Source organism: Bartonella sp. MM73XJBT (genome assembly GCF_028618465.1).
Taxonomy (GTDB): Bacteria; Pseudomonadota; Alphaproteobacteria; order Rhizobiales; family Rhizobiaceae; genus Bartonella.
The window spans coordinates 1-57,671 of sequence record NZ_JAQISY010000005.1 but is presented as its reverse complement, the minus strand read 5'-3'; the positions used below and the strand labels follow the sequence as shown (position 1 = coordinate 57,671).

Genomic DNA, 57,671 nt, shown 5'->3' with positions numbered 1-57,671 from the left:
GGACTCGCGTCAGAAAAGCCTGTTACCATTGATGATCAAAGAATGATCGCTACTAGTTTTCCAGAATTTATTTCTTTCATAAAACAACTTGGGGGGACAATCGCTTGAAACCTTTTGTGATCGCAATTGATGGTCCAGCAGCTTCAGGAAAAGGAACATTAGCACGCAAAATTGCTACGCATTATCATCTTCACCATCTCGATACCGGGCTTACTTATCGTGGTGTTGCCTACGCACTTTTACAACAAAAATTGCCTTTCAATGATGAAAAAAGTGCTCTTGCTTGTGCCAAAGAGCTTGATTTTAACACTTTAAATCCAGTCCTTCTTTCTTCTCATGAACTTGGTGAGGCTGCCTCAAAAATAGCACTTAACCCCGCTGTACGTGAAATCCTTGTCGAAAAACAACGTGGTTTTGCTAAAATTTTACCTGGTAGTGTACTTGATGGACGTGATATTGGTACTGTTGTTTGCCCCGATGCCGATATTAAGTTTTATGTTTTAGCCAATGTTCAAACACGTGCAAAACGCCGCTATCAGGAGATGGTAGAAAAAAGAGACCAGGCAGATTATCACAAAATCCTTGGCGATCTTGAACAGCGCGATAGACGTGACATAACCCGCAAACAAAGCCCACTGCGACCAGCAAAAAACGCCCACTTGCTTGATACGTCAGAATTGAGTATAGAAGCAACATTTGCAATTGCATGCACTTTTATTGATCCTATCATAAAAGAGCGTATAATTGGATGAAGTTGTAAAGGTGATTTCCGGCCGAGCGCTAATTTTTTTCTGTATTCAAGGAAAAAGGCAGGAACTTGCCCCATGTTAACACTAACCTAGCGCTTATACCTTTAAATTCAAGGTATGTATCAGGAGTTCTTATGTCACAATACAATCCCACAACAGCGGATTTTGAAGCCCTTCTTATGGAATCCTTTCAAACCAATGATCTTAATGAAGGATCCGTTGTTAAAGGTCGCATTATTGCAATCGAGAAAGACATGGCCATTATTGATGCTGGACTTAAAGTCGAAGGACGTATTCCACTCAAAGAATTTGGAGCTAAAGGAAAAGACGGTTCCTTACAAGTTGGCGATGAAGTTGAAGTTTACATTGAACGCATTGAAAATGCGATGGGTGAAGCTGTTCTATCGCGTGAAAAAGCAAGGCGTGAAGAAAGCTGGATTCGTTTGGAAGAAAAATTTAATGCTGGTGTACGCGTTGATGGGGTTATCTTTAGCCAAGTAAAAGGCGGCTTTACGGTCGATCTCGATGGTGCCGTTGCTTTTTTACCCCGTAGCCAAGTTGATATTCGCCCCATCCGTGATGTTTCACCTCTTATGCACAATTCACAATCCTTTGAAATTTTAAAAATGGATCGTCGTCGTGGTAATATTGTCGTTTCACGCCGCACTGTCTTAGAAGAAAGCCGTGCTGAACAACGTTCAGAAATTGTACAAAATCTTGAAGAAAACCAAATTGTTGAAGGTGTGGTTAAAAATATTACTGATTACGGTGCCTTCGTTGATCTTGGTGGAATTGATGGGCTCTTACACGTCACAGATATGGCTTGGCGACGCGTTAATCATCCATCAGAAGTTCTCACCATTGGGCAAACAATTAAAGTCCAGATTATTCGCATAAATCAAGATACACACCGTATCTCTCTTGGCATGAAGCAGCTTGAAAGTGATCCTTGGGAAAGCATCAGTGCCAGATATCCTGTGGGTAAAAAAATCACCGGTGCTGTTACCAACATTACTGATTATGGTGGTTTCGTTGAAATAGAGCCAGGAATCGAAGGATTGATCCATGTCTCTGAAATGAGTTGGACAAAGAAAAATGTTCATCCTGGAAAAATTCTGTCTACATCACAAGAAGTAGAAGTGGTTGTACTTGAAATTGATCCTTCTAAACGGCGTATTTCTCTTGGCTTAAAGCAGACATTTGAAAATCCATGGGTTGCTTTTGCTAACAAATTTCCTGTCAATTCACAAATCGAAGGAGAGGTTAAAAATAAGACAGAATTTGGTCTCTTCATTGGTCTTGAAGGTGATGTTGATGGCATGGTTCATCTCTCTGATCTTGACTGGAATCGCCCTGGTGAACAAGTCATTGATACTTACAATAAAGGTGATATCGTTAAAGCTGTGGTCCTTGATGTTGATGTTGAAAAAGAACGTATCTCTCTTGGAATTAAGCAACTTTCTAGTGATAAAGTTGGAGAAGCAGCAGCAGCAGGTGAACTTCGCAAAGGGGCTGTTGTAACATGTGAAGTGATCGCCGTTAATGACAATGATATTGATGTCAAATTAATTGACCATAACCTTGAAACAACCATTCGCCGTGCTGATCTCGCTCGTGATCGTGATGAACAGCGTCCTGAACGTTTTTCTATTGGTCAAAGAGTTGATGCCCGCATCACCGCATTTGATAAGAAAACACGTAAACTTTCAGTGTCTATCAAAGCTTTAGAAATAGCAGAAGAAAAAGAAGCCGTTGCACAGTACGGTTCTACAGACTCAGGCGCTTCTCTTGGTGATATTCTCGGTGCTGCTTTGAAAAAACAAGAACAAGATTAATGTTCCATTGTTAAAAGAAATTATCTATAAAGTAGGGTCGCTTGTTTTTCTAGCGGCCTTTTTTATTTGTTTTAAAAAATTGTTTACTTTTCAGTTATCTCGTTAAAAATTATAAATATTCTTAAAAAAACAGAAAGTTTATTTTTTTTCTATGAACTACTTATTATTAAGATAAAATGCTTACAGCCTATTAAATACAAAGAGATAACATAATTGAATATTAATAATATGGCATTCACAATATCTTTCCTAAAGTATTTCTTTTCTCAGCCAACAAAAAACTATCACTTGACTCAGACCAATGCTCCTCTTCGTTCAACTCATAAATCGCAGGATGAACTTTATAAATTAGGCTATGACATAGCCTCTAAAAAAGAAATCCTCCTTCCTGAATATAAAGGAGAAAATAATTTTCACAAAAGGTTGGATGAAAATGCTAAACTTATTCTCCGTGTCTTTAACACCTGTTATATTGCTGCTCGAAACGATGAAACCATGGCGCCATCTGCTCAATGGCTGCTTGATAATCATTATACTATTGACAAAACAATACAACAACTCCGTCGTAACTTATCTAAGTCCTTCATTAAACAACTTCCTCTTTATAAACAAAAGGAAGACATACCACGTATCTTTGCTTTAGCTTGGCTTTATATTGCCCATACGGACAGCATATTTTCACAAAAAACACTCACGACTATGATCAATGGATTTCAAGAAGTTTGTGCTCTCAAAATTGGTGAATTATGGGCTCTTCCTTCTGTTATACAGATGTTGCTCATTGAAAATGTCCGTCGTCTTGCACTGCGTATTGAACAAACACGCACTATGCGCCAGCTTGCCCATAAAGTTGCTGATAAAATTTCCCTCACTGATAATGAAACAAAATTACATACTCTTTTTACTCGTTATGCACCATTTACTGTTTATCCAAACTTTTCAGCCCATTTATTCTATCGTCTGCGTAGTGCATCTGTCGATTCAACAACCGCATTAAATTGGCTTGAACAGCAATTACAAAACCAAGGCAGTAGCCTAGAAATCGCCACAACTGATGAACATATGCGCCAAGCAGCAGATGGTGTCACCATGGGCAATATTATCCGTTCCCTTAAAGCACTTGGTGATGTTGATTGGACAGTATGGTTTGAAACTGTTAGTTCTGTAGACTCTATTTTGCATGAAAATAGTGATTTTTCCGAAATTGATGCTCATTCACGCAATATTTATCGACAAGTGATCGAAAAAATTGCTCGCTTTTCACCCCTTAGTGAATGGGAAGTTGCACGAAAAGCGATAGAAATAGCACGTTCTCCTTCTGAAAATACACTTCTGCACTCCTCTGTTGGGTGGTACCTTATCGGTGATGGGCAGCATAGTTTTGAAAAAGCATGTGGCTATACTCCACCTTTGCTTATAAAATGGGCACGGTTTTTCTGCTCTTCAAAGATACGCATTATTACTATTCCTGTCTCTTTTCTCACGCTTATCCTTTTGCTTACAATCTACGCTCTCTTACAGACATCTGAAACACTCTGGATATCTCTTCTTTTCACTGCATTAGCGCTGTTTCCTGCTATGGATGCTGCTTTTGCTTTTTTCAACACTGTTGTTTCATGGATTATTCCCTCAAAACAACTCATTGGTTATGAATATAAAAAGGGGATTCCGGAACATGCACGCACAATGGTTGTTGTGCCTACTTTAATCACCTCACGTGATTATATTGATGAGCAAGTGCGCAATCTTGAAGTGCATTACCTTTCCAATCCCAAAGGCGCCATCCATTTTGCACTTCTCACAGATTGGGTAGATTCTCCCTTAGAACAAACGCAAGATGATCTTGAATTGCTGTATTATGCACAAAAGAGTATCGATAAACTTAATTGTCGTTATCATCGTGATGATATCCCTCTTTTTTTCCTTTTACACCGTCGACGCCTTTATAATACCAGCGAAAAATGCTGGATGGGATGGGAGCGAAAGCGTGGTAAACTTCACGAACTCAATCTGTTATTAAGAGGTGATAAAAACACTAGCTTTTATCCCCCTAACCCACATCTTCCCATGGATTGCCGTTTTGTTATGACGCTGGACGCAGATACACGCCTAACCCCTGAATGTGTCACAAAACTTGTTGGAAAACTGAACCATCCGCTCAACCGTCATACTTTTGATCCGCTCCATGAAAAGATTATAAAAGGCTATAGCATTTTACAACCCCGTATTACGCCTTCTCTTACCACAGGAAAAGAAACATCAATTTTGCAACGGGTTTTTTCTACCAATCGCGGTATTGATCCTTATGTCTTTGCTGTTTCTGATACCTATCAAGACCTTTTGGGAGAAGGAACTTTTATTGGCAAAGGTCTTTATAATCTTGATGCATTTCAGCAAGCACTTGATGGCAAAATTAAAGAAAATACTGTTCTTAGTCATGACCTTTTAGAAGGAGAATATGCACGTACCGCACTGGTGAGTGATGTGGAAATCATTGAGGATTATCCAATAGCTTATAATATGGATATTGCACGTTATCACCGTTGGATTCGTGGAGATTGGCAACTCTTGCCTTATCTCTTTTTCCCTCGTCAAATTAGCTCTACGACACGTTGGAAAATGCAAGATAATCTGCGCCGTTCCCTCACACCACTGATGTGGCTCATTGCTGCCTTTGCTGGATGGTCTCTTTTGCCATTAAAGAGTGCAATTATTTGGCAAACATTCTTGCTCTTTAGTCTCTTCATTGCACCAATTTTAAGTATCTTACAAACGCTTTTTCCATCCAATATTGATGATTCTTTACGTGGGTATTTTCAATTAATCTTCAATAAAACGACCCTGACAGGCGCAAATATATTTCTTAAAATGACATTTCTTGCTCATGCAGCTTATTTTATGACTGATGCAATTATCCGCACACTTTATCGCATAACGATTTCAAAACAGCACTTGCTTGAATGGAAAACCTCTGCTGCAACAAAATCTATTCCCAATAGTCTGAACTTCTATATCTTTACAATGTGGTCAGCAACACTTATGGGGCTTCTTGCTATAGCACTTCCTTTCTTTTCCCATAATTTTGCAAGCTTTATTGCCTTACCGTTTGGTCTGTCATGGTTTTTTTCACCCTTAATTGCATGGATTGTGAGTCAACCTTCAACATTTCAAGATACTCTTCATAGTTCTTTTGAAGATAAAAAAACGCTACGCTCTATTGCACGACGGACATGGCTTTACTATGCAACCTTTGTCAATGCGCAAAGCAATTATTTGCCCCCCGATAATTTTCAAGAAGATCCTGAACCTCTGATTGCACAACGCACATCTCCTACCAATATTGGGCTTTATCTTCTTTCTGTTATTGCTGCGCGTGACTTTGGCTGGATTAGTTGTAAAGAAACCATTACCCGCATTGAAAGTACATTAAGCTCTCTTGCAAAAATGGAAAAATTTCGTGGGCATCTTTATAACTGGTATGAAACGGATACTCTCAAACCTCTTTTACCCACTTATGTATCAACTGTTGATTCAGGAAATCTTGCTGGCCATTTACTGACCCTTGCTTCAGCCTTAAGAAAATGGGCTGAAAAACCTTATATTTTTATTCAAAGTGATCTGGACGGCTTGCGAGATGTTCATGCTCTTTTGGAAGAAACTGTCAAAGAAATTCCGGATAATCAACCTATTTTACATTCCTTACGTCAAAAAATCGAAAAGCACATCACCAATTTTGATCATTGTATGAGTACTGTCGTAGAAACACCAAACACCATCATTTCTCAGCTTACCAAGCTATCACTTATCGCTCGTGATCTTATCCACTTAATAGATGAACTTCATCAAAAAGTTCAAACGACAAAATCCTCTCAAACACTTTCTTGGGCAAAATGTCTTTTAGAAACCTGTGAAGCTCACCACCATGACGCTACTAGCGGCTATAACAGAGACAAATTATCGCAAAAATTAACTAGTTTGGCTGTAGAAGCTCGGCAAATTGCCTTCGATATGAAATTTGACTTTTTAGAACAAGCTGAACGGCATCTTTTGTCTATTGGGTATCGTGTTCAAGAAAATAAACTCGATGAAAATTGTTATGATTTACTCGCCTCAGAAGCGCGCCTTGCAAGTCTTTTTGCTATCGCAAAAGGCGATATAAAAGTGAAGCATTGGTTTCATCTTGGTCGACTCCTCGTCCCCATTGGTTGGAAAGGTGCATTGTTATCATGGTCTGGCTCCATGTTCGAATATCTCATGCCATCCCTTATTATGCACGAACCTTTGGGATCTCTCCTCGATCAAACCAATCGACTGATCATTCATCATCAAATACAATATGCCTATAAACGTGGAGTACCTTGGGGCATTTCAGAAGCTGCATTTAACGCTCGTGATCAGTTAATGAATTACCAATATGCTCATTTTGGTGTTCCAAGCCTCGGTCTCCAACGTGGTCTCTCACGCAATACCGTTATTGCTCCCTATGCTAGTCTTTTAGCAGCACAATATGTCCCTGACCAAACCGTGACCAATTTAAAACATCTCCGTAATCTTGGAGCTTTAGGAACATATGGTTATTACGATTCTCTTGATTTTACCCCTTCACGCGTGAAAACAGGCGAAAAATACGCTGTGGTACGTAATTATTATGCGCATCATCATGGCATGTCTATTCTTGCTATCGACAATGTTATTTTTCAAGGGCGGATGCGTGATCGCTTTCACCGTGACCCAATTGTTGAAGCAATCCAATTTTTATTACAGGAAAGAGCACCACATCAAATTCCCATCATTCATAGCAAAGTTATTCATCGCATGCGTAATAATTATCAAGAATTCAACGATGCTCCTTTGCGTATTATCAAGAACCCGCTGCTTAAACCACGTGAAACTTTGCTCTTGTCCAATGGTTCCTATTCTACAATGTTGACAGCCAACGGTTCTGGTTACAGCCGTTGGCATGATTATGCGATTACGCGCTTTATTCCCGATGCAACAGAAGATCAACAAGGGATTTTGTTCTTTCTCCGTGATATAGAGAATGGTCGTTGGTGGTCTGTAACTGGTGAGCCAACACGTGTTGTCGGAGAAGAAGCAGTCTGCATTTTTACAGATGAAAAAGCTGAATATATAAAAATGGTTGATGGTATCAAATCAACACTTGAATGTCTTATTACATCTGAAGGGTGCGGTGAAGGTAGACGTCTTCAACTTATTAATACAACAAACAAAGAGCGTATCATTGAAGTGACCTCTTATGGTGAACTTGCTCTCGCAACAATAGATGTAGACCAAGCTCATCCTGCTTTTTCGCGATTGTTTATAGAAACAGAAATTGCTAAGGGAAGAAGAACAATTTTTGCTAAAAGGCGCAAACGCTCTCCCAATGACCCTGAAATCCACATTGCCCATTTTGTTACTGGTGATAATATCCAAGAAACAGAAGCTGAAACGGACCGCTTACTGTTTATTGGTCGAGGACGATCTATTCATCGACCTGCTGCATTTGACAACAATACGCATTTTCGCAACAGTCAAGGTTGTGTGCTTGATCCCATTATCTCACTGCGATGCCGTGTAAAAATTCCAGCACACGAAAAAATTGAACTCATTTTTTGGACTTTTGCTGCTCATGCAAAAGAAACACTGCACAATTATATTAAACATTATCAGCAACCCAATATATTCCAGCAAGAATTTTCAATGGCATGGACACGCTCACAAGTCTCGCTCTATCAAAGTGGTATCGATCTGAAAGAAGCTATTACCTATCAAAAATATGCAACACCACTTATCTATCTCGATCGAACATGGCGTCTTTCTCCAAAAAACTTAGCAAAAAATCTTGGTAAACAATCTGATCTTTGGCCAATGTCACTTTCAGGAGACATTCCGCTCTGTCTTCTCAGATTAGATAATGAGGGAGATATCACTGTTCTACGTGAACTTCTTAAAGCACATGAATATTGGCGTATGCGTGGACTTATTGTTGATCTTGTCATTCTTAATGAACAGGCATTTTCCTACATACAAAATACACAACATGCTATTGAATGGGTATGCGAATCCTATCGCCATCACATTCATGATACAGATGAACGCCAACATATTTTCACACTTCGGCGTGATCAAATGAATGAACAGAGTTTTAAAACCCTTCTTGCCTCAGCACGCGTCATTCTTGATGCGCAAAATGGATCTTTGTCTGAACAACTTAAACACCTTGACAATAATGACTTTGATCTCACCATCCATAAGAGCCATCAAGAATCCTATTATCAATTAAACGACCCAAAACATAATCAAGAACGACAAAGTATAATATCAACGGAGCAAAGCCTTTTTGCTTCTCTTGGTCTTATCGGTCAACAAAAAACTTCACCTCTCCCCATTGAGGGAAATGATCTAAAATATTGGAATGGTTATGGTGGATTTAATCATCATAATCATTATGTAATACGTCTTCATGGGCATACCACCACACCACAACCATGGATTAACATCATTGCTCATAAAAACTTTGGCTTCCATGTCTCTGCTGAAGGAGCACTCTTTACTTGGGCAAATAATAGCCGTGATTATCAACTAACCCCTTGGAGTAATGATCCCATTTCTAACCGTCCAGGAGAAGCACTTTATCTTGTAGACCGCCTTTCTTTAAAACGGTTCTCACCCGTTTCTGCCGTTGAATGTGATGAAAATGTTGTCTATGAGGCTTGCCACGGTTTTGGATTTTCAACCTTTAAATCTACACATACAGAGATCGCCTTAGAGCTCACCCATATACTCTATCCAGAAAAACCTGTACGTCTTTCACGGCTTACCCTTAAAAATAGTGGGAAAAAAACACGCAGTTTACGCCTTTATAATTATGTTGAATGGGTTTTGGGTAATGTCCGTACAAAATATGCACCTTTCATACTCCCCTGTTATGATCCTATACGTGGTGCACATTTTATCCAAAATCCCTACCACATCGACAAATCTCAACAAGTGGCATTTTTGTCTGCTTCCCAAATACCAACAAGTACGACTACTGATCGCACTGAATTTATCGGTCTAACGGGAACAGTGACACATCCTCACGCGATCCGTAACGCAGATGCTCTTTCAAATACAGTTGAAGCAGGCTGTGATCCTTGTTCAGCATTTTCCTATGATATTGATCTTCACCCAGGGCAAACAAAAGAAATCATTTTCTATCTTGGCAGTGCTGAAAATAGGCAAGAAGCGGAAAATTTACTAGACAACGTGCGTGCAAGAGATTTTGAAATTCTGCTCACACAACAAAAACAGCAATGGGATGATTTTGTTTCCCCATTCCAAGTTAAAACACCTGACCCCTCTTTTGATCTTATGGTCAATCATTGGCTTCCTTATCAAATTTACGCTTGCCGTATGATGGCACGCGCTGCCTTTTATCAAGCAAGTGGTGCATTTGGCTTTCGCGACCAGTTACAAGACAGCTTGTCCTTATTATTATTGAATCCAAAACTGGCGCGTGAACAATTGTTAAACGCCGCAGCACATCAATTTCTCGAAGGCGATGTACAACATTGGTGGTTGCCTGATACAAATGCCGGTGTTCGCACGCGTATTTCTGATGATATTGTGTGGCTTGCTTATGGCACAGCGCTTTATGTCAACACCACTGGTGATAGCATATTTCTTGATACCCCTATTGCTTTTATTGAAGGAGATACTCTCAACAATGAACAACAAGACGCTTATTTTAAGCCCATACAATCCTTAAAGGTCGCCACAATTTATGAACATTGTGCTTTGGCTTTAGATCTTGCTATCAAACGCTGTGGACCACATGGACTTCCTCTTATTTTAGGCGGAGATTGGAATGATGGCATGAATTTGGTAGGTATTAAAGGAAAAGGTGAAAGCACGTGGTTGGGATGGTTTCTTGGTACCACACTACAAACATTTATCCCCCTTGCCAAAAAACAGAGTGACAACACCCGTGTTGCAAAATGGAGTGCATATCTTGAACGTTTAACAAAATCCTTAGAAGAAAACGGTTGGGATGGTGCTTGGTATCGACGTGGTTATTTTGATGATGGCACACCTCTTGGCTCTCAAATAAATGATGAATGTAAAATTGATACCATTGCTCAATCTTGGGCTGTTATTTCGCAAATGGCATCGCTTGAGCGACAAAAACAAGCAATGGCATCAATGCTTGAACAGCTGTATGATGAAAAAAGCGGTCTTATACGTCTTTTCTGGCCACCTTTTGATAAAACAACTCTCGAACCCGGCTATATTAAAGGTTATCCTCCAGGTATTCGAGAAAATGGTGGTCAATATACGCATGGTGCTATTTGGAGTATTTTGGCGCTTGCGCAAATGGGTGAAAGCGATAAAGCTTATGCTTTATTTTCTGCGATTAACCCGATTACTCATGGACAAAATCCTGAAATTTATCGTGTTGAACCTTATGTCATGGCCGCAGATATTTACGCCATTGAACCATATCGTGGGCAAGGTGGTTGGACATGGTATACAGGTTCGGCAGGCTGGTTCTACCGGGCCGCAACACAAGCCATTCTTGGAATTAATCGTCAAGATGATCAATTATTCTTAGATCCACATTTACCTTCTTCATGGTCTGAATATGAAGCAAAAATGAAATTTCATGAGGCTGTTTATACCATTACCGTAAAATGGGGAGTTGAAAATATGCTTCATGTTGATGGGAAAAAATATGCTCATATTCAAGCAGGGATAAAGTTGGAAAAAACCGGACGACATGAGATCATACGCATTCTTAAACGTTAAAAACAGAAAAGATAAAAGTTTTTTTATTCTTGCCCCAAACCTTAGAGTTGTTATAGTTTCTCTCATTCCTATATGTATTTTATTGGCCTATATGGATTTTGTTGGAGCACAAGTGATTTTATATTCTACGAGACTGAAAGAACGAGGGTTATGAATCATCCAGATATTGCGAGGCGTGTTTACAATCATACCTGGAAACTTGATCCTATTATTCGTTCATTGCTCGATACGGATTTTTATAAACTTCTTATGGTACAGATGATCTGGGGGCTTTATCCTCATGTCAATGTTACCTTCTCCCTCATAAACCGCAGCAAAACAATACGTCTTGCCGATGATATTGATGAGAATGAGCTGCGTGCTCAACTTGATCATGCCTTGAGCTTGCGCTTTACAAAAAAAGAAATGATTTGGCTTGCTGGTAATACATTTTATGGGCGTAAACAAATTTTCGAACCAGATTTTCTTCATTGGCTTGAAAACTTTCAACTCCCAGAATATGAACTTACCCGCAAAGATGGCCAATATATCCTTCATTTTCATGGTCCATGGGCTCATAGCTCCATGTGGGAAATCCCTGCTCTTGCTATTATCAGTGAATTACGTTCACGTGCCGCTATGAAAAACCTCGATCGTTTTGCTCTCGATGTGCTTTATGCACGCGCTAAAGCAAAAATGTGGAGTAAAGTTGAACGCCTTAAAAAATTACCTGATATTAAAATATCTGATTTTGGGACAAGGCGTCGTCATTCTTTTTTATGGCAACGATGGTGTGTTGAAGCATTAAAAGAAGGTATTGGCAATTCTTTTACCGGAACTTCTAATGTTCTTTTAGCCATGGATACAGATTTAGAAGCTCTTGGAACCAATGCCCATGAATTACCCATGGTTATTGCTGCTCTTGCAGAAAATGATGATGATCTACACAGAGTGCCCTATAAAGTCTTGCAAGATTGGAATCGCTATTACGGTGGAAATCTTCTCATTGTTTTGCCCGATACTTTCGGCACAGAAGCATTTTTGCGCAATGCACCAGATTGGGTCTCTGACTGGACAGGTTTCAGACCTGACAGTGCTCCTCCCATCAAGGGAGGTGAACGCATTATTCAATGGTGGAAAGAAAAGGGAAAAGATCCACATGAAAAATTATTAATTTTTTCTGATGCACTTGACGTCGATACAATCGAAAAAACCTATTACCATTTCCATGGAAGAGTACGCATGAGCTTTGGCTGGGGAACAGACTTGACGAATGATTTTGCAGGCTGTTCCCCCCAAGAAATCGAAACTTTTGATGCCCTTTCCCTTGTTTGTAAAGTCACCCATGCCAATGGTCGACCAGCCGTAAAACTTTCAGATAATCCTGAAAAAACCATTGGTGATCCACAAGAAGTACAGCGTTATCTCAATTTTTTTGGCAATGAAAAACGTAGGCGAGATCTATAAAAACTTAGCTTCTCACTAAATTTAAAAATGAATATATTCATTATCATTTATCATTCCAGCTTGAAAACACAACATAAAACAATTTCTCATTTCAGATGTTTTTAATTATATAAAAAATCTGTTAGTTGTATGTCATAAAAAGAATGAATCTATGCATAAAAAATTCTTGAAAAGAGACTATATTACTTTCTCTGAACTCTCTGTAAGGTAAAAATACATATAACATGAGAACAAGCTTTGGATAATAGCTGGTCTGTTACTTTATAAATAAAAAAATGATGACGCTTAAAAGAGCTCTCATTATACTATTCATGGAAAATATTGAAAACTAAAAGAGGGTAAAATACATCACTGATGGATAGAGTGAATGTAGATTTTATTCATCATTTACTTGCAGAAATACCCCCCTCTGAACATAGCTCTCATCTCTTATCAATGTAACGCGTATTTAGTTAAGGTATTTGCACATAATCCTTTTTTTCATACAATTATTTCACCAACATGTTATCTTATAATAAATTGTCCCAAAAGCATTATCTTATAGATATCCTTGTTATGTAAGCATTTCCCTCAAATTTTGGAGTCAAAAAACTGCTCGATTTATAAGTCCTTTACTTTCTATCATTACGAAGATGGACGCGTTACAATATAAATAACAATAAACAGTAAAAGTGCAGCAACCAATAAAGCAAGCCACAAAGCAGGATGCGTTATCACTAGAAAAGATAAAAAACCACCTGCAATACTCATCAATGCCAAAACTTTAACAAATGTGGAAATAGCTCTCTTTTCTTCCCATTGCTTAATGGGTGGACCGAAAATACGATGATTATTCAGCCAACGATGAAAACGTGGCGATGAACGAGCAAAACACCATGAAGCAATTAATAAAAATGGCACAGTTGGCATAATAGGTAATATTATACCGATAACAGCCAATATAATCATTGCCCAACCTGCTACATAATAGCAAATACGCAAAGGGTGAGATATTTTAAAATCTTTTTTCATCCTCTCGTACTATTTCTCTCCATATAAGATCACTCTCCATATTTTTCTGCTTTTCGCATGCTCTAGAGCACAATCTTTTATACGACTTTATTCGCAAGTGTATTTTTTTTGATAACTTCTTCTAAAGCAAAAACAGCTTACGCAATATGATGATCATTTTTAAATTTTCAAGAAATATGAATAAATTTTTAGAAAAAGATAAAATAAAAAGGCTGCAGAATAAATCAATGCAGCCTCTTAATTACGAATGCAGTGTTGGGGGGAGAATACATACTGCACCCATTCGCTAGGTGTTAGGAGGAAAATAACCTAGCCGGATGCTTTCTAGTTAAAACAAACATGAGAGACAATACACAAAAATGCATGGCTGATATGCATGAACTTTAGCAACCTCAAATTTCTTGAATCGTAGCGCGACGAAAAAAAATCGACATGAAAATAGCAATAAAAATCAATGTCAAAATCAACACGATCGTAGAAGCGGAATCAGAGCCAATAAACAAACTGAGATAAATTCCTAAAAAACCAGAAAAACTTGCAACAAGTATAGCAATCACCAACATAAAAGAAAATCGCTTTGTAATAAGATAAGCAATTGCTCCTGGTGCTATGAGTAACGAAATAACCAGAACAATACCTACAGCTTTCAAAGCTGCAACAATCGTGAGAGAAATCATTGTTAAGAGAGTATAGTGAAGTAATGATATTCGCAATCCCATGGCACGACCTTGAACGGAATCAAAAATATACAGCATAAAATCGCGCCATTTTGCTGCTAAAATAAAGGTGACAATAGCAGAAATGATTGCCGTCTGTGTAATATCAAGCCAGTTAACACCCAATAGATTACCAAATAGAATATGATTCAAATCTAAACTGCTATAAATAGATGTGGCCAAAACAAGCCCTAAACCAAACATCGATGAAAAAACAACTCCCATCACCGTATCTTGTTTGATGCGGCTATTGCTTCCTAAAAAACCTGTTGCAAGCGCACACACCATGCCTGCAACAAAAGCACCACAAGTAATCAAAGTCATTGTAATGTTTTCTGAACGCATATGCTGAAGCCAAGCAAACGGTAAAGAAGTCAAAAATGCTATCACCCACGGTGTCGTCATATAACCAACAACAACACCAGGAAAAACAGCATGGGAAATAGCGTCGCCTAACAGTGCCCATCCTTTCAAAATCAGAAAACAAGAAAGCATTGCCATAGGAACAGAAAGGATCATGACAATAAGCATGCCTTTCAACATAAAAGAAAATTGAAAAGGAAGTAGTAATTGATCAATCATGACAATATCACACCTTTTTTGGCCGCATTTATACGCAAACGTGCAGCAATAAAACCGTGCTTAGGAGCAAAAATAAAAGCTAACATAAACAAAAATGCTTGAAAAAGCACAACAACACCACCTGTTTGCGCATTTAAAAAGTAACTCACATAAACACCTAATACGCTTGTGAATGTCCCAATTATAACTGCAATGATCAAAACATTTACAAAACGATCACTTAAAAGATAAGCTGTTGCCCCAGGCGTCACCACAAGGCAAATGACCAAAAATGCTCCAACTGTTTGCATAGCAGCAACAGTACAAGCGGCAAGCAAGGTGAAAAAGAGAATCTTTAAAAACTTTACATTCAGTCCAATGGCACGTGCATGCGTCTCATCAAATAAAGAAACAAGAAGATCTTTCCATTTTAACAGCAATATAAGCAAAGAGAAAAAACCAATAAAAGCCAATTGGATAATATCTGATGAACTCACTGCTAAAATATTTCCTAAAACAATTGTATCAATATTCACAGCCATTGGCTTTAATGATTTAAGAAATAATCCAAAAGCAAAAAAAGAAGAAAAAATGAGACCAATAATCGTGTCTTCTTTTAGTTTTGTCCGTTGATTAAAAAACAGCATCGCTGCTGCTGCAAGCCCACCAGAAAAAAAAGCTCCAAGTGAAAAAGGTAAACCTAAAAGGTAAGCCCCTGCTACACCAGGAACAATCGAATGGGAAAGTGCATCACCAATAAGCGACCAACCTTTTAACATCAAAAATGCAGAAAGAAAGGCACAAACACACCCAACTAATCCAGAAACCCACATCGCATTAACCATATACTGATAGCTCAGTGGCTCAAACAACCAAGAAATCATGCAACGTGCTCCATTCTTTGAACATTCTCATGAACGACAGAGCGGTTTGCACCCGTGAAACCATCATTTTTGTTCACAGCTTGAAGATCAAAAATATGATGATGCAAAGCACCACCAAAGGTTTTTTCCAGATTTTCCTTTGTAAAGACGGTTTCAGTTAATCCAGAAGCCAAAACCGTTCCCTTGATTAAAACTGTGTGGTCACAAAACTCACGAATAGAACCTAAATTATGTGTAGAAACTAATATCACTGCTCCCTCTTTACGAAGATCCTGTAATAAAGCAATGATTTTATCTTCTGTTGTGACATCAACCCCTGTAAATGGCTCATCTAATAAAATCGCTTTTGCCTGCTGGGCAAGAGCGCGTGCTAGAAAAACACGCTTCTTTTGCCCACCAGAAAGTTCGCCAATTTGGCGCTTGGCAAATGCCAACATATCAACCCGTTCTAAGGCAATACGAACAGCTTCATAATCTCGTGCCCGTGCATAACGAAAGAAATTCATGTGACCATACCGCCCCATCAAGACAACATCTTCAACGAGAACAGGAAAATTCCAATCAACATCTTCACTCTGGGGAACATAAGCAATAAGGTTTTTTTTCAAAGCCGTATCAACAGGCAAACCAAGCATGCGAATTTTCCCTTTTGAGGGGCGGACAAACCCCATAATCGCTTTAAATAACGTTGACTTACCTGATCCATTTACGCCAACCAATGCCGTAATAGAACCTGTTGGACTTTCAAAATTCACTTCACGTAAAGCTGTGTGTCCATTACGATAAGTTACCGTTACTCCTTGGGCAAATATTCCAGATCTCTTCATTGGCTTTTTACTCCCTCTAATAAGGCATTGCTAATACGCCCACTTGTGACGCGTAATAAATCAATATAGGTTGGTACTTCACCATTCTTCTCACTCAGAGAGTCAACATAAAGCACACCACCGTATTTAGCCCCTGTTTCACTGGCAACTTGCTTAGCAGGCGCTGGAGAAATAGTGCTTTCAGAAAAAACAGCATGGATATTATATTTACGGACCATATCAATAACATGCTTAACCTGCTGTGGTGTTCCTTGCTGATCAGCGTTAATGGGCCATAAATAAAGTTCTTTTAGATCAAAATCACGCGCTAAATAGCTAAATGCACCCTCACTGGTGACAAGCCAACGCTTATCTTGCGGTACTGCTTCTAATGCAGTCCTGATTGGATCAATTGTTGCGCGAATCTTCTGCTTATAAATTTCGGCATTTTCTTTATAAATAGCAGCATTCTCAGGATCATACTTTACAAAAGCGTCGCGAATATTATCAACGTAGATCAGAGCAGAAGTGGGTGACATCCAAGCATGAGGATTGGGCTTACCGCTAAAGGGACCTTCACCAATTTTAATGGGTACAACACCTTTTGAAACGACCACACTTGGAACATCCTTGATATTTTGAAAAAACTTTTCAAACCAAAGCTCCAATTCTAACCCATTCCACAATACAAGGTTGGCTCCTTGTGCGCGCATAAGATCGCGAGGGGTGGGTTGATATTCATGAATTTCAGCACCTGGTTTCGTGATTGATTCAACATCAGCAGCATCACCCGCTACATTGCGCGCCATATCAGCAATGATCGTGAATGTCGTAACAGCTTTAAATTTACCAGCACACAAAGCAAAATTGGGGGTAAAAAAAACAAGACTCCCAAAAACTATAGTGAAAAACGTTCTTATCTTCATTGCTTCTCTCTTTCCTTCATATGCCCTCTCTCATTATTGCGAATAATTTGCATTATCATTTAGCAATAACAGTTATATTTTATATTTGCAATGAAAGATTATCAGAAATAATAACTTTTCAAGATGTTTAAAACAGCCTTTTTCATCTTGAAAAACTTAATGATTTAAAGTGAGCCTGCTTTGATAAAAAAATCATCTTTCAAGAAGCTCTATAGCTCTTGAATGCAAAAAGGGAACATTCAAAAATGCTCCCAATTTATAAAAGCGTCCAAGAGAAGACAAGAATACTCAACAGCGCAAATATGCGCCTGTCACCTTCGTGACATTTTCCACCACTTTTAAGGCAAGCACTTCTAGATCTTCATCTGTTAGAGTCCGTTCCATGGGTTGAAGAGTTATTTCAATGGCAACAGATTTTTTATCTTCACCAAGGCTTGAATCTTCAAAAATATCAAAAACCTGTACAGAATGAATAAGCTTTTTGTCCGCTCCACTCGCGGCACGCATGATAAGAGAAGAAGTAACCGTTTTATCGACGACAAAGGCAAAATCACGCCGCACCATTTGAAAAGGCGATAATTTCAATGGAGGACGACTTTTTGTTGCTTTTTTCTTTGACTCTGGAATTTGATCAAGAAAAATTTCAAAACCACAGACAGGACCACTGACATCTAGTTTTTCCAATGTAGCAGGATGAAAAACGCCAAAAAAACCAAGATTAATCTTTGATCCAAGCTTTATGACCCCCGAACGGCCAGGATGATACCAATCAGGTGCTCCAACTTCAATTTGTAGCTTGCCATTCTCTATACCACATGCTTCTAAAACAGCCAATGCATCAGCTTTTGCATCAAAAACATCAACTGCTGCCGCATTTCCATGCCAAAAGCGTCCTGCCCCTTCAAATCGCTCCGTTCCACGACGAATACCACCGGCAATACGCTGTTGCTTATCGGGAGTATCACCCTCATAGATATTGGAAACTTCAAACAAAGCAAGATCTGGAAAACCACGATCAGCATTGCGCTGTGCCGCCACCAACAAACCAGGCAAAAGAGAAGGACGCATAACGGACATATCAGCAGAAATAGGATTTATTAATTTAAGCTGTGCTTGACCACCTCCAAAAGCCAGTGCCTGTTTTTCAGAAATAAAAGACCAAGTCACAGCCTCCTTCATACCACGATGCGCTAAAACCAAACGCGTAATACGAGCACGAAGTTGTGAGACTGTTAAAATCGGACCTGTGTTCTCTGTAAAATTTTCCAATGGAATAGGTTTAATTTTATCTAGCCCATAAATCCTCATCACCTCTTCCACTAAATCAGCTTTACCAGCAATATCAGGGCGCCATGTTGGTACTTTAACCGTAACTATATCTCCCTTTCCTTCAATGCAAAATCCAAGCTTTGTTAATATAGTTACGGCTTCTTCACGCTCTATTGGCAAATTTGTTAAACGTTTAATTTCAGAAAAGGGGAAAGCAATCTGTTTGACTTCTGGTTGCTGATAACCAACAACCCTCTTCTTAGATACTTCACCACCGCAAAGGCGTAGAGCTAATTCTGTTGCAAACTCAAGCCCTGTTTCCATAAAAGCTGGATCAACACCCCTTTCAAATCGATAACGGGCATCACTAATAAGACCTAATGCACGACCAGTCCGCGCAATGCTCCGTGCATCCCAAAGCGCTGACTCGATAATAACGCGCCGCGTCGTTTCATCACAACTTGTTCTTTCACCACCCATGATACCAGCAATGGAAACAACCCCCTCTTCATCGGCAATGACACAATCTTTAACACTCAAATGATAGATTTTTCCATTAAGCGCTTGAAGCTGTTCACCTTCACGTGCACAACGTACATGCAAATTGCCTTTAATTTTATCGGCATCAAAAACATGAAGCGGACGACCAAGATCAAAACTGATGTAATTGGTCATATCCACCAGCGCATTAATCGGTCTTAAACCTATGGCATTTAAACGTTGTTGCATCCATTGCGGCGATGCACCATTTTGAACATCACACATTTCACGCCAAGCAAAACCTAAACATAAAGGTGCGCTTTGCGAAAAATCTACAGAAACATCAAGCGATGTCTCAAAGCTCGCGTCGAATTGTGGTAAGGATAATTCTTTTAATTTTCCAATTCCAGCAGCAGCAAGATCACGGGCAATACCGCGAACACCTGTGCAATCAGAACGATTTGGAGTCAAACCAATATCAATAATTGGATCATCTAAACCGCTGTAAACCGCAAAGGTTTCCCCAATAGGTGCGTCTTTTGGAAGCTCGATAATCCCATCCTGTTCACCTGATAATTCAAGCTCGGCCCATGAACACATCATCCCAAAACTTTCAACACCGCGAATTTTTCCTACCGATAGCGTTACATCAAGTCCTGGTACATAAGTGTCTGGTAAAGCAAGAACACCCACAAGCCCAGCACGTGCATTTGGTGCCCCACAAATAACTTGTATAGGTATACCAGTTCCTGTATCTACCGATAAAATCTGAAGTTTATCTGCATCAGGATGTTTTACTGCCGTTAAAACTTTCGCAATGACAAAAGCTTTTAAAGAAGAACGGTCATCAACATGATCAACCTCAAGACCTATAGCCGTTAGCTTCTCACAAATTTCATCCAAAGATGCATCTGTTTCTAAATGATCTTTTATCCACGACAATGTAAATTTCATTTTAAAACCTCACATTAAAGCTTCTGACAAGATCACACATTTCTTAAACTAGGAAAAAAAGCAGGCATATCAAAACAGCGAAAGCCATAATGATTTAACCAACGCAGATCCGCATCAAAAAACGCCCGTAAATCAGGCATGCCGTATTTTAACATGGCAATGCGGTCAATGCCCATGCCCCATGCAAAACCTTGATATTCATCGGGGTCTAAACCAACATTTTTTAAAACATGGGGATGCACCATTCCGCATCCTAAGATTTCTAACCAATCCTCTCCTTCCCCAAATTTTACTTCCGAACCAGAGCGATCACATTGAATATCGACTTCCATGGACGGTTCGGTAAAAGGAAAAAAAGAGGGACGAAAACGCATCTTTACAGAGGGAACTTCAAAAAAAGCTTTACAAAAAGTCTCATGAAGCCACATCATATGGGCAATGGTAGAGGTTTTATCAATAACAAGACCTTCTACCTGATGAAACATAGGGGAATGCGTTGCATCTGAATCCATACGATAGGTTTTCCCAGGAATAATGATACGTATCGGAGCTTTCTGCTTTTCCATGGTACGAATTTGCACAGGGGATGTATGGGTGCGTAATAATTTCCGCTCCCCTGTTTTATCAACATCAAAAAAGAAAGTATCATGCATTTCACGTGCTGGATGACCTTCAGGAAAATTCAATGCCGTAAAATTATAATAATCTGTTTCAATATCTGGACCCTCTGCAAGAGAAAAACCCATTTTCGTATAAATAGCGATAATTTCCTCAATAACCTGTGAAATAGGATGAATACGTCCCCGTTCCATAGGCGAAGAACGCACGGGTAAAGTGATATCCACCTTTTCACGAGATAAGCGAGCATCCATTGCTTGACGTCTTAAAAGATCACGTCTTTGCGCCCATAATTCTAAAATGCGATTTTTTAACCCATTAAGAGCTGGACCAACTTTTTGGCGCTCTTCAGCATCCATCTTCCCTAATGCTTTTAATTTTTCAGAAATACTGCCTTTTTTGCCTAACACCGCAATACGCACTGCTTCTAGCGCTTGTTCATCGCAAGCCCCTTCTAAAGCTAAACAAATTTCTTGTTCCAGACGCTCAATGTTGCTCATATTTTTGCCTATTGTTTTTGAATAGAAAAAACCCCGCACCAGAAATAACCAGTACGGGATCCCAAATAAATGAATGCTTTAAGAGAACACGACTGGCTTATTTGACAGCGCCTTCAAAAGCATTAGGTGTTGTGTTTTTCAAATATTCCAAAGCCTTCTTTGCAGAAGCAACCAAAGCAGAAAAGGCTGCCTTTTCATGAATTGCTATATCTGAAAGAACTTTACGATCAACCTCAATACCAGCTTTTGATAAACCATCAATAAAGCGCCCATAAGTTAAACCTTCTGCACGAACCGCCGCATTAATTCTCTGAATCCACAAAGCACGGAAATTACGTTTCCTATTTTTACGATCACGATAAGCGTACTGCTTTGAACGATCAACTGCTGCCTTAGCTGCACGAATGGTATTTTTACGACGACCATAAAAACCTTCAGCCTGTTTCAAAACTTTTTTGTGTTTAGCGTGCGCTGTTACACCTCTTTTTACACGTGCCATGTAATATTCTCCTAAAAATCAAAAGCGTAAGGTTTAAAAACCATTTGGCAAATAATACTGAATAACTTTTTTAGCATCTGGTTCACTCAAAACCATTGTTCCACGTGCATCGCGAATAAACTTATTCGAACGTTTAATCATGCCATGGCGTTTACCAGAAGCTGCTCCTTTAACTTTGCCTGACGCAGTGATTTTAAACCGCTTTTTAGCGGATGATTTGGTCTTCATCTTGGGCATTTTGCTACTCCATACAATATTTATTCATTACAATTTCATTTTATTCCACATAATTCATTAAAGTGGACTTCTTTATTCAAGCGGACCAACGCTTGAACAAGCATGCAAACAGCCACGGCATGCCCTGCCGGACGGTTCCAACCGCATTTCATAAGCTAGTCTACACAAAATAGCAAGAGTGTATCAAAAAAAAACGGGAGCTCCATTGCCTTGAACTTCAACCAAAGGTGCTGGAATTGCATTCGTTTTGATTGCTGCTTTACAGAGATCAGCAATAATGCATTGCATACATTGTGCTTTGCGCGCTTGGCAAATATAACGCCCATGTAAAATAAGCCAATGATGCGCATGACGAAGATAGTGAACCGGTATAATCTTGAGCAACTTTTCTTCAACAATCTCTGGTGTTTTACCAGGCGCTAAACCAAGACGATTGCTAAGACGTAAAATATGTGTGTCTACCGCCAAAGTAGGCTGACCAAAAGCAATATTTAAAACAACATTCGCTGTTTTACGCCCCACTCCAGGAAGGGACATAAGTGCTTCACGCGTATCGGGTACTTGACCACCATAGTGATCAATTAAAAAGCAACAAAGTGTATAAACATTACGCGCTTTTGCACGCCAAAGACCAATGGTACGAATATGGCGTGCAATTTCTTCTTCTCCTAAAGCAATCATTTTTTCCGGACGATCAGCGAGGCGAAATAATTCTTTTGTTGCTTTATTAACACTCATATCTGTCGCTTGAGCCGAAAGAACAACAGCAATTAAGAGCGTAAAAACATCTGTATAGATAAGATCACTCTGAGGAGCCGGACGTTGAACAGAAAAACGGCGAAATATTTCTTCAATTTCATCTTCTCTGTACAATGTTCCAGAGGATTTTCGCGTCTTTGATACTTTTTTTGTCCTTTGAGCCATTGAACTCTCTCAATCTTCTCTCTTGAAGTTATCATTTATACTTGCCATATGAGAGTCATGCAGAAAACACTTTTTATAGAGCTTGGTCAAGAAAAGCCGCTTTGAAGAGGACATTCACAATGACACATGTGACGCCTTTCTCCAATCCCTTTCTTTTAGGATTTGAAACGGTAGAAAAAACATTGCGACGTATTAGTAAAGCTGATGAGACTTATCCCGCTTATAATATTGAGCGTTTACATAAAAACGATGACACAAACTATATACGTATAACTTTGGCTGTTGCTGGATTTAAAGTCAATAATCTCAATATCTTGCTCGACGATAATCAACTGATCATTCATGGCAAACAAACAGACAATCAAAATCATCAATATTTATATCACGGTATAGCAGCGCGCCAATTTCAACGGACCTTTGTTCTAGCCGAGGGAATGGAGGTTTCAAATGCGGAGTTGAAAAATGGTCTTTTATCAATTAATCTACACCAACCAAAAGCAAAAAAACAAATAAAACAGATTCCGATTAAAGTGAGCAGTGCTTAAATCATAAAAGCCAATGCATAAAGGAATAGAGAAATGGGAGAACATAAACAAAGCTTTTCGTTGCAAAATATGTCCTACTCTGAAGTAGGGCAAATTGCTTATTTAAAAAAAGTTTGTACCGATGACCTCGCTAAAAATTTTCCAGATCTTCCTCCAATGACCCCAGGCATTACAATATGGGCTCTTTTTGGTGAAACAGGTTATCCGATCATTTTGTCTGATGAGCGTTCTATTGCTCTTGCCGGAGCCAATGAACATGAGCTACAAATTGTAACTCTACACTAACACTGTTTAAAAAAATAATTGAATATTTTTATACGCTTTATCGATCTTTCTTAAGAAAGGATAGCTATTAGTCTTTTTATAGATAAATTGGAAGCAAATCATTTTAATTTAAGGAATGGCGTAACTAGTTTTTATAAAGAAGTATAGCTGCGCTTAATTTTCTGCTATTTCTTTAGACTATCAATTTAATGGTATCTGCTCTTTCTTTTATACTCTACGTATACTCTACGCTGTTTAGCTTTTATTATTTGCATTTTCTTTTCAAAAAGGATTTTGATCATAAGAAGGTTTTTTATTCATGTAAATTTAAAAAATATATATTTTATTGATAATGATAATTTATCGTTTACATATCGAATGAGAGATCTGAATATCGTAAGACTCTTTCATTGTAAATCTCTTCTATGTTGAATCAATTAAAGTATTGTCTGGCTTCTTGCAAGTAAGACAAGCGTGTATGGTATGGATAAGAACTATAAAAAAGCGTAAAATGCCTCTTATCAAAAGTCTTGATGTAAAGGCTGTCGGAACATGGGATCTGTAAAGAGAATGATAGTGACCAATTGCACCTGCATAAGCGTAAAAATTGTGGTGCCCAATGGACTTCATTTTATGACTATCCACGAGCACTCTCGTGAAATTGGCTTGAAAGCATGAAGAGATATCTCTTTAAAACCAAACCTGATCATTTTACTGATAAGAAGTTCTATAATGGAACAAATTGCAAAACCAACTCAATTCTTGTCGGTATTTTTATAATCCTCCTTAACGCCGCCCACATGCTTTTAATTGCTGCTCATATTGTTTAGACATTCTTGCCATACGCTGCGCTGCCTGTACAAGTGCACCATTTGCATATCCCCCACTGCGCGCATAAGCACCATGCCCCATATGATAATTTAAATAAAGGCTATAGGCATCATCAAATCTCACACCATTGCGCTCCACACTTTGACGATGATACCAAGCGACAAAATCAGCAGCATCAGCAAAATTCGTACGCCATGCTAAAGACCTCCCCGTAGAGCGAAGATACATTGCCCATGTACTGTCAAGCGCTTGAGAATAACCATAAGCTGTCGACCGGCGCTTCCATGGAATAAAACCAAGTAATTTTGTGCGTGGAGGACGTGCATTATGGCGAAAGTTTGATTCCAACTTAATGGTTGCAAGAATAATAGGCATCGGAATTCCATAACGCATTTCTGCTCTTTTGGAAGCCTTTCCCCAATTATCAAAAAAACCATCTTTTTGTGCCAAAATGGCACAAGCGTTATTTGTATGGATCGGGGAAGTTGTTGCACACCCTTCCAGCAGAAACACCAATGCCCCTAAAAACAAAAGGTGTCGCATATTCTCTCTTTCTTTCATGAGGAAATCATGAGAGATGAATACTAAAAAATGATTACCAATCCATAAAAGACTATCATGATAGTTGTGATTACTGAGAAGCTGGTTTTATTCCTCATCAACCAAACGCAATGTTTGCGATTGAAAAGATGTTGTCATGTTCGTTGGTTCAACATGATTATCTTTTAATTGAAAATTTTCAATGCGGTTAGCACGTTTCATAATTTTGGAGGACGATATTAAGATTCCCTCTACATCTTCACCCGCTTTGTAAAAATGCTTCTGTAATGCACGAACACGGGTATCCATTCTTCCAAAATCTTCCATCAATTTTGCTACTTCTGACTGAATCAAATGCGCTTGTTCACGCATCCGTGCATCTTTCATAATGGTTTGTACAACCTGAACGGATAACATCAACAAAGAGGGAGATACAATGATCACATGTGCTTTATTGGCTTTTTGTACCAATGGCTCAAAATCCTCATAGATTGTGGCAAAAATCGATTCCGATGGAACAAAGAGAAAAGCCGTATCATGTGTTTCTCCAGGAATGAGATATTTTTGGGCAATATCACGAATATGAACTTCCATATCGGTACGAAATTGACGTTCTGCCTCTTGACGTTCTTGTGCGGATGCTGCTTTACGCATGGCATTCCAAGCCTCTAGAGGAAATTTAGCATCAACAACTAAGGAGGGTGATTTATTCGGCATATGAATAAGACAATCTGGTCGCTTTCCATTGGAGAGAACTGCCTGAAAAACATAAGCATTTGCTGGGAGGGCATCGGCAATAATTGCTTCCATTCGTCCTTGACCAAAAGTACCACGCGTTTGCTTATTGCTTAAAATGGCTTGTAGTTGAACGACTTGCCCCGTAAGTGACTGAATATTATTTTGCGCTGCATCAATGACCGCTAAACGTTCTTGCAAACGATTTAAATTTTCATAAGTTGATTTGGTCTGTACCTGAAGGGTTTGACCCAAATTAACTGTCATGCCATTGAGTTGCTCACTAAGTGACTTATTCAATTCAGCCTGCCTTTGACCAAAAATTTCCGCCATTGTTTGCATTCGTCCTTGCATTTCAGCTTGTGTTTTGAGCAATGTGGCCATCTGTATTTGTGCTTCACGGGCACACTTAGCAACTTCGCTTTCCCAAAATGCCTTTTTTCGGTGAGAATAAATCAATATAAAGAACACCAAACATACAAGCAGCAATAAAAGCAGAGCACTCAGTCTTGTAAAAGACTCATCAGAGAGCGTAAAAGAAAAAAACGAATCAAACATAAGGTACAATATAACGTTCTTATCGCAAAAAAGCGCGAGAATCCGTTATTCAATATTGACCCACAACAATGGATTGATTAATCTGTGATCCATGCCAATGAGACCTTTAGTTATTTTACCTGATCCGATTTTACGGGAAGTATCTAAACCTGTCGAGCATATTGATGAAGCCCTCCAAAAGCTTGCTGATGATATGCTGGAAACTATGTATCATGCTCAAGGCGTTGGTCTTGCTGCTATCCAAATTGGTATACCACTGCGCATGTTGGTCATAGATGTCTCGCAAAATGATGAACAGAAAAATCCACAGGTTATTATCAATCCAAAAATCTTATGGCTTTCAGAAGAACGTAATGTTCACAAAGAGGGATGTCTTTCTATTCCAGAATATTTTGCAGAGGTTGAACGTCCTAAACGCCTTCGTGTTCGTTATCAGAATCGTGAAGGAAAACAAACAGAAATGGAAGCAGATGATCTCTTGGCAACTTGCTTACAGCATGAAATTGATCATTTAAATGGTCGCCTCTTTATTGATCACATTTCAAAAATCAAACGTGATATGGTGATACGAAAATTTAAAAAACGTGCAAAAGAAAACAATACACAGGATGCAGTATTGTAATGGCATTACGATTAAGTTTTATGGGAACACCGCATTTTGCTGTTCCTATTTTACAGGCTTTGTTAGATGCAGGCCATGATATTGTCGCTGTTTACAGTCAACCTCCTCGCCCAGCAGGACGTCGTGGTCTTAAATTGATCCCATCACCTGTGCAAAATGCTGCAGAAGAAAAATCTATTCCCGTATTCACCCCTCAAACACTCAAAACAACCGAACAGCAGAGGCAATTTGCAGCACTTGCGGTTGATGCTGCGGTTGTTGTTGCCTATGGGCTTCTCTTACCTAAAGCCATTCTTGAAACACCGCGTTTTGGTTGTTTTAATGCCCATGCTTCACTCTTACCACGTTGGCGTGGTGCTGCACCTATTCAGCGTGCCATTATGGCTGGTGATAAGGAAACGGGGATGATGATTATGAAAATGGATGAAGGACTTGATACAGGGCCTATCGCTTTATCGCGCTCCGTCCCTATCACTGATCACATAACGACCGATGAACTCGCAAACAAGCTTTCACATATCGGCGCAGAACTTATGATAGAAGCTCTATCAGCTCTGGAAAAAGGACAGCTTCAACTTACCCCACAATTAGAAGAAGGCATCACTTATGCCGCCAAAATTGACAAGGAAGAAACTCGCATTGATTGGACAATGCCCGCAGAACATATTCATAGACATATTCGTGCACTCTCTCCCTCTCCTGGTTGCTGGTGTAACATGAATATCGGTGGACGAGAAGAACGTGTAAAAATTCTTGGAAGTCGTGTAACAACGGGTCCTTCTCTTGAAATCGGTCGAATAGAACCAGATTCTTTAATTATCCATTGTGGACAAGGACGCCTTGAAGTAACCTATCTGCAAAGATCTGGTGGTAAAGTCCTTGAGTGCGCAACATTTTTGCGAGGCGCTCATATTTCTGCTGTTTCTTGATATGCCACGTTTTAAACTCACCCTTGAATATGATGGTTCAAATTATGCTGGCTGGCAACGTCAAGCAGATCTGCACACCATACAAGGAGCTCTTGAACAAGCCATTTTTCTCTTTTGTGGACAACAATTGACCATCACAACAGCGGGTCGAACGGATGCTGGTGTACACGCTATGGGGCAAGTTGCGCATGTTGATTTTGAAAAAAACTGGCAGACGCACACTATACGCGATGCTCTGAATGCGCATTTGCAAAAACAACGAGAAAATATTTCAATCTTAAATGTCGAAAATGTCTCTCATGATTTTGATGCACGATTTTCCGCAATCAAACGTTATTATCTTTTTAAAATTCTCAATCGCCGTTCTCCACCAGCCCTAAACGCTAAACGCGTATGGTGGATACCAAAACCCCTTAATGCTGAAGCTATGCATGAAGCTGCCCAAAAACTTGTAGGAAAGCATGATTTTACGACCTTTCGTTCAGTACATTGCCAAGCTAAAAGCCCTATTCGCACCCTTGAACGCCTTGATGTGAAAAGAGAAGGAGAAGAAATCTTCCTCTATGCACAAGCACGCTCTTTTCTGCATCATCAAATCCGTTCCTTTGCAGGAAGCTTGATGGAAGTTGGTGTTGGACGCTGGAGAGCACAAGATCTTGAAGCAGCTCTCCATGCTAAAGATCGCACACGGTGTGGTGTTGTTGCACCGCCTTCAGGGCTTTATTTGACTAAAGTGGAATATTAACTGTCCCATCAAAATTAATTCTTCAAAAGCAATTAAGGAAGCTTATAAAAGCAACAAATTTCTTCAAAAGCTTCTGCTGCAGTATTAACAAATTTTACCAAATCAACATCGGAGGGAGAAATTGTGCCTTGTTCTGATAAATAACCAAAATTGATCACATTGTGCCAAAATTCTTTGCCAAACAATAAAATTGGAACCTGTTTCATCCGTCCTGTCTGTATTAACGTTAATGTCTCAAACAGCTCATCTAGAGTACCAAATCCTCCAGGAAAAATCGCTAATGCCTTTGCCCGCATGAGAAAATGCATTTTGCGCATCCCTAAATAATGAAAATTAAAACATAAATGTGGAGTTATGTAAGAATTAGGCGCCTGCTCATGGGGTAAAACAACATTTAAACCAACCGTTGGTGCACCAACATCAAAGGCGCCACGATTTCCTGCTTCCATTATCCCTGGTCCTCCCCCTGTGACAACCACAAATTCACGATATTGAGTGGTAGCAGAATAGCCTGAGCACAAACGCGCAAACTCCCTTGCCTCATCATAATAATGGGACATAGCATGCAAATTTTTCTTTTGCGTGTCATTTTTTGCTGCCCACGCTGCTTGCCCAGATTCAGGAATACGCGCACCACCAAATAAAACAACTGTTGATTGGATATCACATTCTTGAAGTGTTATTTCTGGCTTTAAAAACTCAAGACCAATACGTTGTGAGCGTAATTCTGGACGCATCATAAATTCTTGATCGATATAAGCCAAACGATAAGTAGGCGAACGCATTTGTGCTGAATCAGAAACTTTTTTTACCTGTTGTAGGGCATCCTTCGCATGAAGCAGTGGTGTCCAATGGTTTTGTTCTTCTCCTCGTTTTTCTTTATAGCCTTTTTTCATGCATCTATCCTATTTCTCTTCCTCATCGTTTTATTGACTGCACAGATTTCTTCACGTAGTCCATAGAGTCATAAATATTGAAACTTTCAACTTGTTTAACGGAACTCTAGCCATGACTCATCTCACACAACTGGAAATGATTATTGAAAAAGCATTTGACGACCGCAATTCTATCAATACTACCACAAAGGGGGAAATTCGTGAGAGCGTCGAACATGCACTAAACCTCCTTGATAAAGGAGAAATCCGTGTTGCACAACGCCAAAAAGATGGACAATGGCATGTTCATCAATGGTTGAAAAAAGCTGTTCTTTTGTCTTTTCGCCTCAATCCTATGCGCATCCTTTCTGGTGGCGTCAATGAATCATATTGGTGGGATAAAGTCCCTTCGAAATTTTCTGGTTGGCAAGAAGCTGACTTTCAAAAAGCCGGTTTCCGCTCCGTTCCTGGAGCAATTGTCCGCCATTCTGCCTATATTGCACCAAACGTTATACTCATGCCATCCTTTGTCAATCTTGGGGCTTTTGTTGATGAAGGCACAATGGTTGATACATGGACTACCGTTGGTTCTTGCGCACAAATTGGCAAACATGTTCATCTTTCTGGTGGTGTTGGAATCGGAGGTGTCTTAGAACCACTGCAAGCAAACCCAACGATTATTGAAGATCATTGTTTTATCGGCGCGCGATCTGAAATTGTTGAAGGTTGCATTATTCGTGAAGGTTCTGTTTTAGGGATGGGAGTCTTTATTGGGAAATCCACAAAAATTATTGACCGTACAACAGGCGAAATTTTTATAGGCGAAGTCCCTCCCTATTCTGTTGTTGTTCCAGGTTCTCTCCCCGCTAAACCACTGCCAAATGGTGAAGCAGGTCCAAGCCTTTATTGTGCTGTTATAGTGAAACGCGTTGATCAAAAAACACGAGAGAAAACATCCATTAATGATCTTTTGCGTGACTAAAGTGTACTCTTTAAGAATTCCGTAAAGAACTGTAGCCAATCAACAAAATCAAAGCAATCAATAAGGGAGAATACTCCCTTATTTCATTATTTATTCATTTTGAGCGCTTGAATAAAAGCCGATTGTGGAATTTCTACTTTTCCAAATTGGCGCATTCGCTTTTTGCCTTCTTTTTGCTTTTCTAACAGCTTGCGCTTACGCGTAACATCACCCCCATAACATTTCGCTGTTACATCTTTGCGTAAAGCACGAATTGTTTCGCGCGCAATGATTTTACCACCAATTGCTGCTTGAATTGGAATCTGAAACATATGCTGAGGAATAAGATCCTTCAATTTTTCGCACAGTGAACGCCCACGCTTTTCTGCAATAGTGCGGTGCACAAGCATCGATAATGCATCTATCGATTCTCCATTCACCAAAATAGACATTTTAACCAAATCGCCCTCTGTATAATCTGTCATCTGATAATCGAAGGAAGCATAACCTTTTGAGATTGATTTTAAACGATCATAAAAATCAAAAACAACTTCATTGAGTGGCAAGTCATATGTCACCATGGCACGCGTCCCGACATAGGACAAACTAACTTGTATTCCACGCCGTTCTTGGCAAAGCTCTAAAACGGATCCAAGATAATTATCAGGAGTCATTATTGTCGCGCGAATCCATGGTTCTTCAATAGAAGAAATTTTAATAATATCTGGCATATCCGCTGGATTATGGAGTTCTTTGACAGAACCATCATTCATATTCATACGATAAACAACCGAAGGCGCTGTCGCAATTAAATCTAAATTAAATTCTCGCTCTAACCGCTCTTGAATAATTTCAAGATGAAGAAGGCCTAAAAAACCACAACGAAAACCAAATCCCAAAGCCGCTGATGTTTCAACTTCAAAAGAAAAACTTGCATCATTTAAGCGTAATTTGCCCATGGCTGCGCGTAAATCATCAAAATCAGCGGCATCAATGGGAAAAAGTCCACAAAAAACAACCGGTTGGGCTGGTTTAAAACCAGGTAATGCCTCTTCACAAGGGCGGCGCTCTTCCGTAATGGTATCACCAACCCGTGTATCTGCAACTTCTTTGATAGAGGCCGTTATAAAACCAATCTCTCCTGGACCTAATTCATCGGCCTGAATCATTTTGGGAGTAAAAAAACCAACCCGTTCCACTGGATATTTTGCCCCAGTCCCCATCATGCGAATGGTTTGACCTTTTTTCAACACACCATCAATAACGCGTACCAAAACGATAACACCAAGATATGCATCATACCAGCTATCAACCAACATTGCTTTTAAAGGCTTGTCAACATCACCCGTATGTGGAGGGGGCAATTGTGTAACAATTGCTTCTAAAACATCAGGGACACCTAAACCTGTTTTTGCTGATATTTCCACGGCTTCAGAGGTATCGATGCCTATCACATCTTCAATTTGTTCTTTTACACGTTCAGGTTCTGCCGCCGGAAGATCAACCTTATTAAGTACCACAACCAATTCATGAGAATTATCAATAGCTTGATAAACATTTGCCAACGTCTGCGCCTCTACACCTTGGCTCGCATCTACCACCAACAGCGAACCTTCACAAGCGGCAAGAGACCGTGAAACTTCATAAGCAAAATCCACATGACCAGGTGTATCAATAAGGTTTAAAATATAAGTTTCACCACTGTGCGCTTTATAGTGTAAACGTACTGTTTGTGCTTTAATGGTAATCCCACGTTCGCGTTCAATATCCATAGAATCGAGCACTTGCTCTTTCATCTCGCGGCTCTCAAGCCCTCCTGTCATTTGAATCAAACGATCAGCCAAAGTTGACTTTCCATGGTCAATGTGTGCCACGATGGAAAAATTACGAATATAATTACGATCTACTGTCATAGGGGCGATTTAGCAAAGAATGACACAAAAGGCAAAGACCAATTATGTCTCTGCGAAAGCCTTGCAAAAAATATAAATGAAAAGACTCTTTAAAAACATAGCCCTTCATAACATAAAAAATGAGGATTTTGTTTGCTAAACTCTATACAAATGATTCAAAACACCCAAATGCTGTTAACTTGTTTATATTCATTGCCCTTTTACCGCTCATATGCTGTATATTGTTAGAAATTCTTCTATAGCTTTAGACTTGCGATAAAATTTGCAAAGAGTATTGTTTTCTCTTTGTACATGCTAGCCTATTTCTTTATCAACCTTACACAAAACAACCTTATAACGAAGCAGATGATCTTCGCAACTGCTAAAACTTTAGAAATAAGCTCTCTCTTGCACCATGTCTTTTGAAAAACGTCTACTCTTTAAAAAATTTTATTCTTCTTTCTCTTGATCGGATCATACCCCTCATAAAGCACAAAACGCCGCAAAATAGAATGCCATTGTCTTGCACATTCATATCCTGTTTTAAAGAAACTTTTCTTAATGCTCATCATACCCATTTTATGAAAACAACCATGAATAGTATAATATCAAATGCATTGAACAAAACCATTTTTATACTTCTGAAGGCGCCATCATCTATTGCCAGTCTTCAATATTACAATAACACTTGCATTTGAGAGCGTTCATATAAGAAACATTTTTACGCTTTTAAAAACGCTTCTTATCCATACCACTAACCTCACTTGTAGCATGTAAATAAATGATTTTGAGTGATTTAATAATAGGATTTAAATGAGACAATTTTACTATTTTCCTCTTTCTTCTTCAACATAGGAAGAAATAGATTATTCTTATAAAGAAATATATCGACTTGAAAATAAAAACTATGAAATCTTTTTAGATGGAAATAGCATGACAAAAATGCACAATTAATCAAATTTTTCAGTCATTTTCGTTTTTTTACGCCATTGTGAAGGTTGTAGTTCAGCCACAACAATCCCAATCAAAATAAACCCTCCCCCCAATAAAGCTAAAGGGGACAAAAGCTCACCAGCTAAACGCCCAACGATACCAGCCCATACAGGTTCGCCTGCGTAAATGAGTGTTGCACGTGTGGGCGAAATAGATTTTTGTGCCCAATTCATCGCCAATTGAATGATCGCACTCATCAATGCCAAACCTATTCCGATATTCAACCATACCCATGAAAATTCAGGTATGCTTTCACCCACCAAAGGCATACAAAAAAATGAAAAAACACCACTAAAAAATAGCTGTATAATCGTTACCCGTCGACTATCAACCCTGTTAGCAAAAATGCTGATGAGGATCACTTCTCCAGCAATTGCTAAAGCGCCTAACAAAGTCAAAACTTCGCCTTTCGAAAAATCAAACTGTCCTGGCTTTTGTCCAGAAATAAAGACAAGACCAATAAAGGCGAAAATAATACCAAGCCAAGAAGCTAAACGAGGTGGTTTTCTAAAAACAATCCATTGCAATATTGGAACTGTCGGAACATAAAGTGCTGTGATAAAAGCTGACTGACTACTAATAATGGTTTGAAGCCCCGCTGCTTGTAAAGCGTAACCTAAAAACATTCCTACACCAATAGCCATCCCAGCAAAAATTTCATAAACAGTTACACCTTTCATAGAGCGCCAAAAAATTGCCCCGCATATAAGTGATGCAACAATAAAACGAAATCCAACAAAGAACAGAGGACCGCTATAGCGTACCGCAATGTGAACGACTAAAAATGTAATACCCCACAATATTGTCGCAGCAAATAATGTGAATTCTGGTTTGCTTAATAAAGAATGTTTCAACTGTTTTATATTCATCATGAAAGGTTTTCTTTTCCAATTCTTCTCTCTAGCTTAGGAAACAATGAGTGTTCCAACTCCCTGTTCGGTAAACAATTCTAGCAAGACAGAATGCGAGGTTTTGCCATTTAAAATGACAACACCTTCCACACCATTTTGGAGGGCTTTTATACACGTCTCTACTTTTGGGATCATACCACCTGAAATCGTTCCATTTTTAATGAGGATTTCCGCTTCAGAAATCGTTAATTCCTTTAAAAGTTTACCTTTTTTGTCTAAAACACCAGGGACATCTGTTAAAAATAAAAGACGTTTGGCCTCTAATGCACCAGCAATAGCTCCAGCAAAAATATCAGCATTAATATTATAGGTCTTTCCATCGCGTCCTGGAGCCACAGGCGCAAGAACTGGTATCATTTCAGAACATGCTAAAAGATCTAACAATGTGCGGTCAACTTCAACCGGTTCTCCAACAAAACCCAAATCTAAAACACGTTCAATATGTGAATCGGGATCAATAACAGTTTTATAAGCCTTTTCAGCAAAAACCATATTGCCATCCTTCCCACACAACCCTATTGCCCATTCCCCCTCGGCGTTGATAAGAGCAACAATTTCTTTGTTTATGGAACCCGCCAAAACCATTTCAACGACTTCAACAATCCGCTCATCAGTTACGCGCAAACCGTTTTCAAAACGTGATTCAATCCCCATTTTCATCAAAATTTCAGCAATTTGCGGTCCTCCACCATGAACAACAACAGGATTGATTCCTGATTGCTTCAACAAAGCAATATCACGTGCAAATGCCCGCCCCAAATCAGGATCGCCCATAGCATGACCGCCATATTTTACAACGACTGTTTCATTTTCATACTTTTGCATATAAGGTAAAGCAGATGATAAAAATGCTGCTTGTGTTGCAAAAACATCTTCAATATCATTTTCAACTTCATCCATCAAAAGAGCCTCCTCATCACTTTTTACCCTTTCTTAAGCAGAATGTAGAAAAAGTGAAAAAAATTTAAAACAAGTTTACTCTATCCACCCCCCCCCCTTAAAAAACGCCCATTGTTTACATCACACAAAAGTAATAAAAAGACGCAATAAAGGTTGCCCTTTAAAAGAATTGATATCTAAAAATAAAACAAAACAGATATACAAAATATCATTGTCTTTATGACCTTGTATATAAATGAAAGCAGAATTTAGAAGAACTTTGAAGCCACACCGTACACTTAACTTACGGATCTTTAACAATGAATACAGATATATACAACCATTGATTTTATAAGATGAAAATAAAAATCACGATATCATGAATCACCATATCACCAATATAGAAAATACCTCAGTCGCACATATGTTCACCTTCAAATAAGTTAAAATTTTAACCTCAAAATTTGTCTTCTTTTCCATAATTGAATATCAGAAAATATGAACTGAACAGTCTCCCTCTCTCATACTACAGAGAACTATAATACATTGATTTATAATAATAATTCATAATTATTCTTTTAAATGAGAGCTCTGAATAGGGAAATATTTTCTTTATTTTCACCTCCTTTTTATGATGAATGAATAAAATCGTTAGCTTACAGATGACAACTAATCTCCTCCATGTCCGAAAAGACAAAGATCCCTACCACTGCCGGTTTGTAAACAACCCGAACCCTCTCGGTGGATTCCTACTGCTGACTATTGCTATAGTTCAATGCATAGACTCTACGAACAAGTCCAGCTCTGAATACTCACACGTTCTCTAAAAAGACTTCATGCGCAAAGTTTCCCATACCTTATATCACTATCATAAACAACAGTATTTTACGGCAGAACTAGATAATATCAGTATTTGAATAAAACCGTTTTAAAAGAACTAAAAATGTTTTTTATGAACCCTTAAAAAAATAGTCGCGATAATAGAAGCGGATAAATGAATGATAGGACTGGCTTGACAGCAGCACATCAAAAAAACTGTAGCTCTGTCATGCTTTGTCCTTTTTAATAGAATATACGACCCCCTCTGATAGAAAACCGTAAAATCATTCAATTGTTTCTTCTCTTCGTGATACTCCATAATTTAAGACATCCACAGATAGCCATAAAACTATAGCCTAAAACATCCCCCCTCTTTTCTCTTTAAATAACTTCATGACAGAAAAAAGAGCAATCTTTTCAAAGATTATGATGCAATAGAAAATGCATCACAACAATCTTGCAAGCATACTCTTCCCCTCATGAATTTTTCTGCATATTTATTAATTTTGTTTTGAGATATTTTCAAAAAATTCTTTCATACGTGAAAAAAAACCGTGTGATTGCGGTGAATTCTCATGATTTGAAAGCTTTTCAAATTTTTGCAATAATTCGCGTTGTTCTTGAGTTAGCTTCTGCGGTGTTTCAATAGTGATATGAATATAAAGATCACCCCTTTCTTGCTGACGGCGCAACATGGGCATACCTTTTCCTTTAAGGCGGAATTGTCGTCCATTTTGAGTACCTTCTGGAACCTTCACACGTGCTTTGACACCATCAAGGTCAGAAACCTCAAATTCACCTCCTAAAGCAGCTGTCACCATCGAAATTGGAACACGACAATGAATATCTGCCCCTTCTCGCTGAAAAAACTCATGCGGTTTAACAGAAAGAAAAATATAAAGATCACCGCTGGGACCACCACGAATACCAGCATCTCCTTCTCCAGAAAGACGAATACGCGTACCATCTTCAATACCAGCTGGAATATTCACGCTCAATGAACGCTGTTTTTCCACTCGTCTCGTTCCCTGACATTTTGGACATGGATCTGTGATGGTTTCACCACGTCCATGACATGCAGGACATGGCCGTTCAATCGAAAAGAAACCTTGTGCAGCACGTACACGACCAGCTCCATGACAGGTTCCACAAACTTGTGGCTTAGAGCCCTTTTTCGCACCCGATCCCTCACAAGTATCACAAGTAACGGAACTTGGAATATGAATTTGCACAGTTTTTCCCGAAAATGCCTCTTCCAAGGTTACTTCCATATTATAACTCAAGTCCGCACCACGCTCGCGTCCATCACCACGCTTACGCTGCATTCCCCCCATAATTTCGCCAAAAAAGTCTTCGAAAATGTCAGCAAATCCACCACCAGCAGCAAAACCACTAAAGGGATTTGCTCCTTCGCGTCCACCATTTTCAAAAGCTGCATGGCCAAAGCGATCATAAGCAGCACGCTTTTGAGGGTCTTTGAGGACTTCATAAGCTTCGCCAATTTCCTTGAATTTCCGCTCTGCCTCTTTGTCTCCTGCGTTGCGATCAGGATGATATTGCATTGCCAACTTACGAAAAGCAGATTTCAACTTTTTATCATCACATTCGCGAGTCACGCCAAGAATTTCATAATAATCAACCTTCATCATGTATTCCTGATAATTTTTTCATCCATCTTTATAGATAAGATTTGCTTTCAATTTATATTTTTAGCAAAAAAGTTGCAACTTATCTCAAATAACAAAGCCCAGCCTTATATTTCAAAGGCCGGGTTTCTTTATTGATCAACACATTTGCTGGCACTATTTCTTTTTATCATTAACTTCTTCAAAATCAGCATCAACAACATCATCATCCTTTGTATCTGTTTCAGTGTTAGCGGCTGCTGCTTGTGAAGCTTCATACATTGCCTGTCCAAGTTTCATACTGACTTCTGCTAATTTCTGCATTTTTGTTGTCACTTCTTCAGTATCGGTGCCATCAAGTGCAGACTTTAAATCAGATATTGCTGTTTCAATTTGTTCTTTATCTTCTGAAGAGACCTTATCACCGTACTCTTTCAGCGACTTCTCCGTTGAATGGATAAGAGCTTCCGCCTGATTTCTTGCTTCCACACCTTCACGGCGCTTCTTATCCTCAGCGGCATGCTCTTCTGCATCCTTTACCATTTTTTCAATGTCAGTATCACTTAAACCACCTGATGCTTGAATACGAATTTGATGCTCTTTACCCGTTCCTTTATCTTTCGCCGAAACATTGACAATACCATTCGCATCAATATCAAAAGTAACCTCGATCTGAGGCATACCACGCGGTGCTGGTGGAATACCAACAAGATCAAACTGAGCCAACAACTTGTTATCATTAGCCATTTCGCGTTCACCTTGGAACACACGAATAGTCACAGCACTCTGATTATCATCAGCAGTTGAAAAAACTTGCGATTTCTTTGTTGGAATAGTGGTATTGCGTTCAATGAGACGTGTAAAGACTCCACCCAACGTTTCAATACCCAAAGATAAAGGTGTTACATCCAGCAGCAATACATCCTTTACATCGCCTTGTAATACACCACCTTGAATGGCTGCACCCATTGCAACAACTTCATCAGGATTAACGCCTTTGTGTGGATCTTTGCCAAAGAAGCTTTGCACAACTTCTTGAATCTTGGGCATACGTGTCATACCACCCACTAAAACAACTTCGTCAATCTCACCAGCTTTTAGCCCGGCATCTTTCAATGCAGCTTTACAAGGCTCGATAGTGCGCTGAACCAAATCATCAACGAGAGATTCAAATTTTGCCCGAGTCAATTTCATTGTTAAATGCTTGGGACCAGATTGATCGGCTGTAATAAACGGCAAATTGATTTCGGTTTGTTGTGAAGAGGAAAGTTCAATTTTTGCTTTTTCTGCCGCTTCTTTTAAACGTTGCAATGCTAGCTTATCATTTTTCAGATCAATCCCTTGTTCTTTCTTGAATTCATCAGCAAAATAACCAACCAAGCGCATGTCAAAATCTTCACCGCCTAAAAAAGTATCGCCATTGGTCGACTTAACTTCAAAAACGCCATCCCCAATTTCAAGCACAGAAATATCAAATGTACCACCACCAAGATCGTAAACAGCAATGGTTTTTCCGTCTTTTTTATCTAAACCATAGGCTAAAGCAGCAGCTGTGGGCTCATTGATAATCCGTAAAACCTCTAATCCAGCAATCTTCCCTGCATCTTTGGTAGCTTGGCGTTGTGCATCATTGAAATAAGCAGGAACAGTTATAACCGCTTGCTCAACTTTCTCACCAAGATAAGATTCTGCCGTTTCTTTCATCTTTTGCAAAATCATTGCTGAAATTTGGGAAGGAGAATATTTCTTACCTGCTTCTTCAACCCACGCATCACCATTATCACCTTTAACAATTTTATAAGGCACAAGCGCTTTATCTTTTTCAACCATGGGGTCATCAAAACGGCGACCAATCAAGCGTTTAACCGCAAAAACTGTTCCTTCAGGGTTTGTTACCGCTTGCCGTTTAGCGGGTTGTCCAACAAGCCGTTCTCCCCCATCCGTAAAAGCAACAACCGAAGGCGTTGTGCGCGCTCCTTCTGAATTTTCAATAACCTTTGCATTTTTACCATCCATGACAGCAACACAAGAGTTTGTTGTCCCCAAATCAATACCAATTACTTTTGCCATATTATAATCTCCATTTCAGCAAGCTACCTCAATCTTCATTAAGCATTTTCTAAGACAGCTCCTCATAACACTCAAAGCCTGTACTTCACTTCAAGTTACACAAACAATAAATTGTAAGTTGCAACAAGCCTTTCTGCCTCGTATATAAGAACAGGCTCTTATCGCTACAAGAGAGTCATGAGAGAAACATTCTTAAAATAAAATTTTTCTTCTAAAACTAGCTATTCTACTTACCCGCAAACACTCTCTATACTGATAATGCTAATATTATAGCAACCCTTTTTGACAATGTTCATTAACATATTAACCTATAAAAATTGGAAAAATAACAAATAATCATTGCATATTTTTTTGATCCCTCTCAATGAAATGATATTTTGGTCAGAATATTTTGCCACATCACTTAAAAACTCAATGATTATACCACAAATAGCACAATCCTTTTTAAGGCACACCTCTATAATGATGATCATATCTTGATACAATCAATAAATACGATGTTCTTTCCATCACTAAAGCTGTAGCGTTAAACCGCATCTTTCTAAATAATCTCTTTGTAAAAATATCTCTATCAATCTTTTCTTAATCGTTCCATTTCTAAGCGCCTCATTGTTCATTGCTCTTGAAAAGCTACACTGTAAATATGATCGACTTCATTTTCTCTTTAATCTGTATATTAAATCGAGCCATAGAATTCAAAAATACCCTTTTGCTTTTAAGTATACTGTTAAAACTCTAGAGATCTATGCAACCTATCCTTGTTCCTATAACTCTGGCAATTCTTTCTTTTATTTTAAATAAAAACTCTGCTAAATAATAAAAAGGAGCATTCAAAAGTGAATCAAACAAAGGAGGGTGAATTAATGATAAAACTTATCATCGAGAAAACGAAGAGGCTCGTATCTCAATATACAACTTACAGACAACATCCATTCAAAAAAGTTGTTACAAATATCGTATGGGTTTTTCTTTTTGCTTGTATAGCCTACCCCGCAACCGCTCAACAATATAAAATTGGAGATATAGAAATCCTTCATCCTTGGACGCGAGAAACCGCTAGAGGTATAAAAGTTGGTAGCGGTTATCTCTACATCATTAATCACGGCAATACCCCAGATCGTTTGGTGTCTGTTTCAACAAAAGGAGTACAGACAACGGAAATCCACTCCATGGCAGTTGTTAACGATATTATGAAAATGGAAAAAATGCACTATGGCATTGAAATTCCAGGCAATGGCGAAATCACCCTTAAGCCTGGTGGTGATCATATTATGTTCATGGGGCTTTCTCAACCATTCAAACGAGGTGACAAAATCAGCGCAAAATTGACGTTTGAGAAAGCAGGAACAATTGATGTTGATTTCTCTGTAAACGCTATGGGAGGAAAATCATCTGCCAAATCAGTCCCTCATCATTAAATTTTTCATCATTATTTAAACCAAATAAGGAGCATGGAAAAACCATGCTCCTTATTTGGTTTAGTGCCATAAAACATACTGTAAAAATAGAAATTTATTTTCTCTTTCATCAGTTAAGGTTAATTTCAGGAATGCGCAAAACCTGTCCAGGATAAATTTTATCGGGAGATTTTAGCATCGGCTTATTCGCTTCAAAAATAAAGGTGTTTTTATTCCCTTGTCCTTTTCCATAAACCTCTTCAGCAATTTTCCAAAGTGTATCACCAGATTTAACCTCATAAAAGCGAGAAACTTTCACAGACGTACTGTCTGTAATCTTTAATTGATCAATATCAACAGAAGAAATCCCTTGCGAATTACCGACAACCAAAACTGCTTTTTCAAGTGTTTCTCTATCTGGAACCTCACCACTCAAAATAGCTTTACCGTTTTCAACCTTAATCTTTACTTTTTCTGTATCAAGTTGAAAATTATTAAATGCCGCCTTAAAATCCTTTTCTTCTGGCTCATGATCCCCAATACCAAGCTTCTCTCCAACTGTTTTTATAAAATTAAAAAATCCCATTTATGCTCTCCTTTCGTGCAGTGGAAGAAAAATTTTTGCATATATGTCACTACACTCTTTTCTTTGCTCTTAAAAACAGATAGGCGGTTTTTCTAAACTTCAACAATCACAAACAAATCTGTTTAATTCTGGGACAAAAAATAATGCACTTTGATAAAAAACATATTTTTTTTAGATTTTCTCTCAAACGAAGGGATCTTTACGCACGCAACAGCATTATAAAATTACAAAGATAAAACAAGCTTTTACCGTAAGAATGAAAAGAAGTTTACTTTGCTACAATTTGTACCACATTTGTTTTGCAAAAAAAATGTGAACTCCCATATAAATAATGTGGATAGTTTGCTACCACAGCAATAGAAAGGTCTAAGAAGCCATGAAAGATACACCAACAATCACGCAGACGATCGTACTTGTTGATGATGATCGCAATATTTTGACATCTTTATCTTTTGCGCTTGAGACAGAAGGCTATCGGGTTGAAAGCTATACAGATGGAGCATCTGCACTCAAAGGTCTAACACTCCATCCTCCACATTTAGCTATTTTTGATATTAAAATGCCCCGAATGGATGGGATGGAACTTTTGCGTCGATTGCGTCAAAAATCTGATATTCCTGTTATTTTTCTTACCTCTAAGGATGACGAAATTGATGAATTATTTGGTCTTAAAATGGGAGCGGATGATTTTATTACCAAACCTTTCTCTCAACGCCTTCTTATTGAGCGTGTAAAAGCTATTTTGCGTCGTTCCAATGCCCGCAACCAACCACTTACAACAGGAACTTCTTCGACCTCTTCTCTCAAGCGTGGGGATTTGGTGATGGATCAAGAGCGCCACACCTGTACATGGAAAGATAAACCTGTTATCTTAACCGTTACAGAATTTTTGATTCTACAAACCTTAGCGCAAAGACCTGGAGTCGTAAAAAGTCGTGATGCTTTGATGGATGCTGCTTATAGTGATCAAGTTTATGTAGATGACCGCACCATTGATAGTCACATTAAACGTCTGCGTAAAAAGTTTAAACAAGTGGATGATGATTTTGCAATGATTGAAACACTTTATGGTGTAGGCTATCGTTTTCACGAGGTATAAAACTATTTTGTCGCAAAAGTTTGAACGGCGATCAAATCGATGACAAAAGATACTCAACTGGAAACTCTGCAAAAAACAACACCAAATGGCATTCTATCGACGCCATTTTCTATGTTTACTTATTTGCACCTTAGGGTGAGACATCTTCTTAGACAATTGCTTTTTTCTAGTCTTACACGCCGTATTGTCATCTTAAATATTGCTGCCCTTGCCGTTCTTGTTACAGGAATTTTGTATCTTAATCAATTTCGCGATGGTTTAATTGAAGCAAAAATTAAAAGTTTGTGCATCCAAGGAAAAATTATCGCTGGAGCCATTGCCGCCTCTGCAACAGTAGATCCCAATTCTATTCTTATTGATCCTCAAAAACTTTTAGAATTACAGACCGGAGAAAGTATTACACCTGCACCTCAATCAACCGATTCCTGGGACTTTCCCATTAATCCTGAACAAGTCGCCCCTCTTTTACGACGCCTCATCACACCAAAAACAACAAGAGCACGGATCTATGATCGTGATGCGACTTTACTTCTTGACTCGCGCGTTCTTTATTCTAGTGGTGAAGTTTTTAGCTATAATTTACCCCCACTAAAAACTGAACAAAACATGTGGGAACGCTTCATTTCATGGTTTTCAAACACATTTTACGGCAGTACTATCACTCTTGATAGAGAGCAGGCAAGAAACAGTGGCATTGCTTACCCTGAAGTGTACCGAGCATTAAACGGGTCTCTTGCTACTGCTAAACGACGTAACAGACAAGGTCAACTCATTGTTTCTGTCGCTGTTCCTGTGCAACGCTATCGTGCAGTGGTGGGAGCGCTTCTTCTTTCAACAACCGGTTCAGATATTGACAACATTGTAAAAGGCGAAAGACTGGTTATTTTTAAAGTCTTTGCTGTGGTAGGCAGTGTGCTTTTGGTCCTTTCTCTTTTTTTAGCCCATACGATTGCACATCCCTTAAGCAAATTATCTGCTTCTGCCAATCGTGTGCGCAATGGTAATAATAAGCGTGTAGAAATTCCTGACTTCTCAATGCGTGAAGATGAAATTGGTCACCTTTCAACCTCTATTCGTGATATGACCAATGCTCTTTACATGCGTATTGAAGCCATTGAACGCTTTGCTGCTGACGTGAGTCACGAATTAAAAAATCCTCTCACTTCACTACGCAGTGCTGTTGAAACACTCCCTCTGGCTAAAAATGAAGAAGCTCAGGAACAATTATTCGAAATTATTCAACATGATGTACGTCGTCTTGATCGTTTGATTACTGATATTTCTGATGCCTCTAGGCTCGATGCAGAACTTGCTCGTGAAACCGCACAGATCGTTGATATGACGCCGCTTTTGGAAAGTCTTGTTCATGCTGTTCAAGAAGTATACCGTAATAGGCAAACCATTGATATAAGTCTTAATATTATCCCACGTCCTCATGGAAAAGCCTATCTTGTGTTGGGACATGAACTGCGTTTGGGACAAGTCATTTCTAATCTTATTGAAAATGCGCGTTCCTTTATTCCCCATGATAGCGGTAAAATTTCTATAACTATGAAAAGTCATGCTTCAACTCTTATTTTAACCATTGAAGATAATGGCCCCGGTATTCGTTCAGAAAATATTGAACGCATCTTTGAACGCTTCTATACTGACCGCCCCAATGAAGATAGTTTTGGTCAAAATTCAGGACTTGGCCTTTCTATTAGTCGACAAATCATCGAGGCGCATAATGGAACAATTACAGCCGAAAATATTGTTGACCCCAAACTTGGAAATAGTAAAACTGGTGCACGTTTTATTATTATACTTCCCCTTGCTAAATAAATTTTTATCCAAAGAAAAAGGCATGACAACAAAAAGTGAAATACTCCACGCAAATTGCCTTCAACTAGGAGGAAAGGGACTTTTAATTATAGGTCCATCGGGATCAGGAAAATCAACTCTTACCCTTTCTCTGCTCGACCGTGCTGAATGGTCAAAACGCAAAGCAAAACTTATCAGTGATGATTATACTATGCTGCGTGTGGAAAATGGAAAACTTCACGGATACACTCCAGAAGGCTTGCAGGGCGGTATTGAGATTCGCGGTGTTGGTCTCTATATGGTAGAGTTTGAAAACCAAACAACGATTGATTGCGTTATTCTTCTTGGCCCTGAATATGAACGCTTTTCCACAAATCAAACTTTTCAATTTGCAGATTTACACATTCCTCTTTTAAAACTCCCGAGTCTTCATGAAGCTGATTGTACAGCCATTTGTCAAGCTATTGAGGCATTCTTTTTTAGGAAAGTGTGGCACAAATCTGTCTAATTTTTTTCTAAATATAAAAAAATCACATTTTTTGCCTTTTTTTTGCAAATTTTTCTTGGCAGCAGAATAAAGCTTTGTAAAATATGTTTCTCATCCATATAGTTGGATCTTTAGTTAACAGGAGTTTGTGTAAATGATTGGACTCGTGCTTGTAACGCACGGTGAGCTGGCTGTCGAATTTCTACATGCTGTAGAACATGTTGTTGGAACACAAGAAAAATTCGCAACAATATGTGTCTATCCCGATGATGATATTGATCAGCGCCGAGGCGATATTATAGCCGCTGTTTCCTCTACAGATACAAACCATGGCGTAATCATATTAACAGACGTGTTCGGTGGAACGCCAGCAAATATGGCTATTCCTGCTATTGAAAAAGGACGTGTTGAAATGATTGCGGGTGTTAATCTACCTATGCTCATTAAACTCATTTCTATTCGCCAATGCCCTGATATTTCATTATCAGAAGCTTTAAGAATAGCACAAGAAGCAGGACGTAAATATATTAATGTACCAGTATAATTTTATAGCGGATAATTAAACTCTAATGCTTTCCAAAGACCCTCTCCCCTCTAAACTCAGTCGTCATTTCAATATCTGTAATAAACGTGGGTTACATGCACGTGCTTCTGCAAAGTTCGTTCAAACTGTTGACAATTTTAATGCTAGCGTTGAAGTTGAAAAAGATGGCAAAATCGTTGGCGGTTCATCGATTATGGGGCTTATGATGCTCGCTGCTTCCTCTGGTTGTAACCTTACCATTCGCGTTTGGGGACCAGAAGCAACTGATGCTCTCGATGCGCTTGAAAGACTCATTAATAATAAATTTGGAGAAGAGAATTAGAAATTTATTATCCCCAAAATATGTGTGATCACTCCTCTTCTCGTCATTTATTATTTTGATTGGTTTACCTATTTTTCTCTTAAAAGGACCGGTAACTTGCATCATCGATTGGCATTATGATTATCGGAGGTGTGAATGTTTGCTAACAATTATGTTGTGCACAATATATTGTGTTTGCTTTCGTTTCAAACTCTATTCGATCAATTTAAATGTTTGTTGTTTATAGCTATTCTCATACCTAACATGCATGATGAAATATCTCCAGAAAGAGAAATATTCACCCTTTACTGGATATGCTAAACTTTAAAGCTACATTAACAATATAAAAATGATCGTCACAGTTGAAATTTACTAACTTTCCTTATCTGGCTCGATTTGTGGTGTTTTAAAATGATACCACATTGATTATAATAATAACTTCGCAGTTTTTATATGGAATGAGAAACCCGAATATCATAAGATTCCCTCATCTGAAATCCTTTCATATTAATCAATTAAAATCATTTCCTTGACAGCACAAGTAGATCGGCGTGTAGATAAAAACTCTTATAAAAAAGGAATAAAATGACTCTTATGAATGCTCTCAGGTGCCAAGAGCTATTATAATATTGGGGGCTGGAAAATACAATGATAGTGCTTGATTTGCTCTTTCATAAGCGTAAAGATGGTGGTGCATAATGGATATAACGCTATACCATTCACGAACACCGTCGTGAAATGAAAACATAAAGAATCCTTCTACTGCATATTTTGGCCGTAAGACATCCGTAAATAGAGTTTTTATTATTATAATCATTCTCTTAAAAGAAGTAAGTTTTATGAATTCAACTTATCATTATAGAATAATATCTTTTAGACATTCTTTTTCCGCACAATTGTCTTATCCTTAATGGTGCACTCCACCTTTATTACCCGCTATCGCTTTTGCGGTAGCGCCTTTTTACTATAAAGAGATCCCATGTCCCGTCTATTTAGTGCCATTCAAATTCCTCAGCAAACAACACAAGCACTCATATCGCTGCAAAATGGTTTACCGAACGCGCAGTGGATTAATCCACAAAACTTTCATGCCACATTATCTTTTTTTGGTGAAGTTGAAAACGCTGTAGCAGCTGAACTTATGCGCGCCTTTGACACAATAAAACTCCCTCCTTTTGTGTTACAAATAAAGGGTTTTGATGTTTTTGGTTCAGAAAATGCTCCACATTCTCTTGTTGTTCGCATTGAGCCTTGTGAAACTCTCAACCTCTTACACGAAAAGATGCAAACTATTCGCAACAGCTTAATCTTAACAACTGATGAAAAACAATTTATTCCGCATATTACCGTTGCGCGATTGTTTGATATTAAACCTGAAGATCTTCCTTCTTATCTGTCTTCTCGAGGTAATTTTTCATTTCATCCTTTTGAGGTTGATCATTTTGTTTTATTGTTATCGTCATCTCCCTCAAGCGATGCCCCATATATTGTAAAAGGAAGTTGGGCACTTCAAGAGTAAAAGGGTGTTTTACCACCCTTTAGAACCTCCTTTGACACAATACCTCACGGAAGTGTGACGGTTATATACAATACAATACTTTATTTTACGCCAAAGGCATTATTACTGATATATTTTAAGCTGAATCAGTTTCAACAGAAGGCTCTTTCATCCCTCCTTTGGCGACACCAACTATAGCCGGACGCAGGACACGGTCACCGATAATATAACCCGCTTGAACAACTTGTTGAACGGTATTATCTGGTACATCGGAATTAGGGATTTCAAACATCGCTTGATGAAAGTGAGGATCAAACTTCTGTCCTTCTGGATGAATTTTCTGCACTCCATGGCGTTCTAACGCTGCTATCATTGCACGTTCAGTCATTTCTACACCCTCAGCTAATGTTTTCAAACCAGCATCATTCTCCTTTGCTCCTTCTGGAATAGCCTCCAAAGCACGATTGAGGTTATCAGAAACAGATAACATGTCACGTGCAAAATTAGCAATTGAATAGGCTCTTGCATCCGCCACATCACGCGCAGTACGACGCCGAAGATTTTCCATATCTGCAGCAAGACGTAAAAGCTGATCTTTCAGTTCTTTATTTTCGTCCTGTAAGGCAATCAGAGGATCAACAACTTCATCTTTTTCCTCTTCAACCTCTGCACGAGCCTCTGCTTCACGCGTTTTTAAAAATTCATCCGCTGCTTTTTTAAGCGCATCGCGATCAGCCGGATTTTTCAAATCGCAATTTTCAAATGAAGCGTCAGTAAACTTGTTTTTTTCGTCAGACATAAAAATTCCATTCCTTCATAAGATTTGTTATTCTCGATATCGAAATTTTGCAGACAAAAATCAAGGGGTATTTACGTATCTTAATACAATGAACGTCTATAGTATAAATATTCACTTGGTTATTTTAACGCAACAGTTGCGATACAAGTTGTGCTGTATAATCAACCATAGGTACAATTCTTGCATAATTCAGCCGTGTGGGTCCAATCACTCCTAAAGCGCCAATCACCCTTTGTTTTGAATCACGATAAGGTGCGACGACTAAAGAAGAACCAGAAAGCGAAAACAACTTATTTTCCGAACCAATAAAGATACGAACTCCCGAACCTTCATCGGTTAAATCGAGAAGCTGTGCCATACTTTCACGTGTTTCAAGATCATCAAATAAATGCCGTAACCGCTCTAAATCTTCTTCTGCTTTCACATCTTCAAGCAAATTACTGCGCCCACGAACAATAAGGTGTATTTTATGATCAGCATCTTCTCCTCCCAGGAGTGCTAATCCCGTTTCAACAAGATGATGGGATAAATGATCAAGCGCAGCCCGTGTTTCTGCACATAAACGTGCTATTTCTTCTTTTGCTTCACTCAATGTGCGCCCATGAATATGGGCATTAAGAAAATTTGTTGCTTCTGTCAATTGCGCATGGGTAACCCCTTCTGGTAAATGAACAATACGATTTTCTACCTCTCCTTGTTGTGTTACTAAAACAGCAAGAGCGTGCTCCCCATCAAGGCGCACAAATTCAATATGCTTTAATGTACCTTCATACTTTGTTGCCAGAACAAGCCCTGCACCACGAGAAAGATCTGAAAGAACGCGACTTGCTTGAACGAGAAAATGTTCAACCGATTGTGCATGACCGGCTTCTTTAACTTGAGCTTCAATGCTTTCACGCTCTTCGTTTGGCAAATCACCCGCTTCCATAAATGCATCAACAAAAAATCGCAATCCCGATTGTGTTGGCATCCGACCTGCAGATACGTGAGGTGCATAAATTAAACCAAGATGTTCAAGATCACTCATCACATTGCGAATCGTTGCTGGTGATAATGTCTGTCGCAAAAGCTTTGAAAGATTTCGTGATCCTACAGGTTCACCATCATTAAGATAAGCTTCCACAATATGGCGAAAGATATCTCGCGAACGCTCATCAAGATATTTTAGTTCATCATCAATAGGTTTGTGTTTCATCACGCTTGTTTCACTACTTTAAAACACTTCTCTCTCTTATATAAGTTTTGCCAAGATTTGGTCAAATAGACTAAAGCAGTGAAAGCATAGCATATATTTATCATAAAAAATGCCATCATCAAAAAAAGACCGTCTCTATGTCTTTTCAAGACAATCACTGTTAGTACAAAATATGAAAGATTTCATGTGGCTAAATATTCATAAATTTGTAAAAAAAGAACATTGTATAAAATCTGGCATAATTTGTATATATTAAGCATTCCAATTAATTGTAGCACAAAATAGTCCCCTTTTCACTTCTGGAGAAATGCCTATGAGAAGCATAGCAGCCGAAAAACTCGTTATTGCTACACATAACACCGGTAAATTGCATGAAATTACTACACTGTTTGCGCCTTTCGGATTGACAATAGAATCCGCAAAAGAACTTGGATTGCCAGAACCAAAAGAAACAGGAACAACATTTGAAGAAAATGCCTATATAAAAGCCTTTGCAGCAGCAAAAAATACAGGACTTCCAGCCCTTTCAGATGATTCAGGTCTCGAAGTGGATGCATTAAATGGCGCTCCGGGTGTTTATACAGCTGATCTTGCCCTACAACCTGATGGCACACGTGACTTTTCAAAGGCTATGCAAAAAATAGAAGATGAACTACAAAAAAACGGAGCGTATGAAAAAAGCCAACGAAAATGCCGTTTTATATCCGTTATTTGCATTGCATGGCCCGATGCTCATGCCGATTATTTTCGTGGATGCGTTGAAGGAACATTTATTTGGCCTCCACGAGGAGATAAAGGTTTTGGTTTTGATCCCATTTTTTTACCAGATGGATATGAAAATACCTTTGGAGAAATGTCAACGGAGCAAAAACATGGCTGGAAACTCCATGATAAAACACCCCCACTCTCACATCGTGCACGTGCTTTCAAACTTTTAGCTGAAAACCTTTTAACACTCTCATGAATGAAGCATTCTTTGGCATTTACATTCACTGGCCCTTTTGCGCTGCAAAATGTCCCTATTGTGACTTTAATTCCCATGTTCGTGTGCATGGTGTTGATCAGCCACGTTTTGTAACCGCCTTTGAACGTGAAATAGAAACACAATATCATAAAATAGGTCCACGTCATATTACCAGCATTTTTATTGGTGGAGGAACGCCCTCTCTTATGACGCCTCAAACTGTTGATGCCTTATTGCAAGCTCTTGCTAGAAAATGGACAATTGATGATAAAGTTGAAATTACACTGGAAGCTAATCCATCAAGTGTGGAAGCAGAACGCTTTCGCGGATATCGCGCAGCAGGGGTTAACCGCTTGTCCTTAGGTGTACAAGCACTCAATGATCACGCACTGAGAAAACTTGGCAGACTCCATGATGTAAAACAAGCCCTTCACGCTATTGCTCTAGCGCGGAAAATCTTTCCACGTTTATCCTTTGATCTCATTTATGCTCGCCCAGAACAAACCCTTGAACAATGGAAATGTGAACTTTTTCAAGCACTGGATTTTGCAGCAGATCATCTTTCTCTTTACCAATTAACTATCGAAGAGGGAACGGCTTTTAAACGACTTCATGACGTAGGAAGGCTTATCCTTCCCCCATCAGAACTCGCAGCAGACCTGTATCATCTTACCCAAGAAATAACTACACGGCATGGGCTACCAGCCTATGAGATTTCAAATCATGCAACCCCTGGTGCCGAATCAGCTCATAATCTTCTCTATTGGCGTTATCATGAATATGCAGGCTTTGGTCCAGGAGCCCATGGACGCTTTATCGAATCCTCAGTAAATCATTGTTCTACTTCTTCAAAAGCATCTGTCTCTCAAATTGAAAACCGTGAACGTTATGTGACAATCAATGAGAAATATCCCGAACATTGGCTTGAATTGGTAGAAACTACAGGACATGGTTGTATTGAAACAGAACTCTTGACTCTTAAGCAACAAGCAAATGAGATGCTCCTCATGGGGTTGCGTCTTTGCGAAGGTTTGGATCTTTCACGTTATGAAGCCCTAAATACCAAGGGTTTACCAATGAAAAAGCTTATCGATTTGCAACAACAAGGGCTAGTAGAAATGACAGGAAATCAACGCTTAAAAGCGACAGACAAAGGACGAATCCTTCTTGATTATGTTATCAACCAATTGGCAAACTGAAATCCCTATCATTTTTATCTTTCATGACATCAATTATGCTATCATATTCATAGCTTTCAATTTGTTGAAGAAATGTTTTTGAAAAAACAATCGCTTCCTTCATTATGCAAAAAAATCAACAATGAAACGTTCATAAACAGCCGTGAGAGTTTCCAATGCATCGAGAGCTACACATTCATCTACCATATGCATTGTCTGACCTGGTAAGCCAAATTCAACGACTGGGCAATAATCTTTAATAAACCGCGCATCCGAACTTCCTCCAGAAGTTGAACATTCTGGTATATGCCCTGTTATGCTTTTAATAGCATTGGATAATGTATGAATAAGTTTATCATTTTTGGTCAAAAAAACATCACCCAAACTTGGAATCCATTCAAGTTGATAGAAGGGCAATTGATCACTGTTGTTTGTTGATTGTACTGAGGTGAGACGTTTTTCAATTTCCCTCATAAGCATTTCTTTTGTCCAAAGATCGTTGTAACGTATATTAAAGCGAATTGTCGCTTGTGCTGGAATAACATTCACTGCAGAATTCCCTGTATCAATGGATGTTAATTCTAAATTGCTTGGTGGAAAATCTTCTGTGCCTTGATCTAAGGTCGTTTGTGTTAATGCTTGAAGAAGTTGGCTTGCTAAAGGCAAAGGATTGGCTGCCCGCTCCGGAAAAGCAACATGACCTTGGCGACCTTTAACGGTAATAATACCAGAAATTGACCCCCGACGACCAATTTTTATCATATCACCAACCGTTTTTACACTTGTTGGTTCACCTACAAGAGCGGCAGTCCATTTTTCACCTTTTTGTTCCGCCCATTTGAGAAGTTTAACCGTACCATTCAGTGCTGGTCCCTCTTCGTCACCGGTAATCAAAAGACTTACCATTCCTTTAATGGATTTTTTCTCAAGAACTCGAGCAAGTGCTGCAACAAAACAAGCAATCCCACCCTTCATATCAACAGCACCACGCCCATACAATTTCCCTTGATCTATCACAGCTTCAAAAGGAGGATATGTCCACTGTTCCAATGCCCCTGGCGGTACAACATCCGTATGACCCGCAAACATAAGATGCGGTCCTTCTTTTCCTATCTTGGCATAAAGATTTTCGACATCTTCTGTATTTTTATCTGAAAAAACAGGACGCTCAATATGAAACCCTATCTTTGTGAGAAATTGTTCCAAAGTTGATAAAACACCTGCTTCGTGAGGCGTAACAGAAGGGCAACGAATAAGTGCCTGTAATAGCTGAACGGGATCTCTAAGGACAGGCATAAGCGCTCTTCCAATCTCAATTTAAGAATTATGAAATATTATTAAGCTGAATTATAAAAAAGATAAAGTAAAAACATTGAAGACACTCAGCAAACTAAGCAGGGGAAGACAATATTGCTGAGGCTTCAATGCATTCCTCATCATGTCATGAGGCACATATATAATAAACTGTTCAATAAAAAGTTCCGCCGAATATTGTCTTCTTCAAGTTTTTTCATATTTCTAGCTTATATGAATGAAAATCGATAGCCTGCAACTTATGACCATTTTCCTTCAACCAAGCTCGATGTTTTTTACTTTCGGGACAAAGTTTTTCACAAAGATCCCAAAATCTTGGGCCGTGATTCATTTCAACAAGATGAGCAACCTCGTGCGCAACAACATATTCAACAATTTCTTTTGGTGCCATAATAAGACGCCACGAAAAAGAGAGATTTCCTCTTATTGAACAAGAACCCCAACGACTTTTCGTATCTTTATAACAAATTGATTTTACTTTACGCTCTATTTTATGTGCATAATGTCCCACCAATGGTGTTATAATGCACGCAGCCTGCTTTTTTAAAACATCAGCAACACGTCTTGGTAAATGCTCTAATTGACCATAAACGATAATTTGAGGCTCTTTTTCGCCATCTCCTGTAATGATTTCTGTTATCCCACGCCCTGCTTTATGTCTTATGGTATGCACTACACCCAATATAGGAATCGTTATTCCCTCTTTGAGATAAGAATTTTCGTGAGTAATTTGTACGCGCGTAAGGCGTATCTCAATCCAAGATCGATGCTTTTCAATAAAATCTTGAATCGAACAAAGACTCACCGCTGGTGGCGTTGTTATAACAATTTCCTGACACCTTGCATCAATACGTAATGTAAGTCGGCGCGCATGTTCATGTTCACGTACCCGTATAGGCACAATGCGATCAGAAAAAATAAAAGGCTGCTCATAAACAGTCATATATTATGCCCTTGATTATCAGTAAATTGGATCTCTATCTTATATTGATTTTATCAATCAATGACCTCAACGCTGTCTCAAGGCATTCCAAATCTTTTGGGCGTGAAAATCGATGATCTGCATCACGAACAAGTGTCAATGTTACATCCTGTAAAGGTAAATGATTTAGTAAATTCAATGTATGTTGATAGGGTATTTTATCATCCTCCATCCCTTGGAGAATATGGATCGGACAACCAGCATCAATGCATCCTTTCATAACGCAGTTATCTTTTCCATCTTCAATAAATGCTTTTGTAAAGGGCATCGTTTCATCATCTTCATCCCCAGGTCGTTCAACATAGCCTTTTTCTTCCAAAATTTTCCACTCTTCTGTCCCTAATTCTGGTTCTAGCAATGTTTGTGTAAAATCAGGAGCTGGAGCAATTAAGATCATACCAGCAAGTCTCTTCTTTTGCTGCGCTAACAACATAGCAAGCCTTAGAGCAATCCATCCCCCCATGGAAGAACCAACCACTATTTGTGGACCTTCACAATAGGTTTCAAAAACCGCTAAACTTTCCTTAACCCAACGTGAAATCGTGCCTTGAAAAAAATCTCCCCCCGATTCTCCATGACCAGAGTAATCAAAACGCAAACAAGATAAATCATGCTTCTGTGCAAAATGATCAACCAACATCGCTTTGCTTCTTAACATATTGGACTGATAGCCAGAAAGCCAAACTAAACCTGGAGAACCCCGCCCTTTGCGAGGCCGTACCGCAAGAGAGGTACCTTCAAACGAAAAAAACTGGCAAGGAATATTATGATCCATAATTTCTTTTCTCCATAAAACATTTCATACTCATAAAAGAAAAATTTGTATCCTCTAAATCAAATCTCAAAGTCATAAATCAAATATGAAAAAAGCACGAATCCTAGTTGTTTTTCTGTGTATAATTGTATATTAAATTACGCTGTAGATGAATCAGAATTAAGGAATATAAACCATTCGCAAACCGTTTAAAATAACACCTACCCAAAAAGACGGACCACGTTCAAATCAGGATATTCGCGTTCCGCGTGTTCAACTTATCAACGATGAAGGACAACATCAAGGCGTTGTTGCAATACAAGAAGCGCTTGCTATGGCTGCAGAAGCAGGGCTTGATCTGGTTGAAATTGTGCCAAATGCAGAACCACCGGTGTGTAAGATCATCGATTTGGGAAAATTGAAATATCAAACCCAAAAAAAAGCCGCAGAGACACGTAAAAAACAAAAGGTCATCGAAATCAAAGAGATTAAGATGCGCCCAAATGTTGACGTTCATGATTATGGTGTAAAGCTCAAAGCTATTCATCGTTTTATTGGTAATGGTGATAAAGTGAAGATCACTTTGCGTTTTCGTGGACGTGAAATGGCTCACCAAGATCTTGGATTAAAGCTTCTTCAGCGGGTTAAAGAGGATACAAGTGAAATTGCTAAAATTGAATCTGAGCCAAAACTCGAAGGCCGCCAGATGATGATGGTGATAGCAGCTAAATGATTCTTTATGGGAATCATATAAAATACAGATTATAAAAGAGTTGAGTGTATGGCGTGTTGTAAAAGCATCAGAGAGTGTTGTTGTGATGCTTTTAAATTAAGTGGTAGCTGTACGCAACCTTTCAGGGGGAGGTATTTTATAAAAGCTAAATGTCTCTCATCAAAGTGCTTCAATCTTGCATAAATAACGATAGAATAGAGAAGCACCTTATGGTCAAAAAACAAATTTCTGCTTTTGATAAACATCTTATCATTCGTCTTTTGCGAGAAAATTTTCAGAAATTTTATCAATCAATGACCTCAAAACTGTCTCAAGGCATTCCAAATCTTTTGGGCGAGAAAATCCGTGATCTGCATCAGGAACAAGTGTCAATGTTACATCCTGTAAAGGTAAATGATTTAGTAAAGTCAATGTATGTTGATAGGGTATATCATTATCCTGCATCCCTTGAAGAATATGGATCGGACAGCCAAGATCAATACGCCCTTCCATAACTCGGTTGTTTCGCCCATCTTCAATCAACGTTTTTGTAAAGGGCGTCGGGTCATCATTATTATCATCCACAGGTCGTTCAATATAGCCTTTTTCTTCCAAAATTTTCCATTCCTTCGGACCTAACTGTGGTTCTATCAATGTTTGTGTAAAATCAGGAGCTGGAGCAATTAAGATCATACCAGCAAGTCTCTTCTTTTGCTGCGCTAACAACATAGCAAGCCTTAGAGCAATCCATCCCCCCATGGAAGAACCAACCACTATTTGTGGACCTTCACAATAGGTTTCAAAAACCGCTAAACTTTCCTTAACCCAACGTGAAATCGTGCCTTGAAAAAAATCTCCCCCCGATTCTCCATGACCAGAGTAATCAAAACGCAAACAAGATAAATCATGCTTCTGTGCAAAATGATCAACCAACATCGCTTTGCTTCTTAACATATTGGACTGATAGCCAGAAAGCCAAACTAAACCTGGAGAACCCCGCCCTTTGCGAGGCCGTACCGCAAGAGAGGTACCTTCAAACGAAAAAAACTGGCAAGGAATATTATGATCCATAATTTCTTTTCTCCATAAAACATTTCATACTCATAAAAGAAAAATTTGTATCCTCTAAATCAAATCTCAAAGTCATAAATCAAATATGAAAAAAGCACGAATCCTAGTTGTTTTTCTGTGTATAATTGTATATTAAATTACGCTGTAGATGAATCAGAATTAAGGAATATAAACCATTCGCAAACCGTTTAAAATAACACCTACCCAAAAAGACGGACCACGTTCAAATCAGGATATTCGCGTTCCGCGTGTTCAACTTATCAACGATGAAGGACAACATCAAGGCGTTGTTGCAATACAAGAAGCGCTTGCTATGGCTGCAGAAGCAGGGCTTGATCTGGTTGAAATTGTGCCAAATGCAGAACCACCGGTGTGTAAGATCATCGATTTGGGAAAATTGAAATATCAAACCCAAAAAAAAGCCGCAGAGACACGTAAAAAACAAAAGGTCATCGAAATCAAAGAGATTAAGATGCGCCCAAATGTTGACGTTCATGATTATGGTGTAAAGCTCAAAGCTATTCATCGTTTTATTGGTAATGGTGATAAAGTGAAGATCACTTTGCGTTTTCGTGGACGTGAAATGGCTCACCAAGATCTTGGATTAAAGCTTCTTCAGCGGGTTAAAGAGGATACAAGTGAAATTGCTAAAATTGAATCTGAGCCAAAACTCGAAGGCCGCCAGATGATGATGGTGATAGCAGCTAAATGATTCTTTATGGGAATCATATAAAATACAGATTATAAAAGAGTTGAGTGTATGGCGTGTTGTAAAAGCATCAGAGAGTGTTGTTGTGATGCTTTTAAATTAAGTGGTAGCTGTACGCAACCTTTCAGGGGGAGGTATTTTATAAAAGCTAAATGTCTCTCATCAAAGTGCTTCAATCTTGCATAAATAACGATAGAATAGAGAAGCACCTTATGGTCAAAAAACAAATTTCTGCTTTTGATAAACATCTTATCATTCGTCTTTTGCGAGAAAATTTTC

At 38.8% G+C, this 57,671-nt stretch carries 47 protein-coding genes (1 of these 47 running past the window's edge); 22 read left to right on the top strand and 25 right to left on the bottom strand.

Going from position 1 to position 57,671, the window contains the following annotated elements:
• From aroA to pncB, 5 genes are all read left to right on the top strand, one after another.
• Nucleotides 1–108, top strand: the 3' portion of a protein-coding gene (gene aroA, locus PVV69_RS02960; RefSeq protein WP_273756381.1) for a 3-phosphoshikimate 1-carboxyvinyltransferase. Its footprint begins 1,221 nt before the window's first position; the window shows 108 of its 1,329 coding nt (coding positions 1,222–1,329); the start codon falls outside the window, past its left edge; its stop codon occupies nt 106–108.
• Nucleotides 105–752: a (d)CMP kinase gene (gene cmk, locus PVV69_RS02955; RefSeq protein WP_273756380.1), complete on the top strand. Its 648-nt coding sequence runs from the start codon at nt 105–107 to the stop codon at nt 750–752. Before aroA ends, cmk begins: the two co-directional genes overlap by 4 nt.
• A gap of 131 nt (nt 753–883) precedes the next feature.
• Complete coding sequence (rpsA, locus tag PVV69_RS02950) at nt 884–2,584, top strand: 30S ribosomal protein S1 (protein ID WP_273720226.1); 1,701 nt, start codon at nt 884–886, stop codon at nt 2,582–2,584.
• Nucleotides 2,585–2,812: 228 nt separating this feature from the next.
• Entirely contained in the window at nt 2,813–11,374 is an 8,562-nt protein-coding gene (locus tag PVV69_RS02945; protein WP_273756416.1) for a GH36-type glycosyl hydrolase domain-containing protein, read from the top strand.
• A 150-nt stretch (nt 11,375–11,524) separates the two neighbouring features.
• Entirely contained in the window at nt 11,525–12,820 is a 1,296-nt protein-coding gene (gene pncB / locus PVV69_RS02940; RefSeq protein ID WP_273756379.1) for a nicotinate phosphoribosyltransferase, read from the top strand.
• Nucleotides 12,821–13,444: 624 nt separating this feature from the next.
• On the opposite strand, the gene PVV69_RS02935 is transcribed toward pncB, so the two are convergent.
• The 10 genes from PVV69_RS02935 to nth form a co-directional block, all read right to left on the bottom strand.
• Entirely contained in the window at nt 13,445–13,831 is a 387-nt protein-coding gene (locus PVV69_RS02935) for a YbaN family protein (protein ID WP_273756378.1), read from the bottom strand.
• 392 nt (nt 13,832–14,223) lie between these two features.
• The gene (locus PVV69_RS02930; RefSeq protein ID WP_273720229.1) at nt 14,224–15,129 is read right to left on the bottom strand and encodes a metal ABC transporter permease; all 906 of its coding nucleotides are present in this window, start codon (nt 15,127–15,129) and stop codon (nt 14,224–14,226) included.
• The gene (locus PVV69_RS02925; RefSeq protein ID WP_273756377.1) at nt 15,126–15,992 is read right to left on the bottom strand and encodes a metal ABC transporter permease; all 867 of its coding nucleotides are present in this window, start codon (nt 15,990–15,992) and stop codon (nt 15,126–15,128) included. Before PVV69_RS02925 ends, PVV69_RS02930 begins: the two co-directional genes overlap by 4 nt.
• Nucleotides 15,989–16,819 (bottom strand): manganese/iron ABC transporter ATP-binding protein, encoded by an 831-nt coding sequence (locus tag PVV69_RS02920; RefSeq protein ID WP_273720233.1) that lies wholly within the window; start codon nt 16,817–16,819, stop codon nt 15,989–15,991. Before PVV69_RS02920 ends, PVV69_RS02925 begins: the two co-directional genes overlap by 4 nt.
• Nucleotides 16,816–17,724, bottom strand: a complete 909-nt coding sequence (locus tag PVV69_RS02915) for a metal ABC transporter substrate-binding protein (RefSeq protein ID WP_273720234.1) — start codon at nt 17,722–17,724, stop codon at nt 16,816–16,818. Before PVV69_RS02915 ends, PVV69_RS02920 begins: the two co-directional genes overlap by 4 nt.
• A gap of 288 nt (nt 17,725–18,012) precedes the next feature.
• A complete protein-coding gene (gene pheT, locus PVV69_RS02910; protein WP_273756376.1) occupies nt 18,013–20,427 on the bottom strand; it encodes a phenylalanine--tRNA ligase subunit beta in 2,415 nt (804 codons plus the stop codon).
• A gap of 32 nt (nt 20,428–20,459) precedes the next feature.
• A complete protein-coding gene (gene pheS / locus PVV69_RS02905; protein WP_273756375.1) occupies nt 20,460–21,545 on the bottom strand; it encodes a phenylalanine--tRNA ligase subunit alpha in 1,086 nt (361 codons plus the stop codon).
• A gap of 97 nt (nt 21,546–21,642) precedes the next feature.
• Nucleotides 21,643–22,044: a 50S ribosomal protein L20 gene (gene rplT / locus PVV69_RS02900; RefSeq protein ID WP_273720240.1), complete on the bottom strand. Its 402-nt coding sequence runs from the start codon at nt 22,042–22,044 to the stop codon at nt 21,643–21,645.
• A 33-nt stretch (nt 22,045–22,077) separates the two neighbouring features.
• Complete coding sequence (gene rpmI / locus PVV69_RS02895; RefSeq protein WP_273756374.1) at nt 22,078–22,281, bottom strand: 50S ribosomal protein L35; 204 nt, start codon at nt 22,279–22,281, stop codon at nt 22,078–22,080.
• Nucleotides 22,282–22,464: 183 nt separating this feature from the next.
• A complete protein-coding gene (gene nth / locus PVV69_RS02890; RefSeq protein ID WP_273756373.1) occupies nt 22,465–23,205 on the bottom strand; it encodes an endonuclease III in 741 nt (246 codons plus the stop codon).
• A 119-nt stretch (nt 23,206–23,324) separates the two neighbouring features.
• Here nth and PVV69_RS02885 point away from each other — a divergent pair, with 119 nt between their 5' ends.
• Nucleotides 23,325–23,750: an Hsp20 family protein gene (locus PVV69_RS02885; RefSeq protein WP_273720245.1), complete on the top strand. Its 426-nt coding sequence runs from the start codon at nt 23,325–23,327 to the stop codon at nt 23,748–23,750.
• A gap of 33 nt (nt 23,751–23,783) precedes the next feature.
• Nucleotides 23,784–24,035, top strand: a complete 252-nt coding sequence (locus PVV69_RS02880) for a DUF1150 domain-containing protein (protein ID WP_273720247.1) — start codon at nt 23,784–23,786, stop codon at nt 24,033–24,035.
• A 765-nt stretch (nt 24,036–24,800) separates the two neighbouring features.
• Here the strand turns inward: PVV69_RS02880 and PVV69_RS02875 are convergent.
• Together PVV69_RS02875 and PVV69_RS02870 are read right to left on the bottom strand one after the other, a co-directional pair.
• Nucleotides 24,801–25,388 carry a hypothetical protein gene (locus tag PVV69_RS02875; RefSeq protein WP_273720249.1) on the bottom strand — a complete coding sequence of 196 codons (588 nt, stop codon included), beginning with the start codon at nt 25,386–25,388 and terminating at the stop codon, nt 24,801–24,803.
• Nucleotides 25,389–25,493: 105 nt separating this feature from the next.
• On the bottom strand, nt 25,494–26,678 hold the full coding sequence (locus PVV69_RS02870) for a DNA recombination protein RmuC (RefSeq protein WP_273756372.1): 1,185 nt from the start codon (nt 26,676–26,678) through the stop codon (nt 25,494–25,496).
• Nucleotides 26,679–26,769: 91 nt separating this feature from the next.
• Between PVV69_RS02870 and def the strand changes: the two genes are divergently transcribed.
• Genes def through truA form a run of 3 tightly spaced genes read left to right on the top strand, consistent with a single transcriptional unit; the run spans nt 26,770 to nt 28,974 of the window.
• The gene (gene def / locus PVV69_RS02865) at nt 26,770–27,300 is read left to right on the top strand and encodes a peptide deformylase (protein WP_273756371.1); all 531 of its coding nucleotides are present in this window, start codon (nt 26,770–26,772) and stop codon (nt 27,298–27,300) included.
• Nucleotides 27,300–28,229: a methionyl-tRNA formyltransferase gene (fmt, locus tag PVV69_RS02860; protein WP_273720252.1), complete on the top strand. Its 930-nt coding sequence runs from the start codon at nt 27,300–27,302 to the stop codon at nt 28,227–28,229. Before def ends, fmt begins: the two co-directional genes overlap by 1 nt.
• A gap of 1 nt (nt 28,230) precedes the next feature.
• On the top strand, nt 28,231–28,974 hold the full coding sequence (gene truA, locus PVV69_RS02855) for a tRNA pseudouridine(38-40) synthase TruA (RefSeq protein ID WP_273720254.1): 744 nt from the start codon (nt 28,231–28,233) through the stop codon (nt 28,972–28,974).
• Between the two features lie 32 nt (nt 28,975–29,006).
• Here truA and PVV69_RS02850 read toward each other — a convergent pair whose 3' ends face one another.
• Complete coding sequence (locus PVV69_RS02850; RefSeq protein ID WP_273720255.1) at nt 29,007–29,870, bottom strand: LOG family protein; 864 nt, start codon at nt 29,868–29,870, stop codon at nt 29,007–29,009.
• Nucleotides 29,871–29,982: 112 nt separating this feature from the next.
• Between PVV69_RS02850 and dapD the strand changes: the two genes are divergently transcribed.
• On the top strand, nt 29,983–30,831 hold the full coding sequence (dapD, locus tag PVV69_RS02845) for a 2,3,4,5-tetrahydropyridine-2,6-dicarboxylate N-succinyltransferase (RefSeq protein ID WP_273720257.1): 849 nt from the start codon (nt 29,983–29,985) through the stop codon (nt 30,829–30,831).
• Nucleotides 30,832–30,917: 86 nt separating this feature from the next.
• Here the strand turns inward: dapD and lepA are convergent, their stop codons facing one another.
• The 5 genes from lepA to dnaK all read right to left on the bottom strand — a co-directional run bounded on the left by lepA (nt 30,918) and on the right by dnaK (nt 39,999).
• Entirely contained in the window at nt 30,918–32,723 is a 1,806-nt protein-coding gene (lepA, locus tag PVV69_RS02840) for a translation elongation factor 4 (RefSeq protein WP_273756370.1), read from the bottom strand.
• A 929-nt stretch (nt 32,724–33,652) separates the two neighbouring features.
• Nucleotides 33,653–34,567: a DMT family transporter gene (locus PVV69_RS02835; protein ID WP_273720262.1), complete on the bottom strand. Its 915-nt coding sequence runs from the start codon at nt 34,565–34,567 to the stop codon at nt 33,653–33,655.
• Nucleotides 34,568–34,600: 33 nt separating this feature from the next.
• Entirely contained in the window at nt 34,601–35,506 is a 906-nt protein-coding gene (argB, locus tag PVV69_RS02830) for an acetylglutamate kinase (protein WP_273720263.1), read from the bottom strand.
• 1,298 nt (nt 35,507–36,804) lie between these two features.
• Nucleotides 36,805–37,950, bottom strand: a complete 1,146-nt coding sequence (gene dnaJ, locus PVV69_RS02825) for a molecular chaperone DnaJ (protein WP_273720304.1) — start codon at nt 37,948–37,950, stop codon at nt 36,805–36,807.
• Nucleotides 37,951–38,106: 156 nt separating this feature from the next.
• Nucleotides 38,107–39,999 carry a molecular chaperone DnaK gene (dnaK, locus tag PVV69_RS02820; protein WP_273720267.1) on the bottom strand — a complete coding sequence of 631 codons (1,893 nt, stop codon included), beginning with the start codon at nt 39,997–39,999 and terminating at the stop codon, nt 38,107–38,109.
• A gap of 863 nt (nt 40,000–40,862) precedes the next feature.
• On the opposite strand from dnaK, the gene PVV69_RS02815 reads away from it, so the two are divergent.
• Nucleotides 40,863–41,417, top strand: coding sequence for a copper chaperone PCu(A)C (locus tag PVV69_RS02815; RefSeq protein ID WP_273756415.1), 555 nt, complete (start codon nt 40,863–40,865; stop codon nt 41,415–41,417).
• A gap of 109 nt (nt 41,418–41,526) precedes the next feature.
• Here PVV69_RS02815 and lysM read toward each other — a convergent pair whose 3' ends face one another.
• Complete coding sequence (gene lysM / locus PVV69_RS02810) at nt 41,527–41,982, bottom strand: peptidoglycan-binding protein LysM (RefSeq protein WP_273720268.1); 456 nt, start codon at nt 41,980–41,982, stop codon at nt 41,527–41,529.
• A 376-nt stretch (nt 41,983–42,358) separates the two neighbouring features.
• Here lysM and PVV69_RS02805 point away from each other — a divergent pair, with 376 nt between their 5' ends.
• From PVV69_RS02805 to thpR, 6 genes are all read left to right on the top strand, one after another.
• Complete coding sequence (locus PVV69_RS02805) at nt 42,359–43,081, top strand: response regulator transcription factor (RefSeq protein WP_273756369.1); 723 nt, start codon at nt 42,359–42,361, stop codon at nt 43,079–43,081.
• Between the two features lie 39 nt (nt 43,082–43,120).
• Entirely contained in the window at nt 43,121–44,905 is a 1,785-nt protein-coding gene (locus PVV69_RS02800) for a sensor histidine kinase (protein WP_273756368.1), read from the top strand.
• 22 nt (nt 44,906–44,927) lie between these two features.
• Complete coding sequence (locus tag PVV69_RS02795) at nt 44,928–45,392, top strand: HPr kinase/phosphatase C-terminal domain-containing protein (RefSeq protein ID WP_273756367.1); 465 nt, start codon at nt 44,928–44,930, stop codon at nt 45,390–45,392.
• Between the two features lie 133 nt (nt 45,393–45,525).
• On the top strand, nt 45,526–45,915 hold the full coding sequence (locus tag PVV69_RS02790) for a PTS sugar transporter subunit IIA (protein ID WP_273720274.1): 390 nt from the start codon (nt 45,526–45,528) through the stop codon (nt 45,913–45,915).
• 25 nt (nt 45,916–45,940) lie between these two features.
• Complete coding sequence (locus PVV69_RS02785) at nt 45,941–46,237, top strand: HPr family phosphocarrier protein (protein WP_273720275.1); 297 nt, start codon at nt 45,941–45,943, stop codon at nt 46,235–46,237.
• A 958-nt stretch (nt 46,238–47,195) separates the two neighbouring features.
• Nucleotides 47,196–47,735: an RNA 2',3'-cyclic phosphodiesterase gene (gene thpR, locus PVV69_RS02780; protein WP_273756366.1), complete on the top strand. Its 540-nt coding sequence runs from the start codon at nt 47,196–47,198 to the stop codon at nt 47,733–47,735.
• 115 nt (nt 47,736–47,850) lie between these two features.
• Here the strand turns inward: thpR and grpE are convergent, their stop codons facing one another.
• Together grpE and hrcA are read right to left on the bottom strand one after the other, a co-directional pair.
• The gene (grpE, locus tag PVV69_RS02775; protein WP_273720279.1) at nt 47,851–48,513 is read right to left on the bottom strand and encodes a nucleotide exchange factor GrpE; all 663 of its coding nucleotides are present in this window, start codon (nt 48,511–48,513) and stop codon (nt 47,851–47,853) included.
• 124 nt (nt 48,514–48,637) lie between these two features.
• Nucleotides 48,638–49,708, bottom strand: coding sequence for a heat-inducible transcriptional repressor HrcA (hrcA, locus tag PVV69_RS02770; protein ID WP_273720307.1), 1,071 nt, complete (start codon nt 49,706–49,708; stop codon nt 48,638–48,640).
• Between the two features lie 313 nt (nt 49,709–50,021).
• Here hrcA and rdgB point away from each other — a divergent pair, with 313 nt between their 5' ends.
• Both rdgB and hemW read left to right on the top strand, forming a co-directional pair.
• On the top strand, nt 50,022–50,672 hold the full coding sequence (gene rdgB, locus PVV69_RS02765) for an RdgB/HAM1 family non-canonical purine NTP pyrophosphatase (RefSeq protein WP_273756365.1): 651 nt from the start codon (nt 50,022–50,024) through the stop codon (nt 50,670–50,672).
• Nucleotides 50,669–51,871 carry a radical SAM family heme chaperone HemW gene (hemW, locus tag PVV69_RS02760; protein WP_273756364.1) on the top strand — a complete coding sequence of 401 codons (1,203 nt, stop codon included), beginning with the start codon at nt 50,669–50,671 and terminating at the stop codon, nt 51,869–51,871. The genes rdgB and hemW overlap by 4 nt, the downstream gene beginning before the upstream one ends.
• A 102-nt stretch (nt 51,872–51,973) precedes the next feature.
• On the opposite strand, the gene dapE is transcribed toward hemW, so the two are convergent.
• From dapE to PVV69_RS02745, 3 genes are all read right to left on the bottom strand, one after another.
• On the bottom strand, nt 51,974–53,146 hold the full coding sequence (dapE, locus tag PVV69_RS02755; protein WP_273756363.1) for a succinyl-diaminopimelate desuccinylase: 1,173 nt from the start codon (nt 53,144–53,146) through the stop codon (nt 51,974–51,976).
• A gap of 214 nt (nt 53,147–53,360) precedes the next feature.
• A complete protein-coding gene (locus PVV69_RS02750; protein ID WP_273756362.1) occupies nt 53,361–54,107 on the bottom strand; it encodes a M48 family metallopeptidase in 747 nt (248 codons plus the stop codon).
• A gap of 34 nt (nt 54,108–54,141) precedes the next feature.
• The gene (locus tag PVV69_RS02745) at nt 54,142–54,921 is read right to left on the bottom strand and encodes a carboxylesterase (protein WP_273756361.1); all 780 of its coding nucleotides are present in this window, start codon (nt 54,919–54,921) and stop codon (nt 54,142–54,144) included.
• A 193-nt stretch (nt 54,922–55,114) separates the two neighbouring features.
• Between PVV69_RS02745 and infC (PVV69_RS02740) the strand changes: the two genes are divergently transcribed.
• On the top strand, nt 55,115–55,633 hold the full coding sequence (gene infC / locus PVV69_RS02740) for a translation initiation factor IF-3 (RefSeq protein WP_273756414.1): 519 nt from the start codon (nt 55,115–55,117) through the stop codon (nt 55,631–55,633).
• 249 nt (nt 55,634–55,882) lie between these two features.
• Here infC (PVV69_RS02740) and PVV69_RS02735 read toward each other — a convergent pair whose 3' ends face one another.
• The gene (locus tag PVV69_RS02735) at nt 55,883–56,683 is read right to left on the bottom strand and encodes a carboxylesterase (RefSeq protein ID WP_273756360.1); all 801 of its coding nucleotides are present in this window, start codon (nt 56,681–56,683) and stop codon (nt 55,883–55,885) included.
• Between the two features lie 193 nt (nt 56,684–56,876).
• Here PVV69_RS02735 and infC (PVV69_RS02730) point away from each other — a divergent pair, with 193 nt between their 5' ends.
• Complete coding sequence (infC, locus tag PVV69_RS02730; RefSeq protein WP_273756414.1) at nt 56,877–57,395, top strand: translation initiation factor IF-3; 519 nt, start codon at nt 56,877–56,879, stop codon at nt 57,393–57,395.
• Nucleotides 57,396–57,671 lie beyond the last annotated feature (276 nt).

What these genes read in the sequence shown, in the direction of transcription:
- PVV69_RS02915 (WP_273720234.1), bottom strand. Translation starts at nt 17,724, where the DNA reads ATGAAGATAAGAACGTTTTTCACTATAGTTTTTGGGAGTCTTGTTTTT.
- lysM (WP_273720268.1), bottom strand. Translation starts at nt 41,982, where the DNA reads ATGGGATTTTTTAATTTTATAAAAACAGTTGGAGAGAAGCTTGGTATT.
- fmt (WP_273720252.1), top strand. Translation starts at nt 27,300, where the DNA reads ATGGCATTACGATTAAGTTTTATGGGAACACCGCATTTTGCTGTTCCT.
- pncB (WP_273756379.1), top strand. Translation starts at nt 11,525, where the DNA reads ATGAATCATCCAGATATTGCGAGGCGTGTTTACAATCATACCTGGAAA.
- grpE (WP_273720279.1), bottom strand. Translation starts at nt 48,513, where the DNA reads ATGTCTGACGAAAAAAACAAGTTTACTGACGCTTCATTTGAAAATTGC.
- PVV69_RS02875 (WP_273720249.1), bottom strand. Translation starts at nt 25,388, where the DNA reads ATGCGACACCTTTTGTTTTTAGGGGCATTGGTGTTTCTGCTGGAAGGG.
- PVV69_RS02935 (WP_273756378.1), bottom strand. Translation starts at nt 13,831, where the DNA reads ATGAAAAAAGATTTTAAAATATCTCACCCTTTGCGTATTTGCTATTAT.
- PVV69_RS02850 (WP_273720255.1), bottom strand. Translation starts at nt 29,870, where the DNA reads ATGAAAAAAGGCTATAAAGAAAAACGAGGAGAAGAACAAAACCATTGG.
- PVV69_RS02945 (WP_273756416.1), top strand. Translation starts at nt 2,813, where the DNA reads ATGGCATTCACAATATCTTTCCTAAAGTATTTCTTTTCTCAGCCAACA.
- dapE (WP_273756363.1), bottom strand. Translation starts at nt 53,146, where the DNA reads ATGCCTGTCCTTAGAGATCCCGTTCAGCTATTACAGGCACTTATTCGT.
- hemW (WP_273756364.1), top strand. Translation starts at nt 50,669, where the DNA reads ATGAATGAAGCATTCTTTGGCATTTACATTCACTGGCCCTTTTGCGCT.
- hrcA (WP_273720307.1), bottom strand. Translation starts at nt 49,708, where the DNA reads ATGAAACACAAACCTATTGATGATGAACTAAAATATCTTGATGAGCGT.
- nth (WP_273756373.1), bottom strand. Translation starts at nt 23,205, where the DNA reads ATGGCTCAAAGGACAAAAAAAGTATCAAAGACGCGAAAATCCTCTGGA.
- PVV69_RS02785 (WP_273720275.1), top strand. Translation starts at nt 45,941, where the DNA reads ATGCTTTCCAAAGACCCTCTCCCCTCTAAACTCAGTCGTCATTTCAAT.
- PVV69_RS02920 (WP_273720233.1), bottom strand. Translation starts at nt 16,819, where the DNA reads ATGAAGAGATCTGGAATATTTGCCCAAGGAGTAACGGTAACTTATCGT.
- lepA (WP_273756370.1), bottom strand. Translation starts at nt 32,723, where the DNA reads ATGACAGTAGATCGTAATTATATTCGTAATTTTTCCATCGTGGCACAC.
- argB (WP_273720263.1), bottom strand. Translation starts at nt 35,506, where the DNA reads ATGGATGAAGTTGAAAATGATATTGAAGATGTTTTTGCAACACAAGCA.
- truA (WP_273720254.1), top strand. Translation starts at nt 28,231, where the DNA reads ATGCCACGTTTTAAACTCACCCTTGAATATGATGGTTCAAATTATGCT.
- rplT (WP_273720240.1), bottom strand. Translation starts at nt 22,044, where the DNA reads ATGGCACGTGTAAAAAGAGGTGTAACAGCGCACGCTAAACACAAAAAA.
- PVV69_RS02815 (WP_273756415.1), top strand. Translation starts at nt 40,863, where the DNA reads ATGATAAAACTTATCATCGAGAAAACGAAGAGGCTCGTATCTCAATAT.
- dapD (WP_273720257.1), top strand. Translation starts at nt 29,983, where the DNA reads ATGACTCATCTCACACAACTGGAAATGATTATTGAAAAAGCATTTGAC.
- def (WP_273756371.1), top strand. Translation starts at nt 26,770, where the DNA reads ATGCCAATGAGACCTTTAGTTATTTTACCTGATCCGATTTTACGGGAA.
- PVV69_RS02885 (WP_273720245.1), top strand. Translation starts at nt 23,325, where the DNA reads ATGACACATGTGACGCCTTTCTCCAATCCCTTTCTTTTAGGATTTGAA.
- rpsA (WP_273720226.1), top strand. Translation starts at nt 884, where the DNA reads ATGTCACAATACAATCCCACAACAGCGGATTTTGAAGCCCTTCTTATG.
- dnaJ (WP_273720304.1), bottom strand. Translation starts at nt 37,950, where the DNA reads ATGAAGGTTGATTATTATGAAATTCTTGGCGTGACTCGCGAATGTGAT.
- PVV69_RS02870 (WP_273756372.1), bottom strand. Translation starts at nt 26,678, where the DNA reads ATGTTTGATTCGTTTTTTTCTTTTACGCTCTCTGATGAGTCTTTTACA.
- thpR (WP_273756366.1), top strand. Translation starts at nt 47,196, where the DNA reads ATGTCCCGTCTATTTAGTGCCATTCAAATTCCTCAGCAAACAACACAA.
- PVV69_RS02835 (WP_273720262.1), bottom strand. Translation starts at nt 34,567, where the DNA reads ATGATGAATATAAAACAGTTGAAACATTCTTTATTAAGCAAACCAGAA.
- rdgB (WP_273756365.1), top strand. Translation starts at nt 50,022, where the DNA reads ATGAGAAGCATAGCAGCCGAAAAACTCGTTATTGCTACACATAACACC.
- pheS (WP_273756375.1), bottom strand. Translation starts at nt 21,545, where the DNA reads ATGAGCAACATTGAGCGTCTGGAACAAGAAATTTGTTTAGCTTTAGAA.
- pheT (WP_273756376.1), bottom strand. Translation starts at nt 20,427, where the DNA reads ATGAAATTTACATTGTCGTGGATAAAAGATCATTTAGAAACAGATGCA.
- PVV69_RS02930 (WP_273720229.1), bottom strand. Translation starts at nt 15,129, where the DNA reads ATGATTGATCAATTACTACTTCCTTTTCAATTTTCTTTTATGTTGAAA.
- PVV69_RS02735 (WP_273756360.1), bottom strand. Translation starts at nt 56,683, where the DNA reads ATGGATCATAATATTCCTTGCCAGTTTTTTTCGTTTGAAGGTACCTCT.
- dnaK (WP_273720267.1), bottom strand. Translation starts at nt 39,999, where the DNA reads ATGGCAAAAGTAATTGGTATTGATTTGGGGACAACAAACTCTTGTGTT.
- PVV69_RS02800 (WP_273756368.1), top strand. Translation starts at nt 43,121, where the DNA reads ATGACAAAAGATACTCAACTGGAAACTCTGCAAAAAACAACACCAAAT.
- PVV69_RS02750 (WP_273756362.1), bottom strand. Translation starts at nt 54,107, where the DNA reads ATGACTGTTTATGAGCAGCCTTTTATTTTTTCTGATCGCATTGTGCCT.
- PVV69_RS02745 (WP_273756361.1), bottom strand. Translation starts at nt 54,921, where the DNA reads ATGGATCATAATATTCCTTGCCAGTTTTTTTCGTTTGAAGGTACCTCT.
- PVV69_RS02925 (WP_273756377.1), bottom strand. Translation starts at nt 15,992, where the DNA reads ATGATTTCTTGGTTGTTTGAGCCACTGAGCTATCAGTATATGGTTAAT.
- PVV69_RS02795 (WP_273756367.1), top strand. Translation starts at nt 44,928, where the DNA reads ATGACAACAAAAAGTGAAATACTCCACGCAAATTGCCTTCAACTAGGA.
- rpmI (WP_273756374.1), bottom strand. Translation starts at nt 22,281, where the DNA reads ATGCCCAAGATGAAGACCAAATCATCCGCTAAAAAGCGGTTTAAAATC.
- PVV69_RS02880 (WP_273720247.1), top strand. Translation starts at nt 23,784, where the DNA reads ATGGGAGAACATAAACAAAGCTTTTCGTTGCAAAATATGTCCTACTCT.
- PVV69_RS02805 (WP_273756369.1), top strand. Translation starts at nt 42,359, where the DNA reads ATGAAAGATACACCAACAATCACGCAGACGATCGTACTTGTTGATGAT.
- PVV69_RS02790 (WP_273720274.1), top strand. Translation starts at nt 45,526, where the DNA reads ATGATTGGACTCGTGCTTGTAACGCACGGTGAGCTGGCTGTCGAATTT.